The organism is Actinocrispum wychmicini (assembly GCF_004345645.1).
Taxonomy (GTDB): domain Bacteria; phylum Actinomycetota; class Actinomycetes; order Mycobacteriales; family Pseudonocardiaceae; genus Kibdelosporangium; species Kibdelosporangium wychmicini.
Genome location: NZ_SLWS01000003.1, coordinates 630,068 through 686,920 on the forward strand (window position 1 = coordinate 630,068; position 56,853 = coordinate 686,920).

The following is a 56,853-nucleotide window of genomic DNA, read 5'->3' on the forward strand; positions in this document are numbered from 1 at the left end:
CAGTCTGGCGCAGCAGCTGCGGGCGTCGGGGTGTCGGATCACGTTGGACGACTTCGGGTCGGGGTTCGGGTCGTTCGTGCATTTGAAGCAGTTGCCGATCACCGGGTTGAAGATCGACGGCGAGTTCGTGCACGGTATCGACTACGGCAGCCGGGACACGGTGTTGGTGAGCGGGATCGTGGACATCGCGCGTGGCCTGGGTTTGTCGGTGGTGGCTGAGTGGGTGGAGCGGCCGACTCAGGTGCAGGCGTTGTCGCGGTTGGGGGTGCGGGTGGCGCAGGGCTTCCACTTGGGGCGTCCGGAGCCGTTGAACGCGTTGTTGGCGCGCCCGAATGTGGGGTTGCCGCAGCGTCCGCAGTCGATGGAGGAGGCGGCGGAGCAGAACCGGGCCCGCGCGGAGAACGCCTAACCAGCGGTTTTCTGATCGGGTCGGAGCACGATCTTGCCGTGGGTGTGTCCTTGTTCCAGGTCGCGGAACGCGTCCCGGACCTGTTCTAGTGGGTAGGTGCGGGCGATCGGCACTTCGAGCTCTCCGCGTGCGGCGAGCCGGGCCAGCTCGCCGAGTACGACCGCGCACGCTGCCGCGCCTTCGCCGTCGGTCCGCGCGCCGATCTTGGCCGCGGCGTGCCAGTCGCGGATCGTGTTGATCCGCTGGGGCCGTACGCCGAGCTCCACGGCCAGTCGCACGTAGCCGTTGCCGACCGTGTCGATGAACGCGTCGACGTTCCCGCCGGTGGCCTGCTGGATCCGGTCGGCCACACCGTCCCCGTACTGGACCGGGACGATGCCGTGGTCCTTCAGCCAGGTGTGGTTCGGTTCGCTCGCCAGCCCGATCACTGTGGCGCCGCGCCGCCGCGCGAGCTGCGCGGCGAGAGACCCGACGCCGCCTGCCGCGCCGGACACGACGACGGTGTCGCCTGGTTCGGGGTCGACCGCGAACACGGTGGCGTACGCGGTCGTGCCGGCCACGTACAACGACCCGGCCGCGTCCCAGGGCAGCCCTTCTGGTCGTGGGGTCAGGTTGACGTCGTTGACCGTGACGAACTCCGCGTGGCTGGCCCTGGTGTGGGTGAAGCCGAGGATCTCGTCGCCCACCGCGACGCCACGCACGTGCGGGCCGGCTTCCACCACGACGCCGGCCAGGTCGCTGCCCTGTCCGGAGGGGAACGTCGCCGGCCACCGCTCGTGTAGCTGGCCGGCGCGGATGTGGGCCTCGCCGGGTTGGATCCCGGCCGCGCGGACCTCGACCAGCACCTGCCCGGGGCCGGGCGCCGGCCGGTTCACCTCCTCCACCCGCAGGACATCGATCCCGCCGTACTCGTGGAACCGCACCGCCTTCATCGCGTGATCACCGCTCTTCCTCGTTCGGACAGACCTCGACCTTGCCTGGCCGTCGACGGGTCGGGAACGGAGCGGTCTTCCTAGGATCGGCGGTCCGAGGATGCGTTCGACGAACGGTGATATCACTACGGGATGGGGATACACCGCGAGGACCTCGCCGACTTCCTGCGCCGGTCCCGGGGTCGGTTGACGCCACGGGACGTCGGGCTGGTCGAGGGGCCGAGGCGGCGTACGCCGGGGCTGCGCCGTGAGGAGGTCGCGGCGCTCGCCGGGATGTCGGCGGACTACTACATGCGGCTTGAGCAGGCCAGGAGCCCGCAGCCGTCGGTTCAGATGCTGGTCGCGCTCACCCGTGCGCTGCGGTTGACCACGGACGAGCGGGACCATCTCTACCTGCTCGCCGGGCATCGCCCGCCGGAGGGGACGCGGGCCGGGGAGTACCTGCGGCCGAGCATGCTGTACCTCCTGGACCGGCTGGACAGCGTGCCGGTCCAGGTCCTGAGCGATCTGGGCGACCTGTTGGCGCACAACGACATGGCGCAGGCGTTGTTCGGGTGCGTGTGCACGGTGGCCCGGGAGGACCGCAACATCGTGCTGCGCTGGTTCACCGAGCCGGCCGTGCGGAGCCACTTCGCGGCCGAAGAGCATGCGGAGCATGCCCGGCAGCTGGTCGCCGACCTGCGCGCGGCGGTGGCCCGTCGTGGGGACGAGGCGGCGTCCCGCGCACTCGTCACGCGGCTGCGCGCGGCCAGCGCCGAGTTCGCGGCGCTCTGGGACCGCCACGAGGTCGCGGTGCGCAGGTCGCACCCGTACCGGCTGATCCATCCCGAGCTCGGCCGGATCGAGTTCGACTGCGAGGTGCTGGCGACGCCCGCGGCGGACCAGCGACTGCTGGTCTTCACCCCGCCGCCCGGCGGCACCGACGCGTTGGACATGCTGCGCGTCCTGGGCCCGCAGCACCGGCACGACACCGCGGCGACGAGCACGTCCGCGAACGACCGTTCCTAAGCCGCAGTCGCCCGTTGTGCTGCCCGAAAGGTAGGCCCCGGCGGGACATCCGGTGCCGGATAGTGACGCGCGAACCACCTACGGAGGGGAGCCGTCATGTGGGGTCGTCGGGTGCTGGCGGGTGTGCTGGCCGGGGCGGGGCTGGTGGTGGCGGGCTGCGGCGGGGCGACGCCCAGCACCGGCACCCCAGGGAACACTGCGGCGAACACCGCAGGCAACACAGCGAACAGCGCGGTGAGCGACAGCAACGCGGCGGTGGGCGCCTCGTCCGGCGCGGCTGAACCACCGGGCGCCCGGGACATCGGGAAAACCGTGTGGCTCAACGGGTTCAAGGTGACCGTCCGCAAGGTCACGGTCGAGAAGTCGACGGCCACCTTCGACCTGGTGGCCGAGAACCTCGGCCCGGACCCGGCGACGTTCGACGGGAACGGGCAGATGTCACTGTCGTCCGGCGGGGTGAACCAGTACCAGGTGTCGAAGACGGACACGCCCCAGGTGCCGGGGAACGCGGCCGGCGCGGGCACCGTCTCCTTCGCGGTGGACAACAAGTTCCGGCTGGAGCAGGCGGTGCTGACGCTGGGCCGGGCGGCCGACCAGCAGGCGGTCGTCCCGCTCGGCGACACCGGCACGCTCATCGCCCACCACCCGGTGGCGGTGGGTGTGCAGGCGAAGCTGAACGTGACCGACTCGTTGGACAACATCACCACCACGGTCACGGCCGCCGAGGTCCGCGCCGACGTGCCGGAGAAGCACAGCGAGGCGCCGGCCAAGAAGGTGTACCTGCGGCTGACCTACGACCTCACGACCGTCGGGGCGTGGACGACCTCCTACCTCGGCAGCAACTTCTCGTTGACCCTGCCGAGTGGTTTGTCGGTGGTCACCGCGGTGTCGCCGATCGACGCGGTCAGCGGGGACAACAGCCGGACCGGGGTGTACGCGTACTTCCTGGTCGACGACCCGGCCCAGGGCAGCTACACGCTGACCTTGAAGTCGGAGAAGCAGACCCCGACGAGCACCACCTTCGTCCTGCCGGACACGGTCGCGGCCGCCGGCAAAGGCCGGTAGCGGACACCGCCCGCAGCCCCCGATCCCCTGGATCGGGGGCTTGTCTGTGTCATTAGCATCGCGACGCGTGGTGTAGTCCGCGTCGGTGCTGTGCAATCGTCATCGCCGGTGCCAGGATGTTGGACATTTCCCGACGGACGGCGGGGGTTCGCGGTGTGGCGATCTGATCACGATTGTGTTGCCGCCGTAACCCGGCCCCGGGACCCGCCACGTCGGACTCGGCGATGGAAAACGCCTGGTGGGCGCGTTGCCCTGGGATTGTCACCCGTACGGGTAGGGCTTATTCCTCGACTGGACAAGAGGGTGACCTCGGTGCAAGGTGACCCGCGAGCTAGGTTGGTACAGACCAATGCAACAAGACTGCATCTTTGTGTTGACTTCTGCTTGAAACTGCCGGAATAGTTGCACAACCGCTCAAGACGGCCTGCTGTCTTGACACAATGCTCTCTAGGTGGTGACTGGATGCGATCGATGGTTGACGGTACGCGACGCACGTCCGCTGTCGTGCTGGGCGCGGCCGTCTCGCTCGTGCTGGCCGGCTGCGGCTCGTCGAACGACGGCGGTTCGGGCGGAGGCGGTGGCGGGGGCGCCACCGACGACGGACACCTCGTCGGCGAGCAGGAGTACATGTCGGCACCTTGCCCCGAGGTCGGGGTCAAGCCGACCCAGACGACGTTCACGTACTGGTCGATGTGGACCAAGGACGAACCGCAGGGCCGGCTGCTGCAGAAGGCGTTCGACTGCTTCAAGCAGAAGGCCGGGGTCACCGTCAACGTGCAGTGGCTCGGCCGGAAGTTCCTCACCCAGAACGTGGCGCCGGCACTGAACACCGACACCGTGCCGGACCTGATCGACCAGGACATCAGCCAGGTGAAGGCCGCGGTGGTGGACGCGGGCGGCACCCAGGGCCTGGACGACGTGCTGGCGATGAAGACCGGCGAGGCCGGCGGCAAGACCGTCAAGGACGTCATCCCCGAGTCGCTGTACAACCTGCCGGCCAACAAGGACAAGGACGGCAAGATCTTCGAGATCCCCTACGAGGTGCTCTCGAACGCCTGGTGGTACAACAAGGACAAGGTCAAGGACTTCACCGAGCCGAAGACCATCGACGACCTGTTCAAGCTGCTCGACAAGGCCAAGGCCGGCGGCGGTGCCATCGCCCAGGACGGTGACATCGACTTCTACAACGCCTACTTCGTCTCCCAGGTCGCCGAACGGTACGTGGGCGCGGGCGCGATGCAGAAGGCGGCGGCCGACAAGACCGGGCAGTCGTGGAAGACCGAGGCCGGCTACCTGAAGGCCGCGCAGGTCGTGGCGAAGATCGCCAAGGGCGGCTACCTCATCGACGGCTGGGACGCCGGCAAGTTCCCGCAGATCCAGCAGCGCTGGGCGGACGGCGACGCCTCCTACCTGTTCGTCGGGTCGTGGGGCCCCAGTGAGACCCGCGAGTACCTGGGCAAGCAGGGCGGCGGCAAGGCCATCAACTACGGGTCGTTCCAGTTCCCGAAGCCCGACGACGCCACCCACGACACCGTGGAGTTCCTGCCGATCGGATGGGCGGTGACCAAGAAGGCCAAGAACCCGGACGCCGCCAAGGCGTTCATCGCGTACTTCGCCAACAAGGACCTCGCCCGCGGCATCCCCGCGGTGGCCGACAACCTCGCGCCACGGCCGGAACTGCCCGTGCCGGACGACCTGAAGCAGCTCAACAGCGTCCTGACCGACCAGAAGAAGGAAAAGGTCGTGTTCATGGACTCGCTCGACTCGCTCTACGGCGGCAACTTCGTCAAGAACGTGCTCTACCCGCTGAACAACGACCTGCTCAAGGGCAAGATCACCGCGCAGCAGTTCGTCGACGGCATGGCCAGCAAGACCGCGGACTACTGGAAGACCCAGGGATGACAGTCCAGCTGGCGCCGCCGCGCACGTCGCCCGCCGCAAACGGCTGTTCTGGCCGTTCGTCATTCCCGCCCTGGTGCTCTACGGCGTGTTCCTGATCCTGCCGACGATCGCCACCGTGGTGCTGAGCTTCTCCAACTGGAAAGGCGCGGGCGACACCCCGCAGTTCAACGGCTTCACCCAGTACACGCGGATGTTCGGCGACGAGGGATTCCAGCACGCGTTCCTCAACACGCTCTCCTACATCGCGCTCGGCGGCGTCGGCACGTTCATCCTGGCGTTCCTGTTCACCATGGTGCTGCGGGACATGCGCGGCAACAAGCTGATCCGCGCCATCCTGTTCTTCCCGAACATCGTGGCCCCGGTCGCGCTGGGCATGTTCTTCGGCGTGGTGTACCGCTACCAGCCCGGTCGCCAGGGCCTGGCGAACTTCCTGCTGGAGAGCGTCGGGCTGAAAGGCGTGAAGTTCCTCGAGGCCGACACCGTCACCTGGGTGGTGCTCGGGTCGATCATCTGGGCGTCGTCCGGGTTCTACATCACCATCCTGATGGCCGCGGTCGACCGGATCCCGCCGTACCTCTACGAGGACGCCTCGATCGCCGGCGCGTCCCCGTGGCAGAAGTTCCGCAACATCACCCTGCCGCTGACCTGGGACGTGGTCGGCATCGCCGGCGTGCTGTGGACGATCAACGCGGTCAAGATCTTCGAGCTGGTGTTCGTGATGGCCGGGTCGGGCACGTACGCGCCCCCGATCCACTCCTGGACGCTGGGCATCTTCGTGTTCGACCGGTCCTTCGGCGACACCCCCGCGTACGGCACGGCGTGCGCGTGCGCGGTCGTGATGATCGCCCTGGTGTCGGTGTTCGTGGTGGCGTTGCGCAGGCTGCTGCGCCGCGAAGCCATCCAGTTCTGAGAGGCGACCGCACGTGGCCATCGCACTATCCACAGTGGACGACCGACCGGTCCGCAAGGCCCCGCGGCGCCCCAAACCCGCGCCCGGCACCAAACGGCTCTCGCCGCTGCGGGTGATCGGCACGCTCGTGGTGTGGCTGTTCACCGCGTTCAACATCCTGGTGCTGTACTGGCTGATCGGAGCGGCGTTCAAGACCCCGCTGGAGATCTTCCGCAACCCGCTGGACCTGCCCCGGCAGCTGTTCGTCACCGGCCGGCCGTTCCGCAACTTCGCCTACGCGTGGGACTCCGCGGAGTTCGGGCACGCGTTCCTGATCACCGTGATCCTGGTGGCGGTCTGCTCGGTGGTGATCGTGCTGATCTCCGCGCCCGCCGCGTACGCGCTGTCCCGGCTCGGGGTCCGCGGGTCCGGGCCGCTGACCGGGTTCATCGCGATCGGCATGGGCATCCCGTTCCAGACCGTGATCATCCCGCTGTTCATCGTGCTGGCCAAGGTCAAACTCACCAACAACCTGTTCGGCCTCGGCGTGGTGTACGTGGCGCTGTCGCTGCCGTTCACGGTGTTCCTGCTGACCGGGTTCTTCCGGTCGCTGCCCGACGAACTGGAGGAGGCGTCCGCGATCGACGGCGCGTCGCCGACCCGGACGTTCTGGTCGATCATGCTGCCGCTGGCCCGGGGCGGCCTGATCACCGCGTTGATCCTCAACGCCATCGGGCTGTGGAACGAGACCCTGCTGGCGATCGTGTTCCTGCAGGAGAACGCGAACTTCACGCTGTCGCGGGCGCTGTTCACCTTCTACAACGCCGCGTCCTACCAGTCGGAGTACGGCGGCCTGCTGGCCGGGGTGGCGATCATCGTGCTGCCCATGCTCGTGCTCTATATCCTGCTCGCTCGTCGGATCATCACCGGCCTCACGCTCGGCGCCGGGAAGTAGGGAGAGCTCCTAGATGGCTACGGTCTCGTTCCGGGGCGCGACCCGGTACTACGCCGGCAACGACAAACCCGCGGTCGACGGCCTCGACCTGGACGTCGCCGACGGGGAGTTCCTCGTGCTGGTCGGCCCGTCCGGCTGCGGCAAGTCCACCACGCTGCGGATGCTCGCCGGCCTGGAAGGCGTGGACGACGGCGAGATCTGGATCGGCGACCGCAACGTCACCGACATGGAGCCCCGCGCCAGGGACATCGCCATGGTGTTCCAGAACTACGCGCTGTACCCGCACATGTCCGTGCACGAGAACATCGCGTTCCACCTGAAGATCGCCAAGATGCCCAAGGCCGAACGCGACCAACGGGTCGCCGAGGCCGCGAAACTGCTCGACCTGGAGCAGTACCTGGAGCGCAAACCGGCGAAACTGTCCGGCGGGCAACGCCAACGCGTGGCCATGGGCCGCGCGATCGTCCGCCAACCCCAGGTGTTCTGCATGGACGAACCACTGTCCAACTTGGACGCGAAACTGCGGGTGCAGACCCGCACCCAGATCGCGTCCCTGCAACGCCGGCTCGGCACCACCACCATCTACGTCACCCACGACCAGGTCGAGGCGATGACCATGGGCGACCGGGTCGCGGTCCTGCGCGACGGGCTGCTGCAGCAGTGCGACACCCCGGTCGGGCTGTTCGCCAAGCCGCGCAACGTGTTCGTGGCCGGGTTCATCGGCTCGCCCGCGATGAACCTGATCCCGGTCCGGGTGCAGGACACCGGCGTCCCGTTGGGCGGCGCGACGATCCCGCTGACCCCGGCCCAACGGTCCGCGCTGACCGGCCCCACGGTCGTGGTCGGCATCCGCCCCGAGGGCTGGGACCTGGTCGACGGCGCCGACGGCCTGACCGTCACCGTGGAAGCCGTCGAAGAACTCGGCTCCGACCAGTACCTGTACGGCTCCTCAGAAGCGAAACTGGTGGCCGTGGGGGAGAGCGCCGACCACCAGGAAGCGCCTCACCCGATCGTGATCCGAACCCCCGGAATGGCCGACCACCAACGCGGCCAACAACTGGGAGTCCGCCCCCGCCCCGGCGCGGTCCACCTGTTCGACAAGGAAACCGGCGACCGCCTCCCCGACGCCTGACGACATCCGCCTGGCGCCTCACGCGCCAGGCGGCATCACCCGCGCCTGGAGGCCGGCCACCACGATGTCCAGTCCGGTCGCGAACCCCAGATCGAGGAACTCCCGCGGCACGCGGCCGACCTTGCGGGCCTGTTCCTCCAGGGTGTACCCGTTGACGAAACTGGTCACCGCGTCCACCCCGGCGACCGCGCCCTCGAAACTCGCGCCCGCCGCGCACAGCATGTCGACCATCTGCGTGAACCCGTCCATCATCAACGGGGACACGTCGTTCATCGTGCTGATCAGCCGGGCGCCGTCGCGGCGCGCCAGCATCGCCCGCCGCAGGCCATGGCCGAACGCGCGCAGCCGCTCCGCCCAGTCACCGGTGTCCGGCAGGTCGGCCGCCATCCGGGTGAGGACCTGCTCGGCGATCGCGTCCAGCAACGCCTGCTTGCTCGCGTAATGCCAGTACAGGGCACCCGGCCGCACCCCCAGCCGGTCGGCGAGCTTGCGGGTGCTCAGCTCGTCCAGGCCGACCTCGTCGAGCAGGGCGACCGCGGCCGCCAGCACGTCCGCCTGACGCAGCGGCATCGGCCCTCCCAGTCCCGTCGGTGATCACCCCATCTTGCCACTTGAACACCGACCAAGTAACTTGAACACTGACCAATTGAGCACTGTTCAAGTTCTGGGAGGGGTCATGCGAGTGGCGGTCATCGGGGCCGGTGTCGGCGGACTGTGCCTGGCACAGGGACTCGTCCGCGCGGGCATCGACGTGCGCGTGTACGAACGCGACCCGGCGGTGGACAACCGCTACCAGGGGTTCCGGATCGGCCTGGGCGGCCCCGGGTTGGCCGCGCTGCGCGAATGCCTCCCGCCCCGGCTGCATACAGTGCTGGACGCGTCCACCGGCCAGCTCGACGGGTCACGTCGGATCGTCGACACTCAGCTGAAGCAGACCGGGGAGATGGGGGAGATGTACGGCGGCATGGCCACCGACCGGCGCGTGCTGCGGCACCTGCTACTCACCGGCATGCCCGTCGAGTTCGGCAAACAGCTCACCCGCTATGACGAACTGCCCGACGGCACCGTGCGCGCCTCGTTCGCCGACGGCACCAACGTCACCGCCGACCTGCTCGTCGGCGCCGACGGCGTGAACTCCGCCGTACGCCGGCAACTGCTGCCACACGCCGAACTGGTCCAGGCAGGCTTCGGCGGACTGCTGGGCCGCACCACCCTGACCGACCGGTTCGCCGCCCTCGTGCCCGGCTTCGGCACCGCCGTGCAAGGCGACCGGGTGTCGATGCTGCTGGGCAAGATGCAGTTCCGCCGCCCGCCCCACCTGGCCGCCGTCGAACTCGCGCCCGACGTGGCGCTGCCACCCACCTCGAGCTACCTGCGCTGGGTGATGATGCTGCCGCCGGACACCGACACGTCCGACGACCCGCGCGAAGTGGTCCTCGACCTCATCCGCGACTGGCACCCGATCCTCAACGACCTGGTGCGCGACGCCGACACGGTCGCCGACATCGGCCAGATCCGGTACGCCAAACCGGTCGACCACTGGGGCACCCGGCCGGTGACCCTGTTGGGCGACGCGATCCACGTCATGCCACCCAGCGGCGGCCTCGGCGCGAACACCGCGTTCGTCGACGCCGCCACCCTCACCCGCGAACTGGCCGGGGGTGGGCCGCTGCCCGCGTCCGTCGAACGCTACGAACACGCCATGCTGGACCACGGCTTCGCCGCCGTCCAGCACAGCCTGGACGCCACACCGCAGTTCGTCCCTACGCGCGCAGCGCGTCGATGACCCACTCGAACGCCGGCACCGCCTCCGGACGCCGCGGCCAGCCGTTGATCACGCTCAACAGCGTCCAATAACGCTCCACCCGCCGGTCGGAGAACGTCGCCAACGTGTCGGCCAACACCAGCCGCCGCTCGCGCGGGATGTCGGCGGACACGATCCGGCCCAACACCTCCTGGCCCTCCGGCGAATCCGGCGCGATCCCAGCCGCCACCGCACCACCGGCGTGCTCCATCACCGGAGCGGGATCCACCGACTCCGGTGCCTGGACCGTCGACGACCGCGACCCGGCCACCGCCATCTCCCGCACCCGCGCCTTGAACGACGGGTCCGCGACCAGTTCGGCCAGCTCGATCCACGCGTCCACCTGCTCAGGCGTGGGGTCGTCCGGCAGGTCGGCGGGCATCGTGCGCATGCCGTCGGCGATGTGCGCGCCCTCTGGCCTCGGCTCGACGCCCGCGAAAGCCTCATCGACGAACTCGTCGATGATCCGCTGCCGCTCCCGCGCGGACAGCTTGGCCAGTTCGTGCATCAGTCTCATCTCCTCGGTCGTACTGCCACGTCGCGCGACCGAACTCAACACCGCCCGGCGCAGCCGCAACGTGCGGATCTCGGCATCCAAGGCACGCACATGCGCACCAGCCACATCCGCCACCGTCACCTGCCCGCGCAGCACCCGCTCAACCGTGTCCAGGTCGATACCCAGCTCCCGCAGCGTGCGCACCAGATCGAGCCGGGCCGCCGCCTCAGCGTCGTACAGCCGGTAGTTCCCGCTGGTCCGGCCCGCCAACGGGACCAAGCCCAGGTCGGACCAGAACCGCACGGTACGCACCGGCAGGCCGGTAGTTCGGGCGAGCTGCCCAATGGAGAACAGCCCGGATTCCTCGGTCACGCCGATCAGCCTCAACCTTCCAGCGACTGGAGACTCAACCGAATTCCGCGACACCCCGCGCCGGTGGCGTATCGGCGCTACCGGTAGTGGGTCACGGTTGTCCGGCCTGGTCCCAGTTTGTGCCACAAGGTCAACGGCAGCCACACGAACACGCCCCACGCGCCGCCGGTGACGATGGTGAGGAAGAGGTGCAGTCCATGGCTGGTGTGCTTGGGTTGCCTGGTGATCGCGACGGCCGGCATGCCGACACCTTGCTGGTTAACGATATTCACCACCACCGGCGGCTGAACCGGGAGTGCGACCGCCTGGGCGGGTGTGACGTCCACGAAGGTGATCGACACCGATTCCACCTCCACCAGACGGCCGTCGTAGTTCCGAACGGATACCTTGTCGGCCACCGCGGCGACCGAGCCCTGCACCGCCGCGCCGTAGTCGTCGGTGGCGGTAACCAGCATGGACTGGCCTGGTGCACAGCTGCGGAACAAGGTGCGCAACACGTCAATCGTGTATGTCATCGCATGGACCCCTCGGCGCTCGTGTGAGCGAAATGTGTGGCCTGACATCATCGACCACCGCGGCCGCTCATGACCAGCCGGGTGTTCCCCGTCCGCCTGGTCAGCGGCGCCTGGACTTGCGGTGATGGCCGACAACGGCCAGGACATTGACAACCATCGCGATGGTGAGCAGCGTGGCCGGCGTTGAGCCCCAGATGCGCGCGACCATGACCACCATGACCACCCCGAGGCCGAGGAGCAAGGCCACGGCGACACCTGTCGCCGCCCGGACACCGGGTCGCACCGGCTGGCCGGGCGGTGCGAGTTTGGCCCACAACCATTTGCCCCAGATCCTCTCACCGAGCGACAGGGGACGACGCCCCCGTGTCGGGGCCGCGACCTTGGTCGGCGCGGGCCCGGCAACCGCCGCGACGGGTTCGCCAGCCAGGGCCAGCGCCTGCGGGATTGATGGACGTTGACCCGGGTCCTTCGCCAGCAGTCGCATGATCAGATCGGCCAGCCGCCCCGCTCGTTGGGGTGCCGGCGGGTGGTCGAACAGCACCGCGCCCAGCGTCCCGGCCGTGGTGTCCCGCCGGAACGGCGAGAATCCCTCCACCGCCTGATACAGCGTCGCTCCCAAGGCGAACAGGTCGCTGGCGGCCAGCCCTTCCGCGCCACGCACCCGCTCCGGCGCGACGTACTCCATCGAGCCGACCACCATGCCGGTGGCGGTCAGCGCGGTGTCGGAACTGTGGACCGCGATGCCGAAATCGGTCAGCAACACCTGGCCCCCAATGGTCAGCATGATGTTGGCCGGTTTCACATCCCGGTGCGTAATGCCCGCCTGGTGCGCCGCCCCGAGCGCCTGGAGCACCGCCACGGCGACCGTCGCGGCCTCGCCAACCGAGAGCGGGCCGTCCTCGTCGATGCGCTCATCCAGTGAGCGTCCCTCAACCAGTCGCATGACCGTCCACGGGACACCGTTGTCGATGACGATGTCGTGCACGGCGATGATGTTCGGATGGTCGCGCAACTGCGCCGCGTTGCGCGCCTCCCGTTCAGCGCGCGCCAGTCGCTCCACTCTGTCGGCTGCCGACATCAATGCCGGCAGCCACACCTCCTTGACCGCCACGTCCACGCCCAACGCCTCGTCATGCGCCCGCCACACCCTGCCGAACCCACCGGCCCCAAGCCTGCCCAGCAGCCGGTATCGCCCCGCGACCACGCGACCCGGCTGCGTCTCCTGCGTCACGGGACGCAAGTGTGCCCGCTGACCGGCCACCCGCGAATAGTTTGGCCGCAACACGACATCCCGTAGACCCCACAGTCACACCGTCGACAGGAACCGGTCCAGCACGCGAGTGCCGAACTCCAGGCCCGCCACCGGGACCCGCTCGTCCACCCCGTGCGCCATCGCCCGGTAGTCGAACCCTTCCGGCAGCCACAGCGGCGCGAACCCGTAACTCGGGATGTCCAGGCGCGCGAACGCCTTCGCGTCCGTGCCGCCGCCCATGCAGTACGGCACCACGACCGCCTGCGGGTCCTGTGACTGGATCGCGGCGGCCATCGCGTCGAACCAGGGGGAGTCCACCGGGGCTTGGACCGCCGGGCTGCGCGCCACCACCTCCCGCGTCACCCCCGGCCCCAGCAACGAGTCCACCGTCGCCAGCAACTCCGCCTCAGTGCCCGGCAATGTCCGGGTGTCCACCTCGCCGACCGCGGTCGACGGGATCACGTTGACCTTGTAACCCGCGGTCAGCACAGTCGGCCGGGTCGAGTTACGGACGGTGTTCTCCACCAACGACGCCGCCGCGCCCAGCCGCGCCACCGTCGCGTCCACATCGGACAGATCCACCTCGACACCGAGCGCGGCACCGGTCCGTTGCAGGAACGCCGTGACCGTCGGGGTCAACCGCACCGGCCACGCGTGCGACGCCAACCGCCCCAGCGCGTCGATCAGCTTCACCACCGCGTTGTCGTCGTTGCGGCGCGACCCGTGCCCGGCGCGGCCGGTGGCCGTGATCCGCAGGTGGGATGTGCCGCGCTCGGCCGTACCGACCGGATACAGCCGCACCGGCGCCCCCGAGGCGTGCCGCACGTGATACGAGTAGCCGCCGGACTCACTGATCGCCGCCCCGCAGCCCTCGAACAGCTCCGGATGCTCGTCCACCAGCCACTCCGCGCCCCACAGGCCCTGGTCCTCCTCGTCGGCCACGAACGCCAGCACGATGTCCCGGCGCGGCCGCAGATCCGCCGCCGCCCACCCACGCAGCACGGTCAACACCATCGCGACGAAATCCTTCATGTCCGTCGCGCCGCGCCCCCACACGTACCCGTCGGCGATGTCCCCGGAGAACGGGTCACGCGTCCACTGCACCGGATCCGCCGGCACCACGTCCAGATGCCCCTGCACCAGCAACGGCGGCAACGACGAGTCCACCCCGGACACCCGCGCCACGACATTGCTGCGACGCTCGGCCCGCTCCAGGACCTTCACCCCGATCCCGGCCTCGGCCAGCACCGACGCGACCAGCTCCGCGGCCGGCCGCTCACCCGCGCAGTCACCGTTGCCGTGGTTGGTCGTGTCGAACCGGATCAGCTGGGAACACAGCTCGGCCACCTCAGCCATAGATACCCTCCACGGCGCCCGCCGCGATCGCGGTCACCACCTTGAACGCCTTCATCGCCTCGGTCATCGACACCGCGTCGAACCCGACCCGCCGGACATCCACCAGCGACACGGTCGGCACGACCGCGGCCGCGTGCGCCAGATGGGTCGCGTCGAACTCCACCTCGATCCGGTGTGACTGGACCGTTCCCTCGCCGCGGCCCGCCGAAACCATCGCCTCCGCGCAGGCCGACTGGATCAGCTGCGCGGTCCGCGTCGGCGGCAGGCAGATCGCCGCGTACCGGCTCACACACTCCTTCACCGCGACCGTCCGCGCGCCCGGCGCGTAGTCGTTCGCGTCCACACACGTCCGGTCGTCACCCGTCACCACCAGCACCGGGACACCGTGCTCGGCGGCCAGCGCCGCGTTGAGCCGGCCCTCGCTGGCATGCACGCCGTCCAACCACACCCCGGTGATCGAGTTCTCCAGGTACGTGTGCGCGAGGACCCCCTCGACGCCCGCGCCGGCGTGGTAGCCGAGAAACACCACGCCGTCCACACCCGAATCGATACCCTGCATCATCGACAACGGCTTGTGCCGGCCGGTGAGCATCGCCGCCCGGGGATCCAGCTCCTCCAGCAGGAGGTTGCGCTGCGACGAATGCGCCTCGTTGACGAGCACCTCGGTCGCGCCGCCCGCGCACAACCCGGCGACGCCCGCGTTGACGTCCCCGGTGAACACCCGCCGGAACCGCTGCCACGGCTCGGTGCCCGGTCGCACGTCATCGGTCCATGTGACGCCAGTGGCGCCTTCCATGTCGGCTGAGATCATGATCCGCACGCCCCACACCGTAGGGCCTTGTGTTACGTCTTGGCACGACTTTCCGGTACTCGTTGACTTCTCAACCCGATGGATGGTTATTTCTTCGCAATCGTGCAGGAAGAGGTGGTGGACGTGCTGTTTCGACGTCGATGGGCGGGCGCGCTGGTGGCGGCGTCCGCGCTGGTCGCGACGCCTTTCGCGGTAGTGGGGACCGCGCAGGCGCAAGGTCAGACGACGCTGCGGGCGGGGGTCACCCAGGAGTTGGACTCGCTCAACCCGTTCATCACGATCACCCGGATCGGCACCGACCTGACCCGGCTGACCTACGAGTACCTCACCACCTACGACCCGACCGACTACCACCCGGTCCCCGGCCTGGCCGAAAGCTGGAAGACCAGCGACGACAAGCTCACCTGGACGTTCACCATCCGGTCGGGCGCCACCTGGTCGGACGGGCAGCCGGTCACCGCCAAGGACGCCGCGTACACGTTCAACACCATGATGACCAACCCGACCGCGGCGACCGCCAACGGCAACTTCGTCCAAGGCTGGGACTCGGTCACCGCCACCGACGACAAGACCCTGGTGATCAGGACCAAGGAACCCCGGTCCACCATGCTCGCCCTGGACGTGCCGATCGTCCCCGAGCACATCTGGTCCAAGGTCACCGACCTCAAGGCCGAACCGCCGCTGCCGCTCGTCGGCGACGGGCCGTTCATCGTCGACGACTACAAGCCCAGCCAGTTCATCAAACTCAAGGCCAACAAGAACTACTGGCGCGGCGCGCCCAAGATCGGCGAGCTCGACTTCGTGTACTACAAGAACGTCGACGCCGAGGTGCAGGCCCTCAAGAAAGGCGAGATCGACCTGATGAACCGGCTCGTGCCGGCCCAGTACGAATCGCTCAAGGAAGACCCGACCATCCGGCTCAACACCGGCGCCGGCCGCCGCCTCAACGAACTGCTGATCAACCCCGGCGCGACCAGCTCGGACAACAAACCTATCGGCGACGGCAACCCCGCGCTCAAGGACGTCAAACTGCGGCAGGCCATCGCCCAGGCCGTCAACTCCAAGGCCCTGGTCGACAAGGTGTGGGGCGGGTTCGCCAGCGAGGCCTCCGGCTACATCCCGCCCGGGTTCGCCGAGTTCCACTCCGACAGCGCGGTCAAGTTCGACCCGGCCGCGGCGAACAAACTCCTCGACGACAACGGCTACCCCAAAGGCAACGACGGCGTCCGCGTCGACAAGACCGGGAAACCGCTGAAACTGCGGCTGCTCGGCCACGCCGAGACCAACCTGGACGAACAGGGCTCCAAGTACATCACCGGCTGGCTCAAGGACATCGGCATCGCCGTGGACGTCCAGCTGGTCAGCGACCAGAAGATCAACGACGCCACCACGGCCGCCAACTACGACCTGGTGTTCTCCGGATGGAGCGCCAACCCCGACCCGGACTACGTGCTGTCCCTGCAGACCTGCGCGGCCCGCCCGAACGCCGACGGCAAGGGCGCCACCCCCGACTCGTTCCTCTGCGACCCTGAATACGACTCGCTGTACCAGCAGCAACTCGCCGAGACCGACCGGACCAAGCGCGTCGAGATCGTCAAGAAGATGCAACAGGTCCTGCAGGACCGCGCCGCCCTGGTCATCCTGGGCTACGACAACCCGCTGGAGGCCTACCGCGCCGACAAGTGGGCACCGTTCACCACGCAGCCCAGCACCGGCGGCGTCATCATGAACCAGCAGGGCTACTGGGGCTACTACAGCGCCACCCCCGGCAAAACCGACAAGAACGCCGCCGCGTCCGCCGACGCCACACCCACCGCGGCACCGGGCGGCAACACCGGCCTGATCATCGGACTGGCCGGCGGCGGCGTGGTCGTCATCGCCGCGGCCGTGCTTGTGGTCGCCCGGCTACGGCGACGCGGCACCGCGGACGAACGGGAATGAGACAGTGACGGGAACAACGCAGTGACCGACCTCCTCGCCCCGGTAGAGGACATCGCTGAGGCTCCGTCGCCCCGCGCGGGCGGCGGAGTCCTCCGCTATCTGATCACCAAGATCGGCGCCGCGCTGCTCAGCGTCGCCATGACCGTCGTGCTCGGATTCCTGCTGTTCCGGGTGATGCCCGGCGACCCGGTCGCCACCATGAACCGCGGCAAACCGGTCACCGGCGCGCAACTGGCCCAGCAACGCCACGACCTCGGCCTGGACAAACCCATGTTCGCGCAGTTCTGGGACTACATCGGCAAACTGCTGCGCGGCGACTTCGGCCCGTCCTACACCTACAACGGACCCGCCGGGCAGGTCATCGCCGACCGGATCTGGCCGACCGTGCTGCTGGTGGGCACCGCGACCCTGCTGGCCGCGCTGCTGGGCCTGTGGCTCGGCGCCAAATCCGCCTGGCACCGCGGCGGCGCCCTGGACAGGAGCACCGTCGGGGTCGCCCTCGTCCTCTGGTCCACCCCGGCGTTCTGGCTCGGCCTGGTGCTGATGATGACCGTCGGCGGCTGGTTCCCCAGCGGCGGCATGCAGTCCCCGGACACCCCCGACGCGTTCCTCCCACACGCCCTGGACATCGCCCACCACATGGTCCTGCCGGTGATCACCCTCGTCGCGGTCATCTACGGCCAGTACCAACTGGTGATGCGCGCGTCCCTGCTGGAGGAGATGAACTCCGACTACCTCGTCACCGCCCGCGCCAAAGGCCTACGCGACAACCACGTCCGCCGCCGCCACGCCATGCCCAACGCGCTGCTGCCCACCGTCACCCTGGTGTTCCTGCACCTCGGGATGGTGGTGTCCGGCGCGGTCACCGTCGAAGCGGTGTTCTCCTGGCCCGGCCTCGGCCAGCTCACCTACAGCGCGCTGGTCGCCAAGGACCTCAACCTGCTGCAGGGGATCTTCATCGTGCTCGTCATCACCGTCGTGGTGGCGAACTTCATCGCCGACGTGCTGCTGCGCGTGTTCGACCCGAGGGTGCGTGCCTCATGACATCTCCCGTCTGGGCGCGCCGCCGCGCCGCCGCCGGCAAGGTGTGGCGGGCGTTCACCGCCAACCGCGGCGGCCTGATCGGCCTGGGCGTCCTCGCGCTGTTCGTGCTGACCGCGATCTTCATCCCCCTGCTGATCGACGACTCCGCCCTGGACGTCACCCGCGCCACCGGCGGCCGCCTCAAACCCCCCAGCGGCGAGTACCTGCTCGGCACCGACGAGAACGGCCGCTCGGTCCTCGCCCTCACCCTGTGGGGCACACGCGTGTCCCTGGTGGTCGGGCTGGCCGCGACCCTGCTCGCGGTCGTCATCGGCACACTCGTGGGCATCCTCGTCGCCCACTTCGGCCGATGGGTGTCGGCGATCCTGCTGCCCATCACCGACTTCTTCCTCGTCCTGCCGTCCCTCGTGCTGGCCATCGCCCTGTCCGCGGTCCTCGACGGCGGCGTCGGCACGATCATCCTCGCCATCGGCGTCGTGTCCTGGCCGACCGGCGCCCGCCTGGTCCGCGCCCAAACCCTCGCCGTGGAAGCCCGGCCCTACATCGAACGCGCCAAAGCCCTCGGCGGCGGCCACACCCACGTGATCGTCAAACACGTCCTGCCGTCCGTGCTGCCCCTGGTGTTCGTCAACACCACCCTCGCGGTCGGCAGCGCCATCGTCGCCGAGTCGACCCTGTCGTTCCTCGGCCTCGGCGACCCCAACAACGTCACCTGGGGATCCATCCTGCACGCCGCCAACGCCTCCGGCGCCATCACCTACGGCGCCTGGTGGTACCTGCTGCCGCCCGGCATCTCGATCGCCCTGGTCGTGCTGTCCTTCACCATGGTCGGGCGCTCGTTGGAGACGGTGCTCAACCCCAAGCTCCGGGAGCAGCGATGACAGCACTGACCACCCCGGCCGTGCTGGAAATGCGCGACCTGCGCGTCACCTACCCCGGCGGGATCCAGGCTGTGCGCGGCGTCGACCTGACCGTCCCCGCCGGGCAGGTCCTCGGCCTGGCCGGGGAGTCCGGCTGCGGCAAGTCCACCCTGGCCATGTCCGTCCTGCGGCTGCTGCCCAAGGACGCCGACATCACCGGCGAGATCCTCCTCGACGGCGAGGACACCCGCACCATGATGTGGGGACGGCTGCGCGCGGTGCGGTGGGCGTCGGCGTCCGTGGTGTTCCAGGGCGCCATGCACGCCCTCAACCCGGTCCGCCGCGTCGGCCACCAGATCGCCGAACCCATGCGGCTGCACGCCACCGTCGACCCCGCGCGGATCCCGGCCCGCGTCGCCGAACTGCTCGCCCAGGTGGAACTGCCCGCCGACAAGGCCGACGCCTACCCGCACGAACTGTCCGGCGGGCAGAAACAACGCGTCATGATCGCCATGGCGCTGGCCTGCGAACCCCGCCTGGTCATCGCCGACGAACCCACCACCGCGCTGGACGTCGTCGTGCAGGCCCAGGTGCTGACCCTGCTCACCCGGCTGGTCGCCGACCACGGCATCAGCCTGGTCATGATCAGCCACGACATGTCCGTCCTCGGCTCCACCTGCGAACGCGTCGCCGTGATGTACCAGGGCGAGATCGTAGAACTCGGCGCCGCCCACACCGTCGTCACCGAACCACAACACCCGCACACCAAAGCCCTCGTCGCGGCGTTCCCCACCATCGGCGACACCGAATCCCGGTACGCGCCCGCCACCACCAACCCCGCCGGCCTACCCCAACGCAGCACCCCCACCCCAGGGGACGTCCTGCTGCGCACCGAAGCACTGCACGTCGACTTCCACCGGCATGGACGTCACAGGGGTGGCGTGACCCACGCGGTGGCCGGGGTCGACCTCGAAGTGCGGCGCGGCGAGATCGTCGCCCTGGTCGGCCAGTCCGGCTCCGGCAAGACCACCCTCGCCCGGACCGTCCTCGGCCTGCAACACCCCACCAGCGGCCGGGTCGTCTTCGACGGCACCCCCGTCCCGCACACCTCACGAGGACTACGCGACTACCGCCGACAGGTCCAACTGGTCCTGCAGGACCCCGCCAGCGCCCTCAACCCCCGCCACAGCGTCTACGAGGCCGTCGCCGAAGGGCTGCGCATCCACCGGGTGCCCGGCGACGAACGCGACCAGGTCGCCGCCGCGCTGGAGGCCGCCGAACTACGCCCGGTCGAGCGGTTCATGCCCGTCCTGCCGCACCAGCTGTCCGGCGGGCAACGGCAACGCGTCGTGATCGCCGGCGCGTTGGCCCTCAACCCCCGGCTGCTGGTGGCAGACGAACCGGTCGCGTCGCTGGACGCGTCCGTCCGCGGTGAGATCCTCGCGCTGCTGCTGCGACTGCGCGCCGACCTCGGCCTGGCCGCCCTGGTGATCACCCACGACCTCGGGCTCGCCTGGAACATCGCCGACCGGGTCGCCGTGATGTACCGCGGCCGACTGGTCGAGGTCGGCGACGTCGAACAGGTCCTCCACGAACCCCGGCACGAGTACACCAGGTCACTGCTGGCGGCCCTGCCCGCGATCGCCAGGCAAGATCGCGACCAGCCAAAAACCGGTACCATAGTGGACTAGACCAAACGGGGGCTTGCGGTCGCGGCGGTGACTAGCACGGCCGACGTGACGACCACCACGGGTGGTCCTGCATGCACTGGTAGAGACGGTGTGTAACCTGCTAAACGCCATGACCGCCACCACAGATCCGGCGCCGAACCTGGATAACACCTTGGGTGCTGACTCCGACACCGACCAGACCTCGCCGTCTGGGCCCGCGACGGGCATGCCGGTGCGCACCATCGCGCTCGGCACCCTCGGTACCTTCCTGATCCTGCTGACCGCGGTCGGCGCGGCCGGGGTCCTGGTCCGCGACCCCGTCCTGGGCAACGGCCCGCTCTCGTGGATCCGGTACGGACACGGCAAGATGCTCGCCACCGCCGTCCTCTACGCCGGGTTCGGCCTCGTGGTGTGGGCCTGGATCCGGCTGGGCCGGCACGTGCTCGCCGGCCGGGTGAACGCCCGCGCGGTGCTGATCGCCGCGCTGTGCTGGATGGCGCCGCTGATCTTCTCCCCCCCGGTGTTCACCCGGGACGTGTACGCCTACCTCGGCCAGGGCGCCCTGCCGCTGCAGGGCATGGACCCCTACCAGGTCGGCCCGGCGTCGCTGGACGGCATGCCGGACATCTCCCAGAACGTGCACTACTTCTGGCAGACCACCCCCGCCCCCTACGGGCCGCTGTTCATCCTGCTCGCCAAAGGCATCGTGGCCACCACCGGCACGAACATGGTCCTCGGCGTCATCCTGATGCGCCTCGCCCTGGCGATCGGCCTGGCCCTGCTGATCTGGGCGCTGCCCGGCCTGGTCAAACACCTCGGCGGGAAGCTCCCGGTGGCGATGTGGCTCGCCGTGGCCAGCCCGATGACCGTGGTGCACCTGTTCGGCGGCCCGCACAACGACCTGCTCATGGTGGGTCTGCTCGCCGCCGGCACCCTGTGCGTGCTCAACCGAAAACACGTCCTGGGCATCGTGCTGGTCACCCTCGCCATGGCCGTCAAAGCCTCAGCCGGGCCCGCCCTGCCGTTCCTAGTGTGGATCTGGGCCAGCCACCTGAACTCCACGTTCTGGAAGAACTTCCTGCGCGCCGCGGCCAGCGCGTTCGCCATCACCGTGGCCACGTTCGCGGCGGCCACGTTCGCGGCCGGCGTGGACCTCGGCTGGCTGCCGGCGTTGCGCGCCCCGGCGATGATCGTCAACTGGATGTCCCCACCGACCGCGGTCGGCGAGTTCCTGCACTTCATCGTGAACATCGTGTTCAACGTGTCGAAGGAACCGTTCGTCAACGTCACCCGGGCCATCGGGATCGTGCTGCTGGTCGCGATCTTCGTCCGGCAGTGGTGGAAGGCCCGGCACGGCGGCGCGGACGCCATGCGGCGGATGGCGATCGTGCTCCTCGCGGTCGCGGTGCTGTCCCCGGCGACGCTGCCCTGGTACCTCACCTGGGGCTTCGTTATCGCCGCGGCGCTGCCCTGGGACCGCGGCCGGTTCCCGCTCGTGGTCGGCACCGCGGTGTTCCTCGTGCTGACCTACTCACCGGCCGGTGAGGACCAGCTGTACAACATCCCGTTCATGATCGCCGCGATCCTGGTGTCGATCCTCTCGGCGAAGTCGCTGAACATGCTCGACCCGCTGAACCTGTTCGGCCACAAGCGACGCATCGAACTGGACGACGTCGGCCCGACCCCCCGCCCCGCCCCACCGCCCAAGGACCCCGCACCCGCCGTCGACTGAGGGTAAGCAGGCCCGCACACAGGGTCGTCGATCTTGGGTGTTAGGTTGCCGCGATGCAGTCGAACACGCGACCCGCCGCCCGCACGATCGGCCGGGACGGCCCGTCGTTCATCGAGGTCGCACGGCGCGCCCAGATCGTCGAGTGCGCCATCGACACCATCGCCGCGGTCGGCTACGCCCAGGCGTCGCTCACTCAGATCGCCGACCGCGCTGGGATCTCCAAGAGCGTCATCTCGTACCACTTCGCCGGCAAGGACGAACTGATCCAGCAGGTCATCGCGGACGTCAGCGCCGCGGGCCAGGCCATGATGTGGCCCCGGGTGCAGGCGGAGACCACGTCGGCGGGGATGCTGCGCGCCTACATCCACTCACACCTGGACTTCATGCGCACCCACCCCAAACACGTCACCGCGGTCACCGAAATCCTCACCCACTACCGCGCCCAGGCCGACGACACCGCGGCCACACCCCTGGAGGAGCGCCTGCGGCAAGGCCAACGCGACGGCGAGTTCCGGGAGTTCTCCCCGCGGGTGATGGCGTGGACGATCCGCGCGGCCATCGACGAGGTCGGCCGCAGGTTCGTCGCCAACCCCGACCTGGACCTCGACGAGTGCGCGGCCGAACTCACCGCGCTGTTCGCGCTCAGTACTCAGGCCCATCAGTAGTCAGCACGGTACGTCTTCCCCGGACCGCCTCGGCCGCCAGCTGCAACGGGCACCCGGCCACCCGCGGCGGCCCGACCAGGTCCGACCGGATCGGCGCCAGCCCGGCGACGCTAGGCCGCGCACCTTTCGGCGGCGGCCGAACCGACCGGCGCGCATGATGGACCCGTGACCGCCCCCGACCTGGCCCGACTCGCCACCCTGCTGGCCGACGGCACCCGCGCCAGCATCTGCATGTTCCTGCTCGACGGGCGGGCCTGGACGGCGGGGGAACTGGCCAGAACCGCGGGAGTGGCGCCGTCCACCGCGACCGAACACCTCAACCACCTGATCGCCGGCGGCCTGCTCGTCGAACGCCGCCAGGGCAGGCACCGATACGTGCAACTCGCCGGCCCGCACACCGCCGAGTTGATCGAGTCGATGGCCTCCTACGCCCCCGCCCAGCCACGCCCCACCACCCTGCGCGGCGTGACCGTCGCCAACGCCCTCGCCCAGGGACGGACCTGCTACGACCACCTCGCCGGCCGGCTCGGCGTCCAGGTCACCGCCGCCATGGTCGACCGCGGCCTGCTCGGCGGCGAAGGCGGGTTCACCCTCACCGACGCCGGCGACCAGTGGCTCACCGGCCTCGGGATCGACGTGGCCGGACTGCGCCGCGCGAAACGCCCCTTCGTGCGGGAATGCCTGGACTGGACCGAACGGGTCTCCCACCTCGCGGGCGGCGTCGGCGCCGCGGTGTGCCAACACTTCTTCGACGCCGGCTGGATCACCCGCACCGGCACCCACCGCGCGGTCCGGCTCACCGACCCCGGTCGACACGCCGTCCGAGATCACCTCGGCATAACCTGACACAACCTGACAGGTATGGCAGGGCAGGATGGGCGTCATGAGCACCACGATCACCGCGAACTTCGAGATCACCGGCTGGGACAACACCGCCTACGACGAACCCACCGACGGCCCGCCCCTCGGCCAGGCCACCATCACCAAGAGCTACACCGGCGCCGTCGAAGGCACCGGCACCGTCCGGATGCTGGCCTGCCAGACCGGCGACACCCCCGACGCCGGCGCCGGCTACCTGGCGCAGGAACGCGTCACCGGCACCCTGGACGGCAAGACCGGCAGCTTCGTCCTGCACCACGGCGCGGTCGGCGGCCTGGGACAGCACAATGAACAGTACGGGTTCATCATCCCCGGCTCCGGCACCGGCGACCTCAAAGCCCTGAGCGGCACCTGCAAGGTCGATCATGGCGTGCTCACGCTTCACTATGATCTCTGAGTGCCACGGCTGATCCACCTCAACGGGCCACCCGCGATCGGCAAGTCCACCCTCGCCGAACGGTACGTCGACGACCACCCGGCCCTGCTGCGCATGTACGACGACCTCACCGCCGTGCTGCGGGCGAGACCGGACGCGATCGTCATCGAGACCGAGCACGGCGCGGTCGACGACGCCTACGCCGCGGTCATCGCAGCGCTGGCTCAAGGATCGTGAGCGTCCCGTTGCCGGCGTCGAGTTCCGCCTCGGCGCCCAACGGGACGGTGAGCTGACCCGGGCAGTGCCCGAACCCCAACTCCCACACCGTCGGCATCCCCAACGACCCGACCAGGTCCGCCAACACCGCCTCGACCTGCGCCGGATTGCCGCACTCGGTCCACGACCCGAGCGCGACCCCGGTGACCCCGGTGAACCACTCCGACCGCAGCAACGCGGTGAGGATGCCGTCGAGCCGATAGGGCGCCTCGGTGACGTCCTCCAACACCAGGATCGCGTTCTCCGGCGCCCGCACCCCCGGCGCGCCCAACTGGGCCGACAGCAGGCTCGCGTTGCCGCCCACCACCACACCCCGCGCCACCCCGGGCACCATGGTCGCCGACGCCGGCCCGCTCAGCACCCGCACCTCGTCCGGCTCGAACAGGGTGCGCCGCAGGTGTTCCCGCGCGGTCTCGTCATGCACGAACTTGTCCGACGCGATCATCGGCCCGAACAACGTCACCACGTCCACATACCGCGCGAACGCCGAATGCAGCACGGTCACGTCACTGGACCCCAGGAACACCTTCGGCGCCGCCGCGGCCATCGCGTCCCAGTCCACCAGGTCCACCATCCGCAGGCAGCCATAGCCGCCGCGGGCGCACAGCACCGCGTCGACCGACGGGTCACACCAGGCGTCCTGGAAATCGGCCGCCCGGCCGGCATCCGACCCGGCCAGGTACGGCAACGTCGGATGGGTGTCCAGGACATGCTTGCCGACCCGCACGTCCAGACCCCACGACTCCAACAGCCGCACCCCACCGGCGAGCAACTGCTCCGGGATCGGACCCGCCGGAGCCACCACCGCCACCCGCGACCCCGGCCGCAGCCGCGCCGGACGGGCGGTCACGATGCCACCTCGGCGGTCACGACCGCAGCTCCAGCACCGGCACGTCCGGCGGCACGAACCCGAACACCTGCCCGTAGAACGACACCGCCGCGTGCAGCGACGTGATCAGCGAGTCGGCGCGCCGGAACCCGTGCTGCTCACCCTCGAACGTCAGGTACGCGTGCGGCACACCCGTGCCCGCCAGGCTCGCCACGAACCGGTTCGCCTGCTCCGGCGGACACACCTGGTCCTCCAGGCCCTGCAACAGCAGCACCGGCCCGACGAGCTTGTCCACGTGGTACGCGGGGGACCGGTCACGGTACCGGTCGGCGTGCTCGGGCAGCCGGCCGACCAGGCCCTCGATGTAGCGGGACTCGAAGTCGTGGGTCTCCCCGCCGCTGCTGGTCCACCCGGACAGGTCCAGCACCGGGTACAGGATCACGGCACACCGGTAGGTGCGCGTCGACGTCATCGACGCCGCCGAGGTCCAACCACCCGCACTGCCGCCCTGGATCGCCAACCGGTCCGCGTCCGCGGTGCCCTCGGCCGCCAACGCCTCCGCGACGGCCGCGCAGTCCTGCACGTCCACCACGCCCCACTGCTCGGTCAACCGCTCCCGGAACGCCCGCCCGTACCCGGTGGAGCCGCCGTAGTTGACCGCGACCACCCCGATGCCGCGACTGGTGAAGAACGCGATGTCCAGGTTCAGCACCGCGCCGAACCGGCTGGTCGGGCCACCGTGCGCGAACACCACGTACGGCGGACGCTCACCGTCGGGGGCCGCGTGGTCGGGGCTGGTCGGGGGATACACGTACGCCGGGACATCCCGACCGTCCGGGCCGGGGAACACCCGCTCCTGCGGGATCGGCAGGTACGCCGGGTCCACCGGCGACTCCTGCGAGGTGTACGCGGTGACCTCGCCGCGCGACAAGTCCAGGCCGACCACCGCGGTCTCCAGGGTGGGGCTGCCGGCCGCCGAGTACACCACCCCGTTGCCCACCGTCAGGTCCGAGCGCCACGCGGTCAGGTCGGTGTCCACGTCGGTGACCGTGCCGGACCTCTCGTCCAGGATCGCCAACGACCCCGACCGCAGCACCGCGAACCGGCCCGAGCCCAGGGCGGCGAACCACCGCGGACCGACCCGCCACAGCGCGCCGCCGATCTCCGCCTCGCCGGGCGCCAGGTTGCGGCTCGACCCGTCCAGGCCGATCCGGAACAGGTTCCACCAGCCGTCCGGGTCGGTCAGCGCGAGCACGTGCCCGGCGTCCTCCCACTCGACCTGGCACACCGCCTCGCGCGGTCCGCCGGCCAGCACGCGGTGCGGCCCGAACGTCCCGTCCGCCAGGACGTCCGCCACACACAGCTCGTTGCCGTCCCACGGCATGTTCGGGTGGTCCCACCCGATCCACGCGGCCTTCGTGCCGTCCGGGCTGATCTTCGGGCCGGTCATGAAGTGGTGGCTCGCGCCCAGCACCCGCGGCTTGTCCGCGCCCAACGCCACCAGGTCGCGGCGGATGTCGGTGGGCAGGTCGCCGGTGACGGTCTCCTGGACGCACCACACCTCGCCGTCCTGGCCGGGCATCAGGTCGCCGTACCGCAGACCGTGCCGCCGCTGCGGCTCCGGGCTGACCGGCCGGGGCGTGCCCCCCACCTCGGCCACGTACACCCGCTGGTCGTCCCAGTTGGTGAACACCACCTGGGTCGCCGACAGCCGTGTCCACGGCCGCCCGCCGTACTCGTGCAGCCGGTTGCGGACGTTCCACTCGGCGGACAGCACGTCCACCGGTTTCCCGTCCGGCGCGGCGCGGACCAACGCGACCCGCCCGTTCTCCGTCGGGCGGCTCTCCGCCCACCACACCTCACCGAAAGACCATTCCACCCAGTCCGGACCACCGCCCGCGGCCGCCGCGTCGGCGGCACTCACAGGGGACTTCCACGCGCCATACGGCAGGATTTCGCGCACACGCCGACAGTACTGGTGTACTGCTTACGGGTCACGAGGTGTGAACCGCGTGTCAACTTGCGTGGCCGGGCTGCTCGGTGCCGGCCGCGTACCCTAGGGTCGAGGGTGCCATGGCTCGTGTCATACATGTCTTCCGTCAGCCCGACCGGTTCATCGCCGGCACAGTCGGGCAGCCCGGCGATCGCACGTTCTACCTGCAGGCGTCCCAGGACGCCCGGACGGTCAGCGTCAGCCTGGAGAAACAGCAAGTCGTCGTGCTCGCCGAACGCATCGGCTCGTTGCTGGAGGAGGTCGGCCGCCGGTTCGGCGCCGAAGTCCCCGACGACGCCCCGGACGACCAGTTCGACCACGAACCGCTGCGGGTGCCCCTGGAGGAGGAGTTCCGGGTCGGCACCATGGGTCTCGGGTGGGACGCCGAGACCCGCGCGGTGGTGATCGAACTGCTCGCCGTGTCCGAGGCCGAGGTGGACGAGGCGGTCGTGCTCGACGACACCGAGGAAGGCCCGGACGCGGTCCGCGTGTTCCTCAGCCCAGCCGGCGCCAAGGCCTTCGCCGACCGCGCCGACCGGGTGGTGCGTGCCGGCCGTAAACCGTGCCCGCTGTGCGGCGAACCGCTCGACCCCGACGGGCACGTGTGTCCCCGGCAGAACGGTTACCGCAGAAGCGAAGAGGGCTGAGCACGTGCACGCGACCGACCCGGCGGCTCTCGAGCTGATCACCCGGGGCGAGATCGACGTGGAAGGCCGTCTCGTGGACGCCTCCAACGCGACCCTGTACTGCTCCATCAGCCACAACGGCATCACCGCGCACTGCGTGTACAAACCCGTCGGCGGCGAACGCGCCCTCTGGGACTTCCCGGACGGCACCCTGGCCGGCCGGGAAGTCGCCGCGTACCTGGTGTCCTCGGCGTCCGGGCTGGACCTGGTGCCGCCCACAGTGCTGCGGCACGGCCCGTTCGGCACCGGCATGGTCCAGCTGTGGGTGGACACCAAGGAAGGCGACGACCTGGTCGACGTCCTGCCACCCGACGACGTGCCCGACGGGTGGCGGCGGGTGCTGCGCGCGCACGACCGGTTCGGCGAGCCCGCCGTACTCGCCCACGCCGAGCACCCCAGCGTGAAACTGATGGCCGCGTTGGACATCGTGATCAACAACGCCGACCGCAAAGGCGGCCACGTCCTGCACGGCACCGACGGCCGCGTCTACGGCGTCGACCACGGCATCTGCATGCACACCGAGAACAAACTCCGCACGGTGCTGTGGGGTTTCATGGGCGAGATGATCCCCGAGGAGGCCGTCGACGGCCTCGCCCGGCTGAGACCGATGCTCGACGCCGACCTGGGGGAGCAGCTGCAGCCGCACATCACCCGCCGTGAGATCCGCGCCCTGCGCGCCCGCACCGACAAGTTGCTGCGTGATCCGGTGTACCCGGAACCCAACCCGGACGGACGCCCCATTCCCTGGCCCGCGTTCTAGCCGGTCGGAAACAATGAACGAAGGCCCGGCCCCTGACGGCTCATCCCTCTGACGGATCTGACGGAGCCGTCCCTCCGGGCCTTCGCGTGGGTCACTGTGCCCGGCTGATCGTGGACAGACTCTGAACGGCTGTTGAATGGGCTGCTCAGAGCCGGTATTCAGGCAATGTGGGTCCGGGTGGGAGACGAAGGGGGCGACCACACGTGAACGTCGAGGTTCGGGTCCTGGGTGACGTCGAGGTCCGCATCGAGGACCACCCGGTCGATATCGGACATTCCCGGCAACTGGTGGTGTTGGCGGGGCTGCTGGTCGACGCGAACCGGGTCGTCTCGATCGATCAACTGGTGGACCGGGTGTGGGGAGAGCAACCGCCGCGCCGCGCGCGGGGAACGTTGTCGACCTACCTCACCCGCCTGAGACAGGGGCTGGCTGCCGCCCCGGACGTCACCATCGCCCGACGCCCCGGCGGCTACGCCCTCACCGTCGAACCCGAACTGGTGGACCTGCACCGCTTTCGCCAGCTCATCAACCAGGCACACGACGCCGACGACGAGCACGCGCTGGCGTCGCTGGACCAGGCTTTGCAGTTGTGGCGTGGGGATGCCTTCGCGCACCTGGACAGCCCCTGGCTGGGCACCGTTCGCGAGGCGCTCAACCGGGAACGGTTCGCCGCCCAGCTCGACCACAACGACCTCCACCTACGCCGCGGCGGCCACGCCCGGCTGCTACCGGACTTGACCGCGCAGGCCAGCGAGCATCCGTGGGATGAACGCCTCGCCGCCCAACTCATGCTCGCCCTGTACCGCGCCGGCCGCCAAACCGAGGCCCTACAAGCCTTTCACGACACCAAACGACGGTTGTCCGAAGACCTGGGCGTCGATCCCGGAGCGGAACTCCGCGAACTGCACACGCGGATCCTGCGCGGCACAGCGGATCTGCCCAAGCAGCCCGCCGCCCCCATGGGGCGCAACGACCTGCCGGGCGACGTCGCCGACTTCACCGGCCGCGAGCAGGAATTACACCGGCTGCTCGCTGTCCTGCCGGATCGCCACGACGACACCGCAGCCAGGACGGTCGTCATCGAGGCCATCGACGGCATGGCCGGCGTCGGGAAGACCACTCTCGCCGTCCACACCGCCCACCAGCTGGTTCAGCGGTATCCCGACGCCCAGTTGTTCATCGACCTGCACGGCCACACCACAGACCAGCAAGCCCTCGACCCGATGGCCGCCCTGGACACGTTGCTGCGCGCCCTGAACGTCCCGGGCGAACGCATCCCGCACACCCTGGATGCCCGCGCGGCGCTCTGGCGCGCGGAACTGGCCACCCGCACCGCCCTGGTGGTCCTGGACAACGCCTACGACATCACCCAGATCCGCCTGCTGCTGCCCGGCAGCCCACGCTGCCTGACCCTGATCACCAGCCGCCGGCGACTCCTCGGCCTGGACGGCGCCAACGTCCTGTCCCTAGACGTCCTGCCCCGCGCCGAGGCCGTCACCCTGTTCACCCGCATCCTCACCGATCACCGCGCCGCCGCGGAGCCCGACGCGGTCAACGAGGTCATGGAACTGTGCGGCGATCTCCCCTTGGCGATCCGCGTGGCAGCCGCCCGGCTACGCACCCGACCCGCCTGGACCATCAGCCACCTGGCCGACCGGCTCCGCGACGGACACCGCCGCCTCGCCGAGCTCTCCGCCGAAGATCGCAGTGTCGCCGCCACGTTCTCGCTGTCCTACCAACACCTCACCGCGGACCAACAACGCCTGTTCCGACTGTTGGGCCTGCACCCCGGCCACGACATCGACGCCTACGCCGCCGCGGCGCTGGCCGACATTCCCCTGGACATGGCCGAGAACCTGCTGGAATCCCTGGTCGACGCGCACCTGCTGCTACAACCTCGACGTGGTCGGTACCGCTTCCACGACCTCCTGCGCCACCACGCCCACCAGACCGCCTGCGACACCGACCCCGAACCGGACCGACGCGCCGCCCTCGACCGGCTCTTCGGCCACTACGCGTACACCACCTCGGTCGCGATGGATCTGGCCCATCCGTGGGACGCGACCTACCCGTGGGAGGCCGATCAACGCCGCCGCCCACCGGCCACCGACACACCCACACCGTCCCTCGACGACGACGTCCAAGCGGTGCGCTGGCTGGACACCGAACTGGACAACCTCCTGGCCGCCGCCCACCACGCCGCCGGCCACGGCCGGCCCGACCACACCAGCGAGCAGGCGACCGCCCTGCACAGGCACCTGCACATCCGAGGCCGCGACACCGCCGCACGCGCCCTGAACGACCTCGCACTCCACCGCGCCCGCGAGACGGGCAACCGCCTCGGCGAACTCAACGCCCTGCTTGCGCTCGCCACCATCCACACCTGGCAAGGCCGGCCCGAACAGGCCGCCGACAGTTCCCAGCAGGCGCTGGCCATCGCCCTCGAAGCCGGCAACCGCACTGGCGAGCAACTCGCGCTGCACGCCCTCGGTGACGCCCACAAGGCGCGTAACCAGTTCGCACCGGCCACCGACTACCTCAAGCAGGCGCTGGCCATCGCCCTCCAAACCGGCAACCGCATCGCCGAACAGGACGTACTCCTCTGTCTGGGCCGAATCCATCGATCGCTGAGGCGGTATGAGGAAGCCACCGACTGCTACCGGCGGGTGCTGGCCATCGACCGTGACCTCAGCCACCACAGTGGCCAACAAAGCGCGCTGCAGGGCCTCGGCGACGTCCACTGGCTCCAAGGGCGACACCAATCGGCCGCCGACACCTACCGGCAGGTGCTGGCCATGGCCCGCGCCACCGGCAACCCGATTCGCGAACAGTTCGCACTGTGCGGCCTCGGCAACGTCCACCGGGAGCTGGGTCAGTTCGAGTTGGCAGCCGACTACTGCCAGCAGGCGCTGACCATCGCCCACAGCACGGGGGACCCCGAATGCCAGTTCGAGGCCCACCAAGGACTCGGCCGAATCTCGCAGGCGACCGGCGACCACCTCCAGGCCCTCGACCACCATCACACCGCGCTTGACCTGGCCACCGACCTCGGCCACCCCGCCGACCAGGCACGTGCCCACGACGGCCTCGCCCATGCCCACCAGGCCCTCGGCGACACCACCCGGAGCCGCCGCCACTGGCAGGCCGCCCTGGACATCCTCACCGGACTCGACCTCGGCCACGCCGACGAACCTGGCCTCACCACCGCCACCATCCGGACCCACCTGGCCGCCGGCGCCAATCCCTGACCGGTGATCTCATCCGCGTCATCGCGATCTCATCTTCGGTGGTTACCGTCCGGGGTATGAAGAGACTCGCTGTGGTGGTCACGGCTGGTGCGGCCGTGTTGGGGCTGGCCGGCTGCGGCCCGGCCGAACGTCCGTGGGCGCTCAGCCCGACCGGTGTCACCTCCGAGTCGACCACCGCGCCGCCCACGACGTCGTCCACCAGCGAGACCCGCAGCAGCAGCTTCACGCCGTCCACCTCCAGCGAGAGGACGAGCGCCCTGCCGACCCCCGACGGGGACGTCCGCAACGACCCCTTGCTCGGCGGCAACCCGGTGACTCTGGAACAAGGTGTCGGCGTCGGGCAGGTCGACTGCCAGTTGCCGGGCTGGCGCAACAACCCGGACGCGAACCAGGCCTACTACCAGGCTGCCATCGGCTGCCTTGACAACGCCTGGCGGCCGACCCTGTCGCACTTCGGCGAGACCCTGGAGTCGCCGCGGCTGTGGGCCGGCGCGAACGCGCAGACCTACGACGGGGCCTGCGCGTCCGGGGAACGCAACCGGGAGGCGTTCTACTGCGGCCAGGACCAGACGATCGTGATGCCGTTCGACACCATGAACTCGCTCACCGGCAGCGCGAACGGCGCCGGCGCGGCGTTCGCGGTGATATCCCACGAGTACGGCCACCACCTGCAGCAACAGACCAGAGTGTTGGCGCAGTACTCGGCGCAGCGGACTGCGGCGGGCTGGGACAGCGGGCCCGGCCTGCAGATGTCGCGGCAGCTGGAACTGCAGGCGTGGTGTTTCTCCGGCATGTTCTTCGGTGTCAACCTCGGGCGCGGCTCGATCTCCCAGGACCTGTGGCGCAAGGCCGCCAACAACAACAGCGGCGCCGGCGACCGGCGCGGCGAGGCCCGACAGCACGGCACCAATCAGAACGTGAGCAACTGGTTCGGCTGGGGGTTCAGTCCCACCCTGGACCGCAACCAACGGCCGGCGCCGTCGACCTACGAATGCAACCCGTGGGCCGCCCGCGACAACGGGTGGATCCAATAGGGCTAGATCAGATCCGCCGCTCGGGTGGCTGCCGCCAGCATGTCCGGGTTTCCGGTGCGGGCGAACGACTCCACGGCCGTGTCCGCGAACTTGATCACGTGCTCGTCGCCGTGCTCCACCGCACGCGCGAACACCGCGTCCACGTCCGTCGACCCCGCCGGCAGGGTGTCCCGTGGCTGCGGTTCGGGCGTGTACCAGGACGTGATCGCCGCGGCCGTCGCCCACGCCGCGGTCAGGCTCTGCGCCCACAGGGTCTCCGGCAACGCGGGCAGCGTGTGCAGCACCGCGTTCGGCGCAGTCGCCGCGTGCACCAACAGCACCCGCTGCCCGTGCCCGTAGGTCAGGTAGCGCAGCGTCGCGGCGTCGACGAGGTCCGCCAACTGTGACCGAGTCTGCTCGGGACCGGCCGGGGCGGTGAGCGCCGCCAACGACGGCGACCAGTCCGGCATCTCCGCCAACTGCCCGAGCCGGCTCGCGATAGTGCCTTCCTGTCGGGGGATCCGGGGCACGGCGGCCAACGCGTCCGCCACCTCCAGGTCACCGGACGGCGGCACCACACCCGGCACCAGCACCGACCGCGCCGCCCAATAGGCCAAGGCGTGCGCCAACTCGGTGACCGCCTGCGGCCCTTCGCCGCCGCCGAGCAGGGTCCGCACCGCATGCCCGGTCCGGATCACCCCGTGCGTCGCACCCGCCACGATTCCCGGAAGTAACCGCGGCCACCACGTCACCAACACCTCACGCCACGGCCGCTCGGCGACCTCGGCGGTCAGGTACGCCGTCCAGTCGCCGATTCGCCGCGCGTCGCCGAGCGCTTCGCGCCACGTGTCGTGCGTGACCGGGTCACTCGCCGACGGCAGATCCTCCAGCCGCCGCACGTACCGGTCCACCCAGCCGCCGACTTCTTCGGCGTGGCCGCGGCGCACCAACGCCTCCACCGCCATCGGTCCGTGGTTGGTCAGCCAGTTCTCGCCACCGAACTCCGGGCCGGTGCGGTGCAACCGCTGATACGCCTCCGCAAGAACATCCCCAGTCATGCGTCCTTCCTACACCGCGGAGTCGTGGTGCAGTAGTTTTCGGCGGTGCACTCCCAGGACTACGGCCGCGACATCCTCGCCGGCAAGCCGAAACGGACCATCCCCGAACTGGCCGCCGAACCCGGCCTGGTGGTCGAGGACCCGGCCAGCGGGTTCTGCGGCGCGGTCGTGCGGATCGAGCACGGCACCGTCGTCCTGGAAGACCGGCACGGCAAGCACCGCGTGTTCCCGATGACCCCGGCCGGGTTCCTCGTCGACGGCCGGCCCGTCACCCTCACCCGCCCGGTCGCCACCCCCGCACCGGCGACCTCGGCCCGGTCGGCGTCCGGGTCGGTGAAGGTCGCGAACCTCAAGGCCCGCACCGCCCGCGACAGCCGGATCTGGGTCGAGGGCATCCACGACGCCGAACTCGTCGAACGCGTCTGGGGCCACGACCTGCGGGTCGAAGGCGTCGTGGTGGAACCGCTCGACGGGATCGACCACCTCGCCGAGGCGATCGCCGACTTCTCCACCGGCCCGGACCGCCGCCTCGGCGTCCTGGTCGACCACCTGGTGGCCGGCAGCAAGGAGTCCCGGATCGTCGCGGCCGTCACCGACCCGCACGTCCTGGTCACCGGCCACCCGTACGTCGACATCTGGCAGGCGGTGAAACCCGCGTCGCTCGGCATCCCGGCGTGGCCGGTCGTGCCGCGGGGCGTGCCGTGGAAGGAAGGGATCTGCGCCGCGCTCGGCTGGGGCGAACCCGCCGACGGCTGGCGCCGGGTCCTGGCCGGCGTGCGCGGCTTCCGGGACCTGGAGACCCCGCTCATCGGGTCGGTCGAACAATTGATCGACTTCGTGAGTTCCTTCGGGTGAACCCGGATCGGGGCGCGCTGAAACTCTGCCACGATGGCGGGTGTGGCGGCCTGGATCGGGTGGTTGATCGGTGGGTTGATCCTGATCGCCGCGGAAGTCGCGTCCGGCACCCTGTGGCTGCTCATGATCGGCACGGGCGCGCTCGCCGCGTCGGTCGCCGCCGCGGTCACTGACAACCTCGTCGTCAGCACCGTCGTGTTCGCGGTCGCGTCCATCGCGCTCGCCGCCGGCATCCGGCCGATGCTGCACCGCCGCCTGCACGCCGGGCCCGAGGTGCGAACCAACACCCAGGCGCTGATCGGCGCCAAGGCCACCGTCGTCGGGCCGGGCCGGGTGAAGATCGGCGGTGAGGTCTGGTCCGCCCGCGCCGAACACCATCCCGACGACGAGGTGTTCCGGACCGGTGCGTCGGTGATCGTGGTGGAGATCTCCGGCGCGACCGCGGTCGTGGCGCCCGAGCCATGACCGGCGACCTGGGCCGTCAGCGGGTACAACGGTGTTCAGTCCGCTCGGGAACGTGGAGGTTGATCATTTGAACTCCGTCACGATCATCGTCGTCGCGGTCATCGTCATCCTGGTGTTCACCATCGTGGTCAAGTCGATCCTGGTCATCCCGCAGGCGCAGGCCGCCGTGATCGAACGGCTCGGCCGGTTCACCAAGGTCGCCGAGCCCGGCCTGAACTTCCTGGCGCCGTTCGTCGACCGCGTCCGGGCCCGGATCGACCTGCGGGAACAAGTCGTGTCGTTCCCGCCGCAGCCCGTGATCACCGAGGACAACCTGACCGTCTCGATCGACACGGTCGTGTACTTCCAGGTCACCGACTCCCGGGCCGCGGTGTACGAGATCTCCAACTACATCGTCGGCGTCGAGCAGCTGGCCACCACCACGCTGCGCAACCTGGTCGGCGGGATGAGCCTCGAGCAGACCCTGACCAGCCGCGACGAGATCAACAACCAGCTGCGGGGCGTGCTGGACGAGGCCACCGGCCGCTGGGGCATCCGGGTCGCCCGGGTGGAGCTCAAGGCGATCGACCCGCCACCGTCCATTCAGGACTCGATGGAGAAGCAGATGCGCGCCGACCGGGAGAAGCGCGCGATGATCCTCACCGCCGAAGGCCAACGCGAAGCGGCCATCAAGACCGCGGAAGGCCAGAAGCAGAGCCAGATCCTCGCCGCGGAAGGCGCCAAGCAGGCCGCGATCCTCGGCGCCGAGGCCGAACGCCAGTCCCGCATCCTGCGCGCCCAGGGTGAACGGGCCGCCCGTTACCTGCAGGCCCAAGGGCAGGCCAAGGCCATCGAGAAGGTCTTCACCGCGATCAAGGCCGGCAAGCCCACCCCGGAAGTGCTCGCCTACCAGTACCTGCAGACCCTGCCGCAGATGGCGCAAGGCGACGCGAACAAGGTGTGGCTGGTGCCGAGCGACTACGGCAAGGCCCTCGAAGGGTTCGCCAAGATGCTCGGCGCGCCCGGTGACGACGGCGTCTTCCGCTACGAACCGCCCAAAGAGGACGTCCCCCTGTCCAAACCGGAAGAGGACGACGAGGAGATCAAGGGCTGGTTCGACACCTCCTCCGACCCACGCGTCGCCGAAGCCGTCCGTGCCGCGGAAGCCGTGGCCCGCAAGGAAGTTCCCGGCCCGCTGCAGGTGCGCAGTGTGCCCAGCCGGCCGGTGAACCTCGCACCGGACCCCGCCGCCGCACCGCCCGGACCGGGTGTCGACCTGGCCGGGTCACCGGAGCTGTCCGACGAGAACCCCTGACGTCACACCCGCGCGCGTGACCTGTGGTCGGCCACATGCACCCGGGTCGCGCAGCGCGTCGAGCAGAACCGGCGGCGACCGTTGCGGGACGTGTCCACGTAGGCCGTGTCGCAACCGTCGTTGGCGCACCGCCCCAACCGCGCCGGGTCCATCGCGAGCACGTGCGCGATGCCCGCGGCGGTGAACGCCCTGGTGCGGGTCACCTGGTCGGCGTCTTCGGGCGCGTAGTGGATGTGCGGCGCGCGGCCGTCGTGCCGGGAGATGAACGGCCGGCTGGCCGTGTCGCGCAGCAACCCGTTCACCACGTCCACCAAGCGATCGAGATCACGTTCGCCGAACGCGGGGGAGAGGCGCTCACCCCACGCCAGGATCTCGACCGCCTCGGCCGCCGTGACCGTGGTCCAGGCCCGGTTGTGACTCTCGAACATGGCCGTGACCAGGTCTTTCGCGTCCTCCGGATGCACGTGCCGGCTGTTGACGATGGTCGCGGCCAGTTCCGCCGCCGGCCCGCCGTAAGGGTTGAAGTGCATTAGGTCATTACATCACGCTGGAGTCGTGACCACATGCCCCCACTGCGCCTGGCCCGTCCGCGACCTGCCCGCCGAACGTCACCGCACCTCCGAGGGAGTCGTCGACTACCGGCGATGTGTCTGCGGCAGCTGGATCGTGCTCGTCGAGAAGACCCTCACCGCCGTGGTGGCCGCCGAATAACGTTGCTCCAATGGTGCATATGACTGAATGCTGTATGGTCGAAAGTGACTTTGACCAGATGGGATTCAGGTGGATCAGATCGACCGGGCCATCATCGGCCATCTTCAGCACGACGCCACCACCCCGTACACGGCACTCGGGGACGCCGTCGGGCTGTCCGCCGCCGCCGCGCACGAACGCGTCCGCAAGCTCCGCGACAACGGGGTGATCCGCGCCACCACCGTCGACGTCGACCCCGCCCTGATCGGCCGGGACGTCCTGGCGTACGTGCAGATCGAGGCCGACGAATGGATGGGCGGCGCCGACACCGCCGAAGCGCTGCGCGCCCTGCCCTGGATCCAGGAGGCCCACATCATCGCCGGCACCGCGTCGATCCTGGTGAAGGTCCGCGCCACCAGCACACGGGACCTGCAGAACGCCCTCAAACGCGTCTACGACATCCCCGGCGTCACCGGCACCGACACCACCGTCGTGCTGGAGACCTTCTTCGAGCGCCCGGTGTACCCCCATGACTGACCTCACCTACAACGGCCTCGCCCTCGACCGGGTCCCACACCTGCGGGCCGACAGCGCCTGGGTCGACCGCCAACTCGCCCGCCCCGACGCCCGCGTCATCCCGTTCTGCCGCGACCGGATCCTCGACACCCGCGCCGAACCCACCGACACCACCGTCTTCCTGGGACTCGACGGCGACACCCCGGTGTTCGCCACCGAACTGCCCGAACCGGCGGGCGAGGCCCGTGACCTCCGCGCCGTCGTCACCACCCTGGACCCGGCCGAAGCCGCCACCTTCGCCTACGCCCGCGGCATGCTCCACTGGACTCGCCACCAACAGTTCTGCGGCACCTGCGGCAGCCCCACCACAGCCCGCGACGGCGGCCACGTCCGCGCCTGCCGACACTGCGACAAACTCCACTTCCCCCGCGTCGAACCCGCCGTGATCGTCCTCGTCACCTGGCAGGACACCTGTCTACTGGCGCGGCACCACAACGCCACTGGTTACTCCACCCTCGCCGGTTTCGTCGAACCAGGGGAGAGCCTCGAAGAGACGGTCCACCGCGAAATCCGCGAAGAAGCCGGCGTCACCCTCGCCGCCGTGCGCTACCAGGCCTCCCAGACCTGGCCCTTCCCGGCCGGCCTGATGATCGGCTACCACGCCACCGCCGCCACCCCGGACATCCACGTCGACGGCCGCGAACTCGACGACGCCCGCTGGTTCACCCCCGACGAAGTCCGCGCCATGCCGCAAAGCCGCACCGACTCGATCGAACACTTCCTGGTGAGCCACTGGCTCACCGGTTGAGTGCCGGTCCCGCCCTGGGTCCGGCCGCCACTCCGGACCCAGGGCTGCCCACCGTCACGCCACCAGGACGACCTTCCCGACCGTTTCCCGCGCCTCCAGCGCCCGATGTGCCTCGGCCGCCTTCGCCAGCGGGAACGTCGACGTCAACGGCCGCAACTCGCCGCGACCGGCCGCCGCCAGTGACAACGTCTCGAAGTCCCGCACCCCTCCCGGCCGGGCCATGATGCGCGGCCCGATCGCCGCGGTGGCCGACACGCCCCGCGTGAACAGGTCCGCCGTCGTGATCTTCGTGAAGTCGAACCCACCTGACGCGCCGTACAGCACGATCCGACCGCCGGGCGCCAACAACTCGAACGCCTGCCGCCCCGACTCGCCACCCACGCCGTCCAACACCAACGTCACCGGCCGCTCCACCCGCTGCGGCCAGTCCGGCACCCGGTAGTCCACCGCCACGTCCGCGCCCAACCCACGCACCAACTCCACCTTCTCCGCACCGCCCGCCAACCCCACCACGAACGCGCCCGCGTTCTTCGCCGCCTGCACCAACAGACTGCCCATGCCACCCGCGGCCGCCGACACCAACACCACGTCGTCCGCCCGCACCTGCGCGACGTCCAACACCGCGAACACCGTCCGGCCGGTCCCGATCATCGCCACCGCGTCCGCAAAGGACAGATCCGGCGGGATCTCGTGCAACGACGCCACATTCGCCACCACCGACTCCGCGTAGCCACCACTGGCCTGCCCCAGGTGCGCCACCACCCGCCGGCCCGACCACTCCGCTGGCACGTCGGCACCCAGCACGTCCACGACCCCCGCCACCTCCCGGCCCGGCGTCATCGGCAGTGCGGGCAGCGGGAACGGCCCGCCTTCGACACCACGGCGGATCGTCGTGTCGATCAGATGCACCCCGGCCGCCGCGACCGCGACCCGCACCTGCCCCGGGCCGGGAACCGGGGCGCGCACCTCCTCGAACAGCAGTTTCTCCGCGGGACCGAACTCGTACTGCCGAATCGCATGGCTCGTCATGAGCACACCCTGCAACCTCAACCTAGGTCGAGGTCAATTCCGGTAGGGCGCCTTCGCGGCCTTCGCCGCGGTCAGGAACGCACCCTTGTTCTTCGGCCAGAACAAGCTGTCCACACACGAGTACTGCGGCAGGAACCCGCCGCACGACCCACTGCTGCCGCCGACCTCGATGGTGTAGCTGGCGATCCCCAGGTTGCCGTACGTGAAGTCGTCCGTCGTCCCGGTCGTGTCACCCTCGGCCAACACCGTGTACCCGTTGAACGCGGCCATCCTGTCGCCCAACGCCTTCAACCCGGCGGCGTTCGGGTTCGGATCCCACGTCCAGCCCCACGGCGGCATGATCTCGTTGCCGTAGCTGTGCAACGTCAACATCACACCCATCGTCGTCACCGGCGCCGGATCCGTGTCCCCAGGACCCCGCTGGTCGGCGAACAACGCCTTGAAGAACGCCTCCATCGCCTTGGTCTCCGGCTCGGAACCGGCCGACGGACCCTGATACGTCTCACCACACCGCGACGTCCCCGCGCCACCCCACTTGAACGTGGAGTTCCGGTTCAGGTCCACCCCGTAGCTCGGCGTCGAACACGACGCACCGGTGTTGTCCGCGTTCTTGCGTTGCAGCAACGGCTGATTACCGCCGGACGCCACGATGTCCACCCCGTCCGGGTTGACGATCGGCACCACCCACAGCTCGGTGGTGTCCAGCAACGACGTCACCTCCGGGTCGGACCCGTACCCCGACGTGACGTAGTCGATCCACCGCCACGCCAACTCACCGGTCGCCAGCTCCCGCGCGTGGATCTGCGCCATCATCGCCATCCGCGGCTTGGTCGAGTTCGGGGTCAACGCGCAGTCGCCCGCCTGCTTCTTCGTGACGCACAGGGCCTTGATGTCGTGCCCACCCGACCCGCGGGTCTTCCGCCAGCTGTCCCCGATGTCGACCACCTGCGTCAACGCCGGCCGCGCGGCCGCCACGTCAGCCAGGTGCTTCTCGTGCTCGGCCGCGGTGTGGTAGCCGCCGTAGAACGTCGCCAGATCCGCCCGCTGGGCCGTCGCCGGCACCGGCTTGTACACCGTGTCGACCTGCCGCGGCCGGTACCCCAACGCCCGGACCCGGTCCGCCACCCCCTGGTCACCCACTACCAAACCATGATCGACATCGAAACCCGCGGCGGTGAGTTCCGCCGCGGCGGCCCCGTCGACCCGCCACAGGTACGGCTGAGTGTCCGGCTCGGCCGCCGTCGACACGCCAGCCAGGACGGCGGGCAGCAGAACCGCGACGGCGAGAGCACCCAAAAGGGACTTAGCGCGCAGGGAGTCCATGGAGTGAGTATCCGGTGGCATACCGACCATTGAAACCTACGAAGGGTGGACACCCCGCGACGCTGCGTGTCGGCGTGTCCGGCCAGCCCGATCAGCTCCCGGTCAACCGCGCCGCATGATCCGTCTCATCGGCGGCGACAGGGGAGGCCGCATCGTCCAGCAGCCGCCACGTCGCCGTCGCCCCCTCCGGCGTGACCAGACGACCCGCACCCAATGCGGCACCGATCCGCTCCCGCACCACGGACTCGTCACCAGGTTCGGCCGCGAACAAGATCCGCAGCCGAACCTGGTCACCGTCCCGGGTCACCCCCGTGTGGTGCGCCGCGAGCGGACAAGGCGGCTCATGCGCCCAATCACCGCACAACGCCACCGTCACGGCGCCACCAGGAGCCCTGACATCTTCCTCCGGAGTCATCGCCAATACCGCGTCGTGCGCGAAAGCCTGTCGCATACCAACCATTGTTCCCGCGCTAGCGCACCTTGTCGAAGAACGCCCGAATATCCCTGGCATGCGCGTCCGGGACCTCCATGGCCACGAAATGGTTGCCAGGATTGCTCTGCGGCCAGTGAATGACCTTGTTGTGCCGCTCAGCCAGCCGACGAATCGCCGGCGGCCCGTGATACACACCGGTCGGCACCAGGCTCTGCCCCTCCGGCCAACGGAACGCCGTGTTGCCGTACATGAACCACGACGACGTCCCCGACGTCCCGGTGAACCAGTACACCGTGATGTTGGTCAGGATCAGGTCACGGTCGATCGCCTGCTCCGGCAGATCCGTCATCGGCGTGAACTCCTGGAACTTCTGCATCATCCAACCCAGCAGAGCGACAGGGGAGTCGTGCCAACCATAAGTGAACGTCTGCGGCGCCACCCGCAGCAACGTGTGATGGTCCACGCTCGAACCACCCCACTGCTGCATCATCTCGTACAACGACCGCTCGTCCTCGGTCAACTCCGGCACATCCTGCTCGGTCGGGAAACCCAGCCCACCGTCGATGTGCACACCCACCACACGCTCCGGCGCGACCTTCGCCAACGCCGGCGTCACGTACGCGCCGAGATCCCCGCCCTGCGCGCCATACCGCTCGTAACCCAACCGCCGCATCAACTCCGCCCACATCCGCGCCACCTGCTCAACCCCGAAACCGGCCCGCTCCGGCGCCGCCGAGAACCCGAACCCCGGCACCGACGGCACCACCACATGGAAAGCCTGCGCCGGGTCACCGCCGTGCGCACGAGGATCGGTCAGCGGACCGATCAGGTCGAGGAACTCGACCACCGAGTTCGGCCAGCCATGGGTCAGGATCAGCGGCAACGCGTCCGGCTCGGGGGAGCGCACATGCAGGAAGTGCACATCCAACCCATCGATCTCGGTGACGAACTGCGGAAACTCGTTCAACCGCGCCTCGAACACCCGCCAGTCGTACCCGTCGCGCCAGTACTCCGCGAGCTCCCGCAGGTAGCCGACCGGCACACCCCGGCTCCAGCCATCGCCGGGCAACTGACCCGGCCACCGGGCGTTGCCCAACCTGGCCCGCAGGTCATCCAGGTCGGACTGGGGGATCTCGATGCGGAAAGGCCTGATCTGTTCGCTCATGACGATGACCGTAACCACCATGTAGGTCAGAACATGTCCTACATCGATGGCATTCTTGACCACGTGACCGACACGACGTCCCGACTGCTCGCGCTGCTGTCCCTGCTGCAGACCCCACGCGAATGGCCTGGCAGCGAACTCGCCCACCGCCTACAGGTCAGCCCCCGCACCATCCGCCGCGACATGGAACGACTACGCGAACTCGGCTACCCCGTCGAAGCCACCATGGGCGCCGACGGCGGCTACCGCCTCGCCGCCGGCACCGCCATGCCACCCCTCCTCCTCGACGACGAAGAAGCCGTCGCCATCGCCGTCGGCCTACGCACCGCGGCCAAGAACACCGTCCACGGCATCGAAGAAGCATCCGTCCGCGCGATGGCCAAACTCGAACAAGTACTGCCATCACGACTACGGCACCGCGTCACCGCCCTCAGCACAGCCATGGTCCCGCTCACCCTCAGCGACGAACCCACCAGCGTCGACCCCGAAGTCCTCACCACCCTCGCCAAAACCATCAGCGGCCACGAACGCGTCCGCTTCGTCTACCGCTCCGCCACCGGCGAAGACACCAACCGCCTGGTCGAGCCCTACCACCTGATCCCCACCGGCCGCCGCTGGTACCTGCTCGCCCACGACGACGCCCGCACCGACTGGCGCGTCTTCCGCGTCGACCGCGTCACCGAACCCTGGCCGACCGGCGCCCGGTTCACCCCACGCCGCCCACCCACCGAAGACCCCACCGACTACGTCAAACAGACACTGTTCAGCCTCGCACCCACCTACCAGGCAGTGGCGACCCTGCACGCACCCATCGACGACATCACCCGCCGCCTCGGCCCCCAAGCCGACCTCGAACCGCTCGACGACCACAGCTGCCTCCTGCGCAGCCACACCGACACCCTGGAATGGCTGGCATTCCGCCTGATCCAACTCGGCTGCGAGTTCGACGTCCACGAACCCACCGAACTCAGGCGATACCTGGCCGACCTCGGCGCCAGGATCACCCGTTCGACAGCCGTCGCCGGATGAGACCCACCGCCTTGCCGAACAACAGAGTGTCCGGTGGCCGCGTAAGGAAGTCCGCGAGCGCGAACAAGTCCAACGCGTCACTGATCTGACGCCACTCCGCCGGGAGCCCGCCACCGGCGTCGACGAATCCTGAGCTGAACCCGGCGACATAGGGCGACGGCAGCTCATCACGCAAGCGCAGCATGTTGCCGACGTCGAACAGGGGAGTGCTGGCCAGCGCGAACTCCCAATCCAGCACAGCGGTGACCACCCACACGCCGTCCCGTTGACGGACAAGCAAGTTCTTGGGATTGAAGTCGGAATGGACCAACTGCCGGGAACCACTCACAGCCGCGAGCAGAGGCGCACACCGCGCGGCGTGCCGCAGCAGCGATTCTTGTTCGGCAGGGGAGAGCCGTGCGTTGCCCGCACGAAGACAGCGCTCCACAAAGACCGGCAGGCCCGCCGTCGGCTCCACACCATCGGTTTGGAGAGCCGGACCGGCGAAGAATCCAGGCCGGGGGAACGTCACGGTGCCGATCGCCGCCAGCGTCGCACCAACGGCGTGCCCCAGTCGCAGCAATTCGCCACAGTCCAGCGAAGGCAACACCTCGCTGAGCAGAACACCAGGCACGAATCGCGACACCAACACCGGCTGCCCCGTCACCACCCCCGCCGGATCGGCGGCGACAACTTCAGCCACCGGCACGACACCGGCCAGCCGCGCGGCGAGCGCGGCCTCAACCGCACACGTATTGCCGTGCAGGTAGCGGCGAACCACAAACTGCTCACCAGTGTCGGTGACCACCTGGACATTGTGATTGCGGTAGCCGCCCGACAACGTCCGTGTCCGGTTGACCCTGCGACCAGACAACACGCCGTTGGTCAACCACGCGACGACCCCCGCGTCAAGGTCCAGCCCATCGTGTGTCACCTGACCATCATGGACGCCGTGTAGCCTCCCTGTGTGCAGCTCGAGCTTTCCGTTCTCCTCAAACGCTACCGGCTCGGGCAGGCGGCTTTCGTCGACTTGGTGCCCCCACTGACCGACGATCTCGTCAACGCGCAACGCGCTGGAAATCCCTACGCCACCACGATTGTCCGGGACTACACCGACCGCCTGTACGCGGCCACCGAAGACGCCCTCAACGCGCAACGGTCACCCCGACACAGCCTCCTCGCGCCCGAGGGACGGATCACGGCCGAACAGGACATGGACCAGCCAGCGGTGCCGTTGTTGTCCGAGTACGGCCTCGGCCTGCCGTTCAACCAGTACACGCTGGTCGACGACATCCACCCGCACATCCACGTCCCGGCGGCCGTACGCGCCCTGAGCGAACTGCAGTCAGCTGGCGAGGCGGGCGCGGAGCTCACCGAGACACTCGACCGGGCGTGGTTCCTCCTGGCGTTCTCCCTGAACATCAGCCTCGGCCGCGGGCAGATGCTCGACCCGGACCGGGACCTGACCGTCGACCTGATCGGTGGCTGCGCCCGGCTGCACCACCTGACCGACGCGGGGGAGCCACCGGAGTTCGTCCGCGACGCCATCGATCGCGGCCTCGCAGTGCGCTGTTTCGTGTCGGAATGGGTCACCACCGACCGGTACGCCACCACAGACGGCAAAATCATCAGCGAAGGCCACTCCACGACGTGGGACTCAGGACTACGCCTCCCGGTGGGAGCGTTGCTCGGCGAACAGTTCGGTGGCTCGCCAGCTGTTCCCACCGACCCCGCCGCGGCGCTCACCCTGGGCCGGCGAAAAGCCGAATCGGGTGACTTCACCGCAGCCAGGACCGCGGTCGAGTCAACACTGCCGAACCGCGAAGCCGAGGATCTTCTGCGGGAACTGGTGGCCGAACAGTCCTGCCGCGAACTCATCGCGATCCTCGTCCAACACTCGACGGAGAAAGGCAGCCCAGCCCGCCAACGTGTCGTGGAGATCGGCAAAGAACTCCACGACATGGGCGGCATGGGGCTGATGCAAGCGGTACACGCGGAGTGCACCGCCAGGCGCCGACCACTGTCCCGCAGCCTTGACCTGCTGTGGGACGGCATCGGCCCGTGGAAGGGTTGAGATCGGTTGCGGAAACACTGGTCGTGGCCCGCGCTCACCGCCGTGGCCGGGCTCGGCGCGTTCACCGGCCTGGCCTTTCTCGTCCAGGCGATCGTGGTTCCCCACGGCGGCCCCGGCGCGTTCGAGTTCGGCGTGTGGTCGGCCTTGATCGCAGCCTCCGCGGTGGTCTTCGTATTCCTGTTCTTCCACGCCCTCCCACTGGCGACCGGCTGGCGCGAAGCCGGGGCACACGGCCGCGGGCCACTGCTGTGCTACATCGCGTTCGCCATGGCGATCCTGGCCTTCCTGTGGGCAGGCGGCGGCCCGATCACCCAGCTGCGCCCGGCCGCGGCATTGCCGGTGTCCCGCGTGCTGGTCCTGCTCGCACTGACCGCAGCCGCGCCGACAGTGCTCGGGCTGTGGCTGGTCACCACGCGGCTGCGCCGGATCTCGCAGGCACTCTCGGCGCCGACCGACCCACCGACCCGAGCGGACGCGGTGCTCGCCGACCTGATCGACTGCCGCCGCGCCACCAGCGTCTGCCTGACCGTGCTGGCGACGATCATCACCATCGCGGTGATCGATTCGGGCGCCCAGCGCAAGGCGTTCCTCGCCACCGGCATCCCGCCGGAGAAGTTCCCGCCCGAGTGGGTGCTGCTCTACGGCGCGCTGTTCACCGCGATCTCGCTGCTGCTCTACGTGCCCACGTTCGTCACCTGGCGCACCCGCTGCATGCTGTTCGTGGACCAGTGCTACCCACTGCCCGCCGACGCCCGGCCCACTGCGGCGTGGGTCGAAGGCCGGACACGGCTCATCAGCGTCCTCGGCGCGGACATGACCGTCGCGAAGAGCCTTACCACCGCCTTCGGCCTTCTCGCGCCGCTCGCGGTCAGCGTGCTCAGCGTCGTCGTCCCCGGGCTGAAGTAAGCCCCGCCGGATGCCGACCGAGCAACGCGGGGAGACGTACTCGGCGCTTACTTGACATAATGTAGATTATCGAACTTAATGCGACCTGGGGAAAGATCACCAAGAGGGCTTCAGCGCCGAGTCGTCGACGACTTGTCCGATGACCGTTTTCCCGTGAGCTGTGCGCGCATCTGGCGCCGAGGTATGGGCTCGATGGCCGACGGGCGGTGTGTCCCCGAGGGTGCGCGGCTCAGGACGATGCCGAAGTTTATTGTCACCGTGACGTTAGGTCTGCGGGTGTCCGGACGTCCCGGTGTCGGATTTGATGCATATTCAACGTTATGCATGATTCGTGGACGCGGTGAACACGGGCGGAAACTGTCGGTGGCGCCCGGTATGCAGAACACGTGATGCTGCTCGCCGCTCAGGACGCGTTCTTCATGGCCCGCCGGCCGCGCAAGGACTCGCCACACACCACTGCCGCTTATCGCCGGGATCTCGGTGGTGTCACTTCCCTACTCGCCCTGAGCTCAGGGCGATCCGTAGCAGAGCTAACTATTGGTGACGTGACCGCGCCCGCGCTACGGGCCGCGTTCGGCGAATTCGCCGACGGCCACGCGAAGACGTCGGTGGCCCGCGCGTGGTCGACCTGGAACCAGTTCATGACGTTCTGTGTGGCGGACGGGTTTGTCGAGGGCAATCCGATGGGGGCGGTCACCCGGCCGAAAGCGCCACCCTCCTCCCCCAAGCCGTTGCGCGGTGAGGACACTCCGGAGCGGCTGCTGGCCGCTGCGGCCGCCGGTGCGCGCAAGGCCCGTGACCCGTGGCCGGAGCGGGACGTCCTGGTGATCGCGCTCGGCCTGGTGTGCGGGTTGCGGTCGGCGGAAGTCCGTGCGCTACGACGGGATTCGGTGGTCGGTCGGCCCGGCGAACAGCGGTTGCACGTGCGGGGCAAGGGAAGCAGGGAGCGGTCCATTCCGATCGAGTCGCCGCTCGAGCGGCTGATCGGCGCTTACCTGGGGTCCTGCGAGTCCAGGTTCCCGAACCGCAGACTCGGCTCGGGCACCCCGCTGTTGCTGGACCACCGGGGCCAGCCGATCGGCCGGGGCGCGTTGGACTACCTCGTGAAGACCACCTACCTGTGGGCCGGAATCCGCGACCAGGTGCCGACGGGCGCAAACCTGCACGCCCTGCGGCACACGTTCGCGACAAGGCTCGCGGAGGACGGCGCGAACGCGGCGGAGATCATGGCGTTGCTCGGCCACGCGAACCTCAACACCAGCCAGAACTACATCGAGGCCACAGGCAAGGAGCAACGAGCCGCAGCGGCTGGCAACCGCACGTACCGTGCACTGTCCTCCTTGGACAGCGACTCCCCCGCTGTCCCGGGGTGACAGTGTGGTCGAGCAAGCTGCCCAGCTGCAATGTACCGTGCTGTGCTTGGACGAGAGGACAGGGAGACAAGGTGACCGTCACCGCCGATGACCTCGATGCAGCAATCTCCAGCGTTGCGAGCACGCTGCGTCCAGCGACCGATCGGGACTGGTCGTCCGTGGTTGGCACCGGAGACTGGGACTGCTGGCACACCGCCGAACACATCGGCGACTGCCTGCTGTCCTACGCAGCCCAACTTGTCGCGCTACCCGCCGAACGATACGTGCGCTTCCTCGCCACCGCGGACAAAGACGCCACGCCAGCCGAGGTGCTGGAGTTCGCCGTGACCGGTGGAGGAATCCTGTCCGCGACGGTCCGCACCGCGGCGCCATTCGCCCGCGCCTATCACCCCACCGGCATCGCCGACCCCGCAGGCTTCGCGGGCATGGGATGCGTGGAGACCCTCGTGCACGGCGAAGACATCGCACGAGGCCTCGGCCTGGCCCTCGACCCACCGCGCGACCTCTGCGCCCGTGTACTCGCTCGGATGTTCCCGCAAGCCGCCGCCGACCTCACCGACACCGACTCGTGGACGGCAATGTTGTGGGCCACCAACCGAACCCAACTCACCGGCCGGCCACAGCAAACCGGCTGGCGCTGGCGAGGCAGCCCGCTCGACATAGCGTGAGTCAGGCTGTGGTCAGCCAGCGCACGGTGTGGGCCTCGGTCGGGTCGGGGGCTTCCCATTTGTTCGCCAGTTTCTCGATGACCGAGGCGGGGACGGGGTCGGGGCGGGCCGCGTTGCGGGCGGTGATCACGGACATCGGGGCTTCGAGGCCGATGATCTCGATCCGCGCCCGGTACGCGGCGGCGAGTCCGATGGCCTGGTCTCGGACCTGACGGGACACGTTGGTGGCGTTCCACACGAAGGACCGGCCAGCCCTGAGGTGTTCGCGGGCGCGGGCGTTGGCCGCGGCGATGACCGGGCCTTGGTCGGCGGTGGGTTTGACCTTCAGTTCGGTGCGCAGCGCGTCCAGGCTCACGCGGGGCAGGTCGGGGCGGTTGTGGGTGAGCCAGTGGTCTTTGCCGACGCCGGGGAGGCCGGCGACCAGCGTCATGGTGAGGCGGGTGTCGTCGTAGGCGGCGTAGTCGGGGTCTCGTCCAGGGGTGCGGAAGTACATGAACCGGGCGTGGTCGGAGGGGAACCGGCGGGGTGTGCTGAGGCAGTCGAGTTCGGCGCAGTATTCGCCGTAGAGGGAGACGTTGTCGACGAGGGTGGCGGCGTCGGTGCAGATGCGGCCGAGGATGTCGGCTTTGGCGAGCAGGACGAGGTCGTCGTTGCGGGCCAGGAGGCTGACGCGGAAGGCGATGCGTTCGATGTCGTCGCGTTCCAGGGCCCAGAACGGGATCTGGTGGTGGCGGACGAGGGCGGCGACGTGTTCGCGCCACGCGGGTGGCGTGCCCATGTCCCAGAGGATGCGGCGGACGAGCAGGTCGCCGAGCCGGGAGTGGCCGTGGGCGGTGATCCCTTCGGGCGCGACCTGGGTGCAGAACGGTTTGGCGACGTCGTGCAGGAGGACGGCGGCGAACAGGCGGACGCGTTCGTCGGTGGGCCGGGCGCGCCATTCGGGCAGGGCGGCGAGTGCTTCGCAGGCCATCCGGGTGTGGGTTTCGACGTCGCCTTCGCGGTGGTGTTCCCAGTCCTGCGGGACTCTGGCCAAGCGGCGGACCCAGGGGAACTCGTCGCGGATGTCCCGCCACGTCAGCGTCCAGTGCGGTGGCGTCGGGCAGTGGCGGTCAAACGGTTCCATACATCACCGCCGGGTCGGCGAGCTGGTTGGGCACGATGGGCCGGTCCATCCAGTGGGTGCCGGAGTCGAGGATGGCGGTCAGGAATGTCGGCCGGACCCATTTGTACCGGTCGGCGACGATCCCGTCTTCTTCGACTTTGACATAGAGGCCTTCCATGTCGTCGGACATGTCGGTGTCGGCGGTGGCCTGGGCGGGGTCGACGCCGCTCCCCCTGGCCGTGTCGTCGAGCGCGTTCTTCCAGTTCGGGGTGCGGCAGGTGGACGGGCCGACGAACGCGGTGAGGTCGGTCAGGGTGGACAGCGGTCCGGTGTGCAGGACGGGGACGGAGTTGATGGGCAGGTCGGCGAGGAGTTCGCGGCGGCGGGCGGTGGACAGGAACGTGTCGGTGGCGCGGTCGAGGATGTCGAATTCGCAGAAGTAGTGCGGGAGTGCGTCGTAGAAGACGGTGTGTTTGGCGTACATCCATTCGCCGTAGACGACGTATCGGTCGCTGATGCGGGGCCACAGTTCGTGTTGGATGGTGGCGGCCCAGGCTTTGAGGGGGCCGAACTGGCGTTCGCGGGGGCCGCCGGTGAGATAGTGGCCGCGGCTTTGCAGGTGCAGGGTGCCGTCGGCGGTGAAGCTGATGGCGGCGTTGGCTCCGTCGAGTTTCTCCTCCACGACGACGTACCGGTCGCTGATGTGGCTGAACGGTACCGAGTTCATGTCCTCGTCGCCTGGTTGCAGGCGGGAGCCTGCCAGGTGGTGGGTGCGTGGGTACTTGCGGAGCACGGTGGTGGTTATAGCGGGCGGGCGGTGGGTTTCACGACTGGTTTAGGCTGGCGGGCGATGGACAGCACTGCTTCTCGCCCGTTGGCGACCCGGGTCCCGGTCCTGTTGGCCGTGGCTGTGTTCGTTGTGGCCGTTGACCAGTTGACGAAGGTCTGGGCGGAGTCGGCGTTGGCGGATGGGGCGCCGGTGCGGGTGGTGGGTGAGTTCCTGCAGTTGCGGTTGTTGTACAACTCGGGTGCGGCGTTCTCGATCGGTGCTGGGTCGACGTGGGTGTTCACGGTGGTGACGGCGGTGGCGGTGGTGGTGTTGGCGCGGTTCGTGGTGCGGCCGTCGTCGGCGGTGCAGGGTGTGGGGTTGGCGTTGTTGTTGGGTGGTGCGGTGACGCATTTGTTGGATCGGTTGTTGCGGCCGCCGGGGTTCGCGCGGGGGCACGTGGTGGATTTTATCGACTACAACGGGTGGTTCGTCGGGAATGTCGCGGATATCGTGTTGTTCGCGGGTGCGGTGTTGGTGGTGGTGGCGGGCCTCCGTAAGGGGTGATGCGGGCCGGTTTGTGTCCGGCCCGCGATCGGGTGGTTCAGGTGAGTCGTTGGAAGACCTGGCGGGCGAGGTCGAGTGCGTGGTCGTGGCTTTCGGCGATGGCGTTGACGTCGAGGTAGAGGTGGTCGATGCCGGCTTTGTCGTGGATGCGGGTCATGGTGGTGAGGATGTCGTCGATGGTGTAGCCGGGCTTGGGGTTGACGCGGACGATGGCGTCGATGGCGTGCGGGTTGCGGCCGGCTTTCTCGGCTTCGGCGCGGATGGCGGCGAGGCTTTGGGTGAGGAAGGTGGTGTCGTAGTCGGCGCTGGGCATGATGGCGGGCATCCAGCCGTCGGCGCGGCGGCCGGTGCGGGCGAACGACGAGGGGGCGAAGGCGGCGAGGTAGACCGGTGGGCGGCGGACGGGTTTCAGTTCGACGTAGGTGGCCGGGATGGTCCAGTGTTTGCCCTGGTATTCGACGGGGTTGTCGGTCCAGTAGCGGGTGAGGATGTCGAGGCATTCGTCGAGGCGGCTCCCCCGCTGGTTCATCGGGACGCCGGCGGCCTGGTATTCCTCGGGTGACCAGCCGGTGCCCATGCCGACGACGAGGCGGCCGTGGGTGATCACGTCGATGGTGGTGAGGGCGCGGGCGAGCAGGATAGGTGGGTACCAGGGGGCGATGAGGACGTTGGTGCCGATCTGGACGCGGCTGGTGACGCTGCCGATGGCCGCGAGGAGGGCGAGTGGGTCGAGGACGGAGTGGAAGGCTTCGGGGATGGTGTCGGTGCCGGCGTAGCCGACGGTGGGGTGGACCGGGGCGAGGATGCGGTCGCTGACCCAGAGGCTGTGGGCGCCGAGTTCTTCGAGGGCTTGGGCGTAGCCGGGGAGTTTGTCGTAGTTGTGGGCATGCTGTCCGGTTTGCGGGAGGTGGAAGCCGATTCGCATGCTCTCGAACATAGACTAGTTTCGATTTCAACCACCCCGTAGGGTGATGAATCAGCTACGAGCCAGCGGGGCGGAGGGGTCATCGAACGTCGCCGGGGTGTGTCGGTCGCGTTGATCGTGCTGTGTCAGAGCTCGCAGGCGCTGGTCGTCGGGGGCATCGCGCTGTTCCTGCCGTTGATCCGCGGCGACCTGCAGCTGACGTACGCGCAGGGCGGCGCGTTGGCGGCGGCGTCGACGTTCACGTACGCGTTGATGCAGGTGCCTGTGGGTGTGTTGGCCGATCGGGTGGACACGAAGAGGCTGTTCCTGGTCGGTCTGATCGGGGTGAACGTGCTGGCGTGCGCGTTCGCGGGGATTCACTCGTTCGGGTGGCTGGTGGTGACCCAGGCGGTGAGCGGGGTGTTCCGGTCGATGGCGTTCGCGCCGGGGTTGATCCTGATCGGGCGGCAGTTCTCGGCGGCGAAGCAGGCGACGGCGATGGGGTTGTACGTGGCCGGCGGGTTCTCCTCCAGCATCGTGTTGAACCTGGTGGGGCCGTTGCTGGTGGGGCCGTGGGGGTGGCGCGGGGTGTTCCTGCTGTGTGCCGGGGTCGGGGTGGTGACGTTGGTGCTGTACGGGTTGGTGGGTGACGGGGGCGAGGACGCCCGGGAGCGGCGTCAGCCGCCGTTGCGGGAGTTGCCGGGGTTGCTGCGGCGTCCGGTGGTGTGGGTGACCGGGGTGATCCAGTTCGTGCGGTTGGCGACGACGCACGGGGTGACGATGTGGTTGCCGACGTTCGTGGTGGTGCAGAAGGGGTATTCGATCCAGACGGCCGGGTTTCTGGTGGCGATGGCGGCGGCGTTGACGGCGCCGTCGAACATCTTGGGCGGGTACGTGGCGGACCGGACCGGGCGGCCGTTGGCGGTGGTCGGCGTGTCGTTGTCGGTGGTGGCGCTGTCGCTGGTGGGGTTGGTGTTGGCGGACTCGTTGCCGTGGCTGATCGCGGCGGTGGCGGTGAACGCGGTGGTGATCCAGCTGTACTTCGGGCCGCTGTTCGCCATTCCGATCCAGTACCTCGGCCGGTCGGTGGCGGGTGCGATCAGCGGGTTCGGGAACTTCTGCGCGAACCTGGGCGGGTTCACGGCGGTGTCGGTGCTGGGCGCGGTGAAGGACGCGACCGGGTCGTTCACGGTCGGGTTCGCGATGTTGGCCGGGTTGTGTCTGGTGGGGATCGGCGCGGTGGCGGTGTTGCGGCTGTTGCCGGCTCAGGCGCCGGAGAGCACGCCGAGCAGGTGAGCGACGGTGGCGGCCATGGCGTCGCGGGCCGGGGCGAGATACTTGCGGGGGTCGGTGGTGGTGAGGCCGTGGTCGCGCAGGGCGTTGGTGAAGGCGACGTTCAACGCCGTCCCGATGTTGATCTTGACCATGCCGTGCCGGACGGCGGCGCGCAGGGCGTCGTCGGGGACGCCGGAGGATCCGTGCAGGACAAGGGGAACCGGGAGCGCGTCGCGCAGGCGGGCGATCAGGGCGTGGTCGAGGGACGCGGTGCGGGTGTCCATCGCGTGGGAGCTGCCGACGGCGACGGCCAGCGCGTCGACCCCGGTGGCGTCCACGAACTTGCGGGCGTCGTCGGGATCTGTGCGGACGCCGGGTGCATGGGCGCCATCTTTTCCGCCGATTTCGCCGAGTTCGGCTTCGATCCACAGGCCGTGTTTGTGTGCCCATTCGGCGGCTTCGCGGGTGGCGGTGAGGTTGTCGGCGTAGGGCAGGTGGGAGGCGTCGATCATGACCGATCCGCAGCCGGCGTCGGCGGCCTGGTGCAGCAGGATCTCGTCGTCGACGTGGTCAAGGTGCAGGGCGACCGGGACGGCGGATTCGGCGGCGAGCGCGGCGGTGGCGCGGGCGATGGGCAGCAGCCGGCCGCCGTGGAACTTCACGCAGTTCTGGCTGATCTGCAGCAGTACGGGTTGGTGGGCGGTTTCGGCGCCGGTGATGATGGCTTCGGCGTGTTCGAGGGTGATGACGTTGAACGCGCCGACGCCAACGCCGCCTTGGCGGGCGTTGTCGATGATGGCGGCGGTGGGGACGAGCACGGGTCAGGCCTCCTTGACCTGGATGAGGTCGGTGAACTCGCGGTAGGTGGCCTCGTCGTAGGCGCCCGCGGTGGGGGTGTTGACCGCGGCGGCGGACAGGGCGATCGCGTCGGCGAGGATGGCCGGCCACGGGGTGCCGGTGGCGATGCCGCGGGCGAACGCGGCGGTGAACGCGTCGCCGGCGCCGGTCGGGTTGCCGGAAAGGACGCGGGGTGGCTGGCCGTGCCAGGTGCCGTCGGGGGTGGTCAGGAGGGCGCCGTCGGCACCGAGGGTGGCGGCGACGGGGACGCCGAGGGCGGCACAGTCGGCCGGTAGGTCAGGAATTCGGCCGAGCAGCCGGGCCAGTTCGTCGATGTTGGGTTTGACCAGGGCGGGGCGGGCGGTGAGGCCGTGCCGGAGCGGTTCGCCGTCGGTGTCGAGGATGACCGGGGCGGGTGCGCGGCGGATCAGGTCGGCGTACGCGTCGGCGGGCAGTCCGGGTGGCAGGCTGCCGGACAGGACGATCACTTGGGCGTCCCGGGCGAGGGTGTCGAAGTGGGTGCGGAACGCGGCCCACTCCCCTGCGCTGATCACCGGGCCGGGTTCGTTGAACAGGGTGGCGCTGTCGTCCTGTGTGGACAGTACGGTGGTGGTGCGGCGGCTCGGTCCGGCGATCGGCACGAAGTCGGGCAGGTTCAGTTCGGGGCCGGCCAGGCCGGTGGCGTGCACGGGTTCGCCGAGCTGGGTCAGTACGTCGGCGACGTTGACGCCTTTGCCGCCGGGTCGGGTGTGGACGTCGCGGACGCGGTGTGTGGTGCCGGCGTTGAGGGCCTCGACGCGGTAGGTGACGTCCAGGGCGGCGTTGAGGGTGACGGTGAGGATCATGTGAGCCGCCACGCCGAGATCGCCGCCCCGAGCCGGCCGGCGGTCGCGCCCAGGGCGGCTTTGACCACGCGTGGCGCGGCGCGCCACGTGATGCGGGCGGCGAGTTCGGCGCGGATGGGGTCCAGCAGGGTGTCGCCGGCTTCGGCGAGGCCGCCGCCGATGACGATCAGTTCCGGGTCCAGGTACATGGTGTACGTGGTGAGGGCGGCGCCGAGCGCGTGGATGGCGTCGGTGACGACTTTCCGCGCGACCGGGTCGGTGGCGGCGATGACGTCGGCCGCGCTGAGCGACGGTTGGCCGTAGCGGCGGACGATGGCGGCGGCCGAGGCGTACGTCTCCAGGCATCCACGTTGCCCGCACGCGCAGGGTTCGTCGCCGAAGGGGACGGGTGCGTGGCCGATCTCCCCCGCCATGCCGTCGGCGCCGCGGTAGGGCTGGCCGCCGAGGAACACGGTGCCGGCGACGCCGGTGCCGATCGGCAGGAACAGGAAGTCCTGGACGCCTTGGGCGGCGCCGAACCGGGCCTCGGCCAGTGCGCCGGCGCGGACGTCGTGCACCAGCGCGACCGGCAGCCGCAGGTGTCGGGTGGCGATGTCGCGCAGGGGCAGGTCGCGCCAGCCGAGGTTGGTGGAGTAGCGGGCGATGCCGTTCTCCTCGTCGACGATCCCGGGCACGGCCAGCCCGACGGCGTCCGGTTGGCCGGCCCCGTTGTTTTCAGCCCCGTCGTTTGCGGCACTGTCGCGCAGGTCGGCGGCGAAACGAAGGATGCCTTCGACGGTGTCGGGCTGCCGTGGGGTGGGGCGTTGTTCGACCGCGGTGGCGGTGCCGTCGGGCGCGATGACCGCGCCTTTCATGAGCGTTCCGCCGACGTCCAGCGCGACGACTGTCATGTGAGGATGACGGAGCGGGTCAGGGCGCGTGGTTGGTCGGGGTCGAGGTGCCGCAGGGTGGCCAGTTCGATCGCCATGCGTTGGGCGCGGACCAGTTCGGCCTGCGGGTCGAGCAGGCTGGGTTCGAGTTCGGCGCCGGTGGCGCGGACCTCGTCGACGAGGCCGTCGGGGGCGTCGCCGAACATCCAGACCAGGGAGGCGACGTCGGCGATGGCGATCGGGCCGTGCCGGTACTCCATGCCCGGGTAGGACTCGGCCCAGGCCTGGGCGGCTTCGCGGGTTTTGAGGGCGGCTTCGTGGGCCAGGCCGACGGTCCAGCCGGTGCCGAGGAAGGTGAACTGGCGGAAGCCGGCGAGGTCGCCGGGCAGCGGCATGACGAGGGCGCGTTCGGCCTGCGCCGGCAGCGTGGACACGTCCTGGCCGAGGTGGGCGCGCAGCAGGGTGAGCAGTGAGGTCGGGAACCGGGTCTGCACGACCGACTGCTCATCGGCGAAGTCCAGGGCGATCACGTGGTCGACGTGATCGCGCACGGGGGTTGTCGGCGCGGCGGTGATCGCCAGTGTCGCGGTTTTCCCGTAGACGGCGGCCATGGTGCGCAGGATCTCGGTGGTGGTGCCGGACCGGGAGATCGCGACGACGCGGTCGTAGCGGCGGCCGGTGGGGAACTCGGAGGCGGGCCAGGCGTCGGTGTCGCCTTGACCGGCGGTTTCCCGTAAGGCCGCGTAGGTCTGGGCCATGAACAGCGAGGTGCCGCAGCCGATCACGGCGACCCGCTCGCCGGGTTGGGGCAGGCCGGTGGGCCGGGTGGCGGCCAGGTCGGCGGCTTGGCGCCAGCAGTCGGGTTGGCTGGCGATCTCCCATGACGCGTGACTCATTTGACTCCAGACTGTGAGCAATTCTGCTTCATACTACGCAGAACAGTGCATGTTTGCGCAAGACAGTTCGTGCTTCTTGGCGTGCCGACGTGTTTACTGTGACGATCTGCATCGATTGAACGCCGCGTAGGGCGCTGGAGGAACCGCATGACGTCGCACGAGCGATGGAACGCTCTGCTGGAGATCATCGCTCGGGACGGGCGCCTGGAGGTCGAGTCGGCCGCCAGCGAGCTGGACGTGTCCACCGCGACGATCCG

58 protein-coding genes (2 of these 58 only partly in view) are annotated in these 56,853 nt (G+C 69.4%); 35 read left to right on the forward strand and 23 right to left on the reverse strand.

Annotated elements, in window-relative coordinates; translation table 11 throughout:
* On the forward strand, positions 1-409 hold the 3' portion of the coding sequence (locus tag EV192_RS16800; RefSeq protein ID WP_243726882.1) for a putative bifunctional diguanylate cyclase/phosphodiesterase. The gene continues 1,286 nt to the left of window position 1, outside the view; 409 of the gene's 1,695 nt are visible here — the last part of the coding sequence; the start codon falls outside the window, past its left edge; it ends in the stop codon at positions 407-409.
* Here EV192_RS16800 and EV192_RS16805 read toward each other — a convergent pair.
* Positions 406-1,341 carry an NADP-dependent oxidoreductase gene (locus tag EV192_RS16805; RefSeq protein ID WP_132116228.1) on the reverse strand — a complete coding sequence of 312 codons (936 nt, stop codon included), beginning with the start codon at positions 1,339-1,341 and terminating at the stop codon, positions 406-408. The two genes, EV192_RS16800 and EV192_RS16805, sit on opposite strands and share 4 nt — an antisense overlap.
* A 132-nt stretch (positions 1,342-1,473) precedes the next feature.
* Here EV192_RS16805 and EV192_RS16810 point away from each other — a divergent pair, with 132 nt between their 5' ends.
* The 6 genes from EV192_RS16810 to EV192_RS16835 all read left to right on the forward strand — a co-directional run bounded on the left by EV192_RS16810 (position 1,474) and on the right by EV192_RS16835 (position 8,292).
* On the forward strand, positions 1,474-2,349 hold the full coding sequence (locus EV192_RS16810) for a helix-turn-helix transcriptional regulator (RefSeq protein WP_132116230.1): 876 nt from the start codon (positions 1,474-1,476) through the stop codon (positions 2,347-2,349).
* A gap of 96 nt (positions 2,350-2,445) precedes the next feature.
* Entirely contained in the window at positions 2,446-3,414 is a 969-nt protein-coding gene (locus EV192_RS16815) for a hypothetical protein (RefSeq protein ID WP_132116232.1), read from the forward strand.
* 462 nt (positions 3,415-3,876) lie between these two features.
* Positions 3,877-5,316, forward strand: coding sequence for an ABC transporter substrate-binding protein (locus EV192_RS16820; RefSeq protein WP_243726883.1), 1,440 nt, complete (start codon positions 3,877-3,879; stop codon positions 5,314-5,316).
* 73 nt (positions 5,317-5,389) lie between these two features.
* Positions 5,390-6,226, forward strand: a complete 837-nt coding sequence (locus tag EV192_RS16825; RefSeq protein ID WP_243726884.1) for a carbohydrate ABC transporter permease — start codon at positions 5,390-5,392, stop codon at positions 6,224-6,226.
* A 13-nt stretch (positions 6,227-6,239) separates the two neighbouring features.
* Entirely contained in the window at positions 6,240-7,160 is a 921-nt protein-coding gene (locus tag EV192_RS16830; RefSeq protein WP_132116234.1) for a carbohydrate ABC transporter permease, read from the forward strand.
* Between the two features lie 13 nt (positions 7,161-7,173).
* Complete coding sequence (locus tag EV192_RS16835; protein WP_132116236.1) at positions 7,174-8,292, forward strand: ABC transporter ATP-binding protein; 1,119 nt, start codon at positions 7,174-7,176, stop codon at positions 8,290-8,292.
* Positions 8,293-8,310: 18 nt separating this feature from the next.
* Here EV192_RS16835 and EV192_RS16840 read toward each other — a convergent pair whose 3' ends face one another.
* Positions 8,311-8,862, reverse strand: a complete 552-nt coding sequence (locus EV192_RS16840) for a TetR/AcrR family transcriptional regulator C-terminal domain-containing protein (protein WP_132116238.1) — start codon at positions 8,860-8,862, stop codon at positions 8,311-8,313.
* A 106-nt stretch (positions 8,863-8,968) separates the two neighbouring features.
* Between EV192_RS16840 and EV192_RS16845 the strand changes: the two genes are divergently transcribed.
* Positions 8,969-10,078 carry an FAD-dependent oxidoreductase gene (locus tag EV192_RS16845; protein ID WP_132116240.1) on the forward strand — a complete coding sequence of 370 codons (1,110 nt, stop codon included), beginning with the start codon at positions 8,969-8,971 and terminating at the stop codon, positions 10,076-10,078.
* Here the strand turns inward: EV192_RS16845 and EV192_RS16850 are convergent.
* The 5 genes from EV192_RS16850 to EV192_RS16870 form a co-directional block, all read right to left on the reverse strand.
* On the reverse strand, positions 10,056-10,964 hold the full coding sequence (locus EV192_RS16850) for a helix-turn-helix domain-containing protein (RefSeq protein ID WP_132116242.1): 909 nt from the start codon (positions 10,962-10,964) through the stop codon (positions 10,056-10,058). The two genes, EV192_RS16845 and EV192_RS16850, sit on opposite strands and share 23 nt — an antisense overlap.
* A gap of 77 nt (positions 10,965-11,041) precedes the next feature.
* Positions 11,042-11,479 (reverse strand): hypothetical protein, encoded by a 438-nt coding sequence (locus EV192_RS16855; RefSeq protein ID WP_132116244.1) that lies wholly within the window; start codon positions 11,477-11,479, stop codon positions 11,042-11,044.
* Between the two features lie 100 nt (positions 11,480-11,579).
* Complete coding sequence (locus EV192_RS16860) at positions 11,580-12,710, reverse strand: serine/threonine-protein kinase (RefSeq protein WP_165960421.1); 1,131 nt, start codon at positions 12,708-12,710, stop codon at positions 11,580-11,582.
* Positions 12,711-12,785: 75 nt separating this feature from the next.
* A complete protein-coding gene (locus EV192_RS16865) occupies positions 12,786-14,087 on the reverse strand; it encodes a M20/M25/M40 family metallo-hydrolase (protein WP_132116248.1) in 1,302 nt (433 codons plus the stop codon).
* Positions 14,080-14,907 (reverse strand): M55 family metallopeptidase, encoded by an 828-nt coding sequence (locus tag EV192_RS16870; protein WP_207926086.1) that lies wholly within the window; start codon positions 14,905-14,907, stop codon positions 14,080-14,082. Before EV192_RS16870 ends, EV192_RS16865 begins: the two co-directional genes overlap by 8 nt.
* Before the next feature lie 114 nt (positions 14,908-15,021).
* On the opposite strand from EV192_RS16870, the gene EV192_RS16875 reads away from it, so the two are divergent.
* The 9 genes from EV192_RS16875 (at position 15,022) to EV192_RS54805 (ending at position 24,302) form a co-directional block, all read left to right on the forward strand.
* Positions 15,022-16,839, forward strand: a complete 1,818-nt coding sequence (locus EV192_RS16875) for an ABC transporter substrate-binding protein (protein ID WP_243726885.1) — start codon at positions 15,022-15,024, stop codon at positions 16,837-16,839.
* 21 nt (positions 16,840-16,860) lie between these two features.
* Entirely contained in the window at positions 16,861-17,883 is a 1,023-nt protein-coding gene (locus EV192_RS16880; RefSeq protein ID WP_424923361.1) for an ABC transporter permease, read from the forward strand.
* Positions 17,880-18,764 (forward strand): ABC transporter permease, encoded by an 885-nt coding sequence (locus tag EV192_RS16885; RefSeq protein ID WP_132116252.1) that lies wholly within the window; start codon positions 17,880-17,882, stop codon positions 18,762-18,764. The genes EV192_RS16880 and EV192_RS16885 overlap by 4 nt, the downstream gene beginning before the upstream one ends.
* Positions 18,761-20,434, forward strand: coding sequence for a dipeptide ABC transporter ATP-binding protein (locus EV192_RS16890; RefSeq protein WP_132116254.1), 1,674 nt, complete (start codon positions 18,761-18,763; stop codon positions 20,432-20,434). Before EV192_RS16885 ends, EV192_RS16890 begins: the two co-directional genes overlap by 4 nt.
* A 109-nt stretch (positions 20,435-20,543) precedes the next feature.
* The gene (gene mptB / locus EV192_RS16895) at positions 20,544-22,145 is read left to right on the forward strand and encodes a polyprenol phosphomannose-dependent alpha 1,6 mannosyltransferase MptB (protein ID WP_132116256.1); all 1,602 of its coding nucleotides are present in this window, start codon (positions 20,544-20,546) and stop codon (positions 22,143-22,145) included.
* 53 nt (positions 22,146-22,198) lie between these two features.
* The gene (locus tag EV192_RS16900; protein ID WP_132116258.1) at positions 22,199-22,810 is read left to right on the forward strand and encodes a TetR/AcrR family transcriptional regulator; all 612 of its coding nucleotides are present in this window, start codon (positions 22,199-22,201) and stop codon (positions 22,808-22,810) included.
* Between the two features lie 165 nt (positions 22,811-22,975).
* On the forward strand, positions 22,976-23,656 hold the full coding sequence (locus tag EV192_RS16910; RefSeq protein ID WP_132116260.1) for an ArsR/SmtB family transcription factor: 681 nt from the start codon (positions 22,976-22,978) through the stop codon (positions 23,654-23,656).
* A gap of 37 nt (positions 23,657-23,693) precedes the next feature.
* Complete coding sequence (locus tag EV192_RS16915) at positions 23,694-24,086, forward strand: DUF3224 domain-containing protein (protein WP_207926087.1); 393 nt, start codon at positions 23,694-23,696, stop codon at positions 24,084-24,086.
* Positions 24,087-24,302, forward strand: a complete 216-nt coding sequence (locus EV192_RS54805) for a hypothetical protein (RefSeq protein ID WP_132116264.1) — start codon at positions 24,087-24,089, stop codon at positions 24,300-24,302. It begins immediately after the preceding gene.
* Here the strand turns inward: EV192_RS54805 and EV192_RS16925 are convergent.
* A complete protein-coding gene (locus EV192_RS16925; protein WP_341770864.1) occupies positions 24,274-25,191 on the reverse strand; it encodes a S66 peptidase family protein in 918 nt (305 codons plus the stop codon). The two genes, EV192_RS54805 and EV192_RS16925, sit on opposite strands and share 29 nt — an antisense overlap.
* Before the next feature lie 16 nt (positions 25,192-25,207).
* On the reverse strand, positions 25,208-27,133 hold the full coding sequence (locus EV192_RS16930; protein WP_132116268.1) for an alpha/beta hydrolase family protein: 1,926 nt from the start codon (positions 27,131-27,133) through the stop codon (positions 25,208-25,210).
* Positions 27,134-27,243: 110 nt separating this feature from the next.
* On the opposite strand from EV192_RS16930, the gene EV192_RS16935 reads away from it, so the two are divergent.
* From EV192_RS16935 to EV192_RS16950, 4 genes are all read left to right on the forward strand, one after another.
* Positions 27,244-27,810: a DUF3090 domain-containing protein gene (locus EV192_RS16935; RefSeq protein WP_132116270.1), complete on the forward strand. Its 567-nt coding sequence runs from the start codon at positions 27,244-27,246 to the stop codon at positions 27,808-27,810.
* A gap of 4 nt (positions 27,811-27,814) precedes the next feature.
* Positions 27,815-28,609 carry an SCO1664 family protein gene (locus EV192_RS16940; RefSeq protein ID WP_132116272.1) on the forward strand — a complete coding sequence of 265 codons (795 nt, stop codon included), beginning with the start codon at positions 27,815-27,817 and terminating at the stop codon, positions 28,607-28,609.
* A 203-nt stretch (positions 28,610-28,812) separates the two neighbouring features.
* Positions 28,813-31,857 carry an AfsR/SARP family transcriptional regulator gene (locus tag EV192_RS16945; protein WP_165960422.1) on the forward strand — a complete coding sequence of 1,015 codons (3,045 nt, stop codon included), beginning with the start codon at positions 28,813-28,815 and terminating at the stop codon, positions 31,855-31,857.
* 56 nt (positions 31,858-31,913) lie between these two features.
* Positions 31,914-32,891 carry a neutral zinc metallopeptidase gene (locus EV192_RS16950; protein WP_207926088.1) on the forward strand — a complete coding sequence of 326 codons (978 nt, stop codon included), beginning with the start codon at positions 31,914-31,916 and terminating at the stop codon, positions 32,889-32,891.
* A gap of 2 nt (positions 32,892-32,893) precedes the next feature.
* Here EV192_RS16950 and EV192_RS16955 read toward each other — a convergent pair whose 3' ends face one another.
* Complete coding sequence (locus EV192_RS16955) at positions 32,894-33,928, reverse strand: questin oxidase family protein (protein WP_132116276.1); 1,035 nt, start codon at positions 33,926-33,928, stop codon at positions 32,894-32,896.
* 45 nt (positions 33,929-33,973) lie between these two features.
* Here EV192_RS16955 and EV192_RS16960 point away from each other — a divergent pair, with 45 nt between their 5' ends.
* The 3 genes from EV192_RS16960 to EV192_RS16970 all read left to right on the forward strand — a co-directional run bounded on the left by EV192_RS16960 (position 33,974) and on the right by EV192_RS16970 (position 36,542).
* Positions 33,974-34,783: a DUF3097 domain-containing protein gene (locus EV192_RS16960; protein WP_132116278.1), complete on the forward strand. Its 810-nt coding sequence runs from the start codon at positions 33,974-33,976 to the stop codon at positions 34,781-34,783.
* Between the two features lie 33 nt (positions 34,784-34,816).
* Positions 34,817-35,248, forward strand: coding sequence for an NfeD family protein (locus EV192_RS16965; protein ID WP_341770865.1), 432 nt, complete (start codon positions 34,817-34,819; stop codon positions 35,246-35,248).
* A gap of 67 nt (positions 35,249-35,315) precedes the next feature.
* The gene (locus EV192_RS16970; RefSeq protein ID WP_132116282.1) at positions 35,316-36,542 is read left to right on the forward strand and encodes an SPFH domain-containing protein; all 1,227 of its coding nucleotides are present in this window, start codon (positions 35,316-35,318) and stop codon (positions 36,540-36,542) included.
* 2 nt (positions 36,543-36,544) lie between these two features.
* Here EV192_RS16970 and EV192_RS16975 read toward each other — a convergent pair whose 3' ends face one another.
* A complete protein-coding gene (locus tag EV192_RS16975) occupies positions 36,545-37,072 on the reverse strand; it encodes a CGNR zinc finger domain-containing protein (protein WP_132116284.1) in 528 nt (175 codons plus the stop codon).
* Positions 37,073-37,097: 25 nt separating this feature from the next.
* On the opposite strand from EV192_RS16975, the gene EV192_RS53850 reads away from it, so the two are divergent.
* From EV192_RS53850 to nudC, 3 genes are all read left to right on the forward strand, one after another.
* The gene (locus EV192_RS53850) at positions 37,098-37,253 is read left to right on the forward strand and encodes a hypothetical protein (protein WP_165960423.1); all 156 of its coding nucleotides are present in this window, start codon (positions 37,098-37,100) and stop codon (positions 37,251-37,253) included.
* Positions 37,254-37,322: 69 nt separating this feature from the next.
* Positions 37,323-37,769, forward strand: a complete 447-nt coding sequence (locus tag EV192_RS16980; RefSeq protein ID WP_132116286.1) for an Lrp/AsnC family transcriptional regulator — start codon at positions 37,323-37,325, stop codon at positions 37,767-37,769.
* Positions 37,762-38,556: an NAD(+) diphosphatase gene (gene nudC, locus EV192_RS16985; protein ID WP_132116288.1), complete on the forward strand. Its 795-nt coding sequence runs from the start codon at positions 37,762-37,764 to the stop codon at positions 38,554-38,556. Before EV192_RS16980 ends, nudC begins: the two co-directional genes overlap by 8 nt.
* A gap of 54 nt (positions 38,557-38,610) precedes the next feature.
* Here the strand turns inward: nudC and EV192_RS16990 are convergent, their stop codons facing one another.
* The 4 genes from EV192_RS16990 to EV192_RS17005 form a co-directional block, all read right to left on the reverse strand.
* Positions 38,611-39,585: a zinc-binding dehydrogenase gene (locus EV192_RS16990; protein ID WP_132116290.1), complete on the reverse strand. Its 975-nt coding sequence runs from the start codon at positions 39,583-39,585 to the stop codon at positions 38,611-38,613.
* A gap of 33 nt (positions 39,586-39,618) precedes the next feature.
* Positions 39,619-40,908, reverse strand: a complete 1,290-nt coding sequence (locus EV192_RS16995) for a M14 family zinc carboxypeptidase (protein ID WP_132116292.1) — start codon at positions 40,906-40,908, stop codon at positions 39,619-39,621.
* Between the two features lie 91 nt (positions 40,909-40,999).
* Positions 41,000-41,359 (reverse strand): hypothetical protein, encoded by a 360-nt coding sequence (locus EV192_RS17000; RefSeq protein WP_132116294.1) that lies wholly within the window; start codon positions 41,357-41,359, stop codon positions 41,000-41,002.
* Between the two features lie 19 nt (positions 41,360-41,378).
* Complete coding sequence (locus EV192_RS17005; protein WP_132116296.1) at positions 41,379-42,506, reverse strand: epoxide hydrolase family protein; 1,128 nt, start codon at positions 42,504-42,506, stop codon at positions 41,379-41,381.
* A 63-nt stretch (positions 42,507-42,569) separates the two neighbouring features.
* On the opposite strand from EV192_RS17005, the gene EV192_RS17010 reads away from it, so the two are divergent.
* Positions 42,570-43,535: a WYL domain-containing protein gene (locus EV192_RS17010; protein WP_132116822.1), complete on the forward strand. Its 966-nt coding sequence runs from the start codon at positions 42,570-42,572 to the stop codon at positions 43,533-43,535.
* On the opposite strand, the gene EV192_RS17015 is transcribed toward EV192_RS17010, so the two are convergent.
* Complete coding sequence (locus EV192_RS17015) at positions 43,507-44,448, reverse strand: phosphotransferase family protein (RefSeq protein ID WP_165960424.1); 942 nt, start codon at positions 44,446-44,448, stop codon at positions 43,507-43,509. The two genes, EV192_RS17010 and EV192_RS17015, sit on opposite strands and share 29 nt — an antisense overlap.
* A gap of 33 nt (positions 44,449-44,481) precedes the next feature.
* Between EV192_RS17015 and EV192_RS17020 the strand changes: the two genes are divergently transcribed.
* The 4 genes from EV192_RS17020 (at position 44,482) to EV192_RS17035 (ending at position 48,535) form a co-directional block, all read left to right on the forward strand.
* Positions 44,482-45,588 carry a hypothetical protein gene (locus EV192_RS17020; protein WP_165960425.1) on the forward strand — a complete coding sequence of 369 codons (1,107 nt, stop codon included), beginning with the start codon at positions 44,482-44,484 and terminating at the stop codon, positions 45,586-45,588.
* 6 nt (positions 45,589-45,594) lie between these two features.
* Complete coding sequence (locus tag EV192_RS17025; RefSeq protein ID WP_132116302.1) at positions 45,595-46,494, forward strand: hypothetical protein; 900 nt, start codon at positions 45,595-45,597, stop codon at positions 46,492-46,494.
* A gap of 389 nt (positions 46,495-46,883) precedes the next feature.
* On the forward strand, positions 46,884-47,867 hold the full coding sequence (locus EV192_RS17030; RefSeq protein ID WP_132116824.1) for a tyrosine-type recombinase/integrase: 984 nt from the start codon (positions 46,884-46,886) through the stop codon (positions 47,865-47,867).
* Between the two features lie 71 nt (positions 47,868-47,938).
* Complete coding sequence (locus tag EV192_RS17035; RefSeq protein WP_132116304.1) at positions 47,939-48,535, forward strand: maleylpyruvate isomerase mycothiol-dependent enzyme family protein; 597 nt, start codon at positions 47,939-47,941, stop codon at positions 48,533-48,535.
* A 1-nt stretch (position 48,536) separates the two neighbouring features.
* On the opposite strand, the gene EV192_RS17040 is transcribed toward EV192_RS17035, so the two are convergent.
* A complete protein-coding gene (locus EV192_RS17040) occupies positions 48,537-49,658 on the reverse strand; it encodes an AAA family ATPase (RefSeq protein ID WP_132116306.1) in 1,122 nt (373 codons plus the stop codon).
* Positions 49,645-50,430, reverse strand: a complete 786-nt coding sequence (locus EV192_RS17045) for an RNA ligase family protein (RefSeq protein ID WP_132116308.1) — start codon at positions 50,428-50,430, stop codon at positions 49,645-49,647. Before EV192_RS17045 ends, EV192_RS17040 begins: the two co-directional genes overlap by 14 nt.
* A 57-nt stretch (positions 50,431-50,487) precedes the next feature.
* On the opposite strand from EV192_RS17045, the gene lspA reads away from it, so the two are divergent.
* Complete coding sequence (gene lspA / locus EV192_RS17050) at positions 50,488-50,970, forward strand: signal peptidase II (protein ID WP_132116310.1); 483 nt, start codon at positions 50,488-50,490, stop codon at positions 50,968-50,970.
* A gap of 37 nt (positions 50,971-51,007) precedes the next feature.
* On the opposite strand, the gene EV192_RS17055 is transcribed toward lspA, so the two are convergent.
* Positions 51,008-51,895 carry a TIGR03619 family F420-dependent LLM class oxidoreductase gene (locus EV192_RS17055; RefSeq protein ID WP_132116312.1) on the reverse strand — a complete coding sequence of 296 codons (888 nt, stop codon included), beginning with the start codon at positions 51,893-51,895 and terminating at the stop codon, positions 51,008-51,010.
* 99 nt (positions 51,896-51,994) lie between these two features.
* Here EV192_RS17055 and EV192_RS17060 point away from each other — a divergent pair, with 99 nt between their 5' ends.
* A complete protein-coding gene (locus EV192_RS17060) occupies positions 51,995-53,170 on the forward strand; it encodes an MFS transporter (RefSeq protein ID WP_207926089.1) in 1,176 nt (391 codons plus the stop codon).
* Here EV192_RS17060 and EV192_RS17065 read toward each other — a convergent pair.
* The 4 genes from EV192_RS17065 to EV192_RS17080 are packed head-to-tail and all read right to left on the reverse strand — an operon-like array spanning position 53,140 to position 56,596.
* Complete coding sequence (locus EV192_RS17065) at positions 53,140-53,967, reverse strand: class II fructose-bisphosphate aldolase (protein ID WP_132116316.1); 828 nt, start codon at positions 53,965-53,967, stop codon at positions 53,140-53,142. The two genes, EV192_RS17060 and EV192_RS17065, sit on opposite strands and share 31 nt — an antisense overlap.
* A gap of 3 nt (positions 53,968-53,970) precedes the next feature.
* On the reverse strand, positions 53,971-54,831 hold the full coding sequence (locus tag EV192_RS17070) for a 1-phosphofructokinase family hexose kinase (RefSeq protein WP_132116318.1): 861 nt from the start codon (positions 54,829-54,831) through the stop codon (positions 53,971-53,973).
* Positions 54,828-55,721 (reverse strand): ROK family protein, encoded by an 894-nt coding sequence (locus tag EV192_RS17075; RefSeq protein WP_132116320.1) that lies wholly within the window; start codon positions 55,719-55,721, stop codon positions 54,828-54,830. The genes EV192_RS17070 and EV192_RS17075 overlap by 4 nt, the downstream gene beginning before the upstream one ends.
* Positions 55,718-56,596, reverse strand: coding sequence for an SIS domain-containing protein (locus tag EV192_RS17080; RefSeq protein WP_132116322.1), 879 nt, complete (start codon positions 56,594-56,596; stop codon positions 55,718-55,720). The genes EV192_RS17075 and EV192_RS17080 overlap by 4 nt, the downstream gene beginning before the upstream one ends.
* 147 nt (positions 56,597-56,743) lie before the next feature.
* Here EV192_RS17080 and EV192_RS17085 point away from each other — a divergent pair, with 147 nt between their 5' ends.
* A protein-coding gene (locus EV192_RS17085) for a DeoR/GlpR family DNA-binding transcription regulator (RefSeq protein ID WP_132116324.1) crosses the window boundary here: on the forward strand, positions 56,744-56,853 show its beginning. 676 nt of this gene lie beyond the right edge of the window; only the first 110 of its 786 coding nucleotides appear in the window; its start codon is at positions 56,744-56,746; its stop codon lies off the right edge, out of view.

What these genes read in the sequence shown, in the direction of transcription:
- EV192_RS16810 (WP_132116230.1), top strand. Translation starts at nt 1,474, where the DNA reads ATGGGGATACACCGCGAGGACCTCGCCGACTTCCTGCGCCGGTCCCGG.
- EV192_RS16855 (WP_132116244.1), bottom strand. Translation starts at nt 11,479, where the DNA reads ATGACATACACGATTGACGTGTTGCGCACCTTGTTCCGCAGCTGTGCA.
- EV192_RS16935 (WP_132116270.1), top strand. Translation starts at nt 27,244, where the DNA reads ATGGCTCGTGTCATACATGTCTTCCGTCAGCCCGACCGGTTCATCGCC.
- mptB (WP_132116256.1), top strand. Translation starts at nt 20,544, where the DNA reads ATGACCGCCACCACAGATCCGGCGCCGAACCTGGATAACACCTTGGGT.
- EV192_RS17070 (WP_132116318.1), bottom strand. Translation starts at nt 54,831, where the DNA reads ATGATCCTCACCGTCACCCTCAACGCCGCCCTGGACGTCACCTACCGC.
- EV192_RS17040 (WP_132116306.1), bottom strand. Translation starts at nt 49,658, where the DNA reads ATGGAACCGTTTGACCGCCACTGCCCGACGCCACCGCACTGGACGCTG.
- EV192_RS17005 (WP_132116296.1), bottom strand. Translation starts at nt 42,506, where the DNA reads ATGAGCGAACAGATCAGGCCTTTCCGCATCGAGATCCCCCAGTCCGAC.
- EV192_RS16885 (WP_132116252.1), top strand. Translation starts at nt 17,880, where the DNA reads ATGACATCTCCCGTCTGGGCGCGCCGCCGCGCCGCCGCCGGCAAGGTG.
- EV192_RS16805 (WP_132116228.1), bottom strand. Translation starts at nt 1,341, where the DNA reads ATGAAGGCGGTGCGGTTCCACGAGTACGGCGGGATCGATGTCCTGCGG.
- EV192_RS16840 (WP_132116238.1), bottom strand. Translation starts at nt 8,862, where the DNA reads ATGCCGCTGCGTCAGGCGGACGTGCTGGCGGCCGCGGTCGCCCTGCTC.
- EV192_RS16845 (WP_132116240.1), top strand. Translation starts at nt 8,969, where the DNA reads ATGCGAGTGGCGGTCATCGGGGCCGGTGTCGGCGGACTGTGCCTGGCA.
- EV192_RS16955 (WP_132116276.1), bottom strand. Translation starts at nt 33,928, where the DNA reads ATGACTGGGGATGTTCTTGCGGAGGCGTATCAGCGGTTGCACCGCACC.
- EV192_RS16995 (WP_132116292.1), bottom strand. Translation starts at nt 40,908, where the DNA reads ATGGACTCCCTGCGCGCTAAGTCCCTTTTGGGTGCTCTCGCCGTCGCG.
- EV192_RS16835 (WP_132116236.1), top strand. Translation starts at nt 7,174, where the DNA reads ATGGCTACGGTCTCGTTCCGGGGCGCGACCCGGTACTACGCCGGCAAC.
- EV192_RS16865 (WP_132116248.1), bottom strand. Translation starts at nt 14,087, where the DNA reads ATGGCTGAGGTGGCCGAGCTGTGTTCCCAGCTGATCCGGTTCGACACG.
- EV192_RS16950 (WP_207926088.1), top strand. Translation starts at nt 31,914, where the DNA reads ATGAAGAGACTCGCTGTGGTGGTCACGGCTGGTGCGGCCGTGTTGGGG.
- EV192_RS17030 (WP_132116824.1), top strand. Translation starts at nt 46,884, where the DNA reads ATGCTGCTCGCCGCTCAGGACGCGTTCTTCATGGCCCGCCGGCCGCGC.
- EV192_RS16990 (WP_132116290.1), bottom strand. Translation starts at nt 39,585, where the DNA reads ATGACGAGCCATGCGATTCGGCAGTACGAGTTCGGTCCCGCGGAGAAA.
- EV192_RS17055 (WP_132116312.1), bottom strand. Translation starts at nt 51,895, where the DNA reads ATGCGAATCGGCTTCCACCTCCCGCAAACCGGACAGCATGCCCACAAC.
- EV192_RS17000 (WP_132116294.1), bottom strand. Translation starts at nt 41,359, where the DNA reads ATGCGACAGGCTTTCGCGCACGACGCGGTATTGGCGATGACTCCGGAG.
- nudC (WP_132116288.1), top strand. Translation starts at nt 37,762, where the DNA reads ATGACTGACCTCACCTACAACGGCCTCGCCCTCGACCGGGTCCCACAC.
- EV192_RS16820 (WP_243726883.1), top strand. Translation starts at nt 3,877, where the DNA reads ATGCGATCGATGGTTGACGGTACGCGACGCACGTCCGCTGTCGTGCTG.
- lspA (WP_132116310.1), top strand. Translation starts at nt 50,488, where the DNA reads ATGGACAGCACTGCTTCTCGCCCGTTGGCGACCCGGGTCCCGGTCCTG.
- EV192_RS17080 (WP_132116322.1), bottom strand. Translation starts at nt 56,596, where the DNA reads ATGAGTCACGCGTCATGGGAGATCGCCAGCCAACCCGACTGCTGGCGC.
- EV192_RS16965 (WP_341770865.1), top strand. Translation starts at nt 34,817, where the DNA reads ATGGCGGGTGTGGCGGCCTGGATCGGGTGGTTGATCGGTGGGTTGATC.
- EV192_RS16900 (WP_132116258.1), top strand. Translation starts at nt 22,199, where the DNA reads ATGCAGTCGAACACGCGACCCGCCGCCCGCACGATCGGCCGGGACGGC.
- EV192_RS16815 (WP_132116232.1), top strand. Translation starts at nt 2,446, where the DNA reads ATGTGGGGTCGTCGGGTGCTGGCGGGTGTGCTGGCCGGGGCGGGGCTG.
- EV192_RS16975 (WP_132116284.1), bottom strand. Translation starts at nt 37,072, where the DNA reads ATGCACTTCAACCCTTACGGCGGGCCGGCGGCGGAACTGGCCGCGACC.
- EV192_RS16915 (WP_207926087.1), top strand. Translation starts at nt 23,694, where the DNA reads ATGAGCACCACGATCACCGCGAACTTCGAGATCACCGGCTGGGACAAC.
- EV192_RS16890 (WP_132116254.1), top strand. Translation starts at nt 18,761, where the DNA reads ATGACAGCACTGACCACCCCGGCCGTGCTGGAAATGCGCGACCTGCGC.
- EV192_RS17075 (WP_132116320.1), bottom strand. Translation starts at nt 55,721, where the DNA reads ATGACAGTCGTCGCGCTGGACGTCGGCGGAACGCTCATGAAAGGCGCG.